Source organism: Pseudomonas entomophila (assembly GCF_018417595.1).
Taxonomy (GTDB): domain Bacteria; phylum Pseudomonadota; class Gammaproteobacteria; order Pseudomonadales; family Pseudomonadaceae; genus Aquipseudomonas; species Aquipseudomonas entomophila_C.
On record NZ_CP070982.1, the window covers coordinates 3,153,607 to 3,211,277 of the forward strand.

Consider the following 57,671-nt stretch of genomic DNA (forward strand, 5'->3'; position numbering starts at 1 on the left):
TTGCCTTCCTCTGCATCGGCCTGCCGATCGCAGTGCTGCCTGGCCATGTGCATGACCAACTGGGTTTCGGTGCGGTCGTCGCCGGCCTGACCATCGGCCTGCAGTACCTCGCCACCCTGGTCAGCCGCCCATTCGCCGGCCGGGTCGCCGACACCCTGGGCGGCAAGCGGGCCATTCGCTATGGGTTGTACGGCATCGCCGGTTGCGGCGTGCTGACGTCGCTCTCGGCCTGGGCCCTAGCCTTGCCCTGGGTGAGCTTGGTGCTGTTGTTGGCCGGGCGCTTGCTGCTGGGCGTCGCCCAGGGGCTGATCGGCGTCGCTACCTTGAGCTGGGGAATCGGCCAAGTGGGGCCTGAACATACCGCACGGGTGATCTCGTGGAATGGCATTGCCTCGTATGGCGCCATCGCCATCGGCGCACCGGCAGGCGTGCTGCTGGTGGGCAGCCTGGATTTCGCGGTGCTGGGGGCGGTCCTGCTGGCGCTGGCGTCGGTGGCCCTGCTGGTGCTGCGCACCCGCCCTGAAGCCCAGGTGCTCCGCGGCGAGCGCTTGCCATTCTGGTCGGCATTCGGCCGGGTTGCGCCTTGCGGTCTGGGGCTGACCCTGGCTTCGATCGGCTACGGCACCCTCACTACGTTCATCACGCTCTACTACCTCGAGCGTGGCTGGGTTGGCGCAGCCTGGTGCCTCAGCGCGTTCGGTCTGTGCTTCATCCTGTCGCGGCTACTGTTCGTCAATGCGGTCAACCGCTTCGGTGGCTACAACGTGGCGGTCACCTGCATGACCACCGAAGTGCTGGGGTTGACCTTGTTGTGGTTGGCGCCCTCGCCGCTGTGGGCGATGCTGGGTGCCGGGCTGACCGGGTTCGGGCTGTCGCTGGTGTACCCCGCCCTGGGTGTGGAGGCGATCCGACAAGTCCCCAGCAGCAGCCGAGGCGCCGGGCTTGGCGCCTACGCGGTGTTCTTCGACCTGGCCCTGGCCATCGCGGGCCCATTGATGGGAGCGGTTGCCGTGCACCTAGGGTACGCCTCGATCTTCGCGGTCGCCGCCCTGCTGGCGCTGTCAGGGGTGGCCCTGACCCTGCTGCTGGCCCGTCGCGGCTGAGCGCTCGGCCGGCTCCGGAGCGCCCAGCGCCTGGCTGAAGAACACCGTGGTCTCGCTGCGCAGCGAGCGATGAATATGGCGGCGGTCGACGCCGTCGGCGTCCTTGCACAGCGCGGGCATGCGCAGGTGCTGGTCATCATCGCAGGGAGCCATGAACACGAAATGCCCGGCACCGGCGAGCAAACGGTAGTCCGGCGTGACCGGTAACTTGCGCGCCAGCGCATCGGCATTGTGCTCGAGCGCCAGCAACTGGTCGTTGTCACCGCTGTAGATCAGCGCGGGCACGTGCACGCTCGCCAGGGCATGACGACCGAACATCAGGCTCAACGGCGCCATCAGCATCACCGCCCCTACGCGCGGGTCGGCCCGTGGAGCCAGCTCGCTGTGGTCGGCGATCAGCACGCCGTGGGTCTTGCAGGCATCGGCATCCGTGGGGCGCTCCTGGCAGTAGCGGCGCAGGCGCTCCAGGTCGGGCCGGGCGCCCGACAGGATCAAGGCCGTTTCACCGCCTGCGGAATAACCGATCACGCCAACCTTGCCATCGTTCAGATAAGGTGCCAGCAGCTTGTCCGTACGCACCGCCGTGATAGCGGCGCTGATCTGCAAGGGGCGACCGTAGAGATTGCTGAGGGTACCCAGCCGGCTATGGTCGCGGCCGTTGTCACCGGGGTGGACCACCGCCACCACCACGAACCCCTGCCGTGCCAGGCCATTGGCAAGGTCATGCAGGGCCATCGGGCTGCCAGCGTTGCCGTGGGAGATGACCAGCAAGGGAAACTGCCCCATGGCCACCGGTGCTTCTTCTGCGACCCGGGTTTGATACCCTTCGATACGCACGGGACGTGCTTCGCCGCTGGATGGGTAGAACACCAGCGCCTGCATGGGCCGGGCATCCACCGGGTCAGTCAGGCTGAGCCGATGCAACCCGGCTACCCACGGCGCCGCGTCGGCCTGGGCCATCAGGCTGCCGAACAGCACACAGGTGATCAAGGTGAGGAATCTATTCATGCGCAGGCGCTCCCACGCCCGCATGGCGGACGTACTCGCCAGCTTAGAACCGGTTTCACCCACCCTGCATGAAAAAAGCATGAAAAAAAGCCGACCGGCACCTTGCGGCGACGATCGGCTTTTTTCGCCAGGTCGATCAGGCCGCGGCGAAGAGCTCGCCAGCGATCTGCGCCTGGGCGGCGTCGATGGCCTTGGCGCGCTGCTCCGGGCCATAAGCCAAGCCGTGCGCACGAACGATCTCCAGGTCGGTGATCCCGATGAAGCCAAGGAACACTTTAAGGAAGTCTTCGTGACCGACACCGGTCGGTTGGCCGTGGTGCAGGCCACCAGCAGTGGAAACCAGGATCACCTTCTTGTCACCGCACAGGCCTTCAGGGCCGGCTTCGGTATAGCGGAAGGTCTTGCCAGCGACGGCGACGCGATCGATCCATGCCTTGAGCTGGGTCGGCACGGTGAAGTTGTACATCGGCGCACCGATCACCACCGCGTCGGCGGCCAGAAACTCTTCCAGGGTTTCGGCGCTGAGCTTGGCTTCATGGGCCTGGGCGGCATCACGTACTTCCTCGGGGGTGCCGGCGGCCACCAGGGTGGCGGCGGAGAAGTGGCTGATCGCGTCGGCGGCCAGGTCACGGTAGACCACCTCAATGCCAGGCTCGGCGGCTTTCCAGGCCTCGACCACTTCACGGCTCAGCTGACGGGAGGCGGAATTGTCGCCCAGGATGCTCGAATCGATATGCAACAGTTTCATGGGACTCTCCTGTGAAAGAAGACCGCGGCGGTGGGCGATCACGATGGGGAGAATCCTATCGATACACCGAATGACTGATAAGATGGCAAAAATGCGTTAGATTGTTCCACTGATGGAACAATTGGATTGTCATATGCAAGACCTCAACGACCTCTTCTACTTCGCGCGAGTGGTTGAAGCCGGTGGTTTCGCCGCCGCCGGGCGCCAGCTGGGCATCCCGAAATCGCGCCTTTCGCGGCGCATCGCCGAGCTGGAGGAGCGCCTGGGCACGCGCCTGCTGCAACGCACCACGCGGCAACTCAAGCTCACGGCGGTGGGCGAGCGTTACCTGCACCATTGCCAGGCCATGTTGCTGGAAGCAGAAATGGCCGACGAAGTGGTGGCCAGCATGTCCAGCGAGCCCCGTGGCCGGTTACGAGTGTCTTGCCCGGTGGCCCTGGCCCATGCCTTCCTGCCGGACGTGATCAGCCGCTTTCTCGCCCAATACCAGCTGGTGCAACTGGACATGGTGCTGCTCAATCGTCGAGTGGACCTGATCTCGGAAGGCATTGACGTGGCGCTGCGGGTGCGTGACCTGGGCGATGAAGACCCGGCCCTGGTCACCCGTCGCCTGCGCCAGGCACAGATGCAACTGGTGGCCGCGCCGGGCTTCGCCGATCACATCCGCGAACCGTCCGAACTGGCGTCGCTACCCGTGCTGGGTGCGGCTGAGGCCGACCGCCTGGTGCATTTCCGCTTGTTCGGCCCCAACGGGCGCCAGGAGGATGTCGCCCTGGAGCCCCGCCTGGCCATCGACGACTTTGTCGTGCGCAACGCAGCGGTGCGCGCGGGCCTGGGCTTCACCGCGCTGCCGAGCATGTTCTGCGAGCAAGAGCTGGAACGCGGCGAGCTGGTTCGCCTGTTGCCGGACTGGTCACTGCCGGGCGGCTACCTGCAAGCGGTCTACCCGCACCGGCGTGGATTACTGCCTGCGGTCAGGGTGTGGATCGACCACCTGGCCGCCTCGTTCGAAGCCTGTGGAGAGCGTTATGTCTGAGAAAAGGATGACCGAAGAACAAGTCGCGGCGTATTGCCTGGGCCTGCCTGGGGCACAGGAAGACTATAAGTGGGGCGGGATCCGGGTGTTCTCGGTGGCGGGCAACAAGATGTTCGCGATACAGGGGCTCAACGGTGACGGGCTGGCGTTCAAGGTTGCCGACGAGCTGTTCCTGGGTTACTGCGATCGCCCGGGCATAAGCCCGGCTCCCTATCTGGCGAGGGCCAAGTGGATCAGCATGGCGCGCCCCTACCCCATGGGCCGCGAGGAGCTCAGCGACCTGCTGCGCCGCTCGCACCAACTGGTGGTGCGGCGGCTACCCAAGCGCCTGCAGGTGGGGATGTTGCTGTAGGGGCCGGCTTGCCGGCGAACACCGGTATAGCCGGTGCCATCGTCCGCGTCGTCTGGTTCGCCGGCAAGGCCGGCGCCTACAGGGAACACGCCAAGCCTGGGCATTACACCAGGCGCCCCAACCAGCGCCCATCCAGCAGCAGATGGTCGGCCCAGAACACCTGGTGCAATAACACGATGCCCCAGAACACAGCCTGATACGACACCTTCCGGGTCTTGTGCCGGAACAGCTGCTGCGCCAGCAGTGCCCCCGGCCAGCCACCCAGAAGCTCGCTCGCATGCAGCACCTTTTCCGGGGTTCGCCAGGCCTGGGTACGCGCCTGCTGCTTGTCCTGCCAGTACAGCAGCAGGCTGACCAGGCTCACCGCCGGATACAATGCCAAAGGTACCCAGGACTGGCCACTCAAGCCCATCTTGAGGCTGCCCAGCACCGGCAACAGGCATAACCCAGCCAGTACCAGTAGCTTCAGGCGTGCATTGCGCACGCCTTCCTGCCCGCGCGCCATCAGCCGTGCGCCGTCGACCAGTCGACCCAACCGAACTCCCAGGTTGCCAGGATCAGCAGGCCAAAGGCGATCCGGTACCAGGCGAACACCGCGTAGCTGTGGTTGGCGATGAACTTGAGTAGCCCACGCACGGCGATCATGGCGAAGATGAACGACACCACGAAGCCCAGGGCAAACACCGGCAGATCACCCGGTTGGAACAGTTCGCGGTACTTGTAGCCCGAATAGACCGCCGCCCCGACCATGGTCGGCATGGCCAGGAAGAACGAAAACTCGGTGGCGGCCTTGCGCGACAAACCGAACAGCAGGCCACCAATGATGGTCGAGCCGGAACGCGAGGTCCCCGGGATCATCGCCAGGCACTGGACGAAACCGATCTTCAACGCGTGGTGCCAGCTCATCTCGTCGACATGGTCGACCTCGATGCGGTGCTGACGACGCTCCGCCCACAGCATGATCACCCCGCCGACCACCAGGGCCGCCGCCACGGTGATGGGGTTGAACAGGTATTCATGGATCAGGTCGGCGAACAGCACACCCAGCACCACCGCCGGCAAGAAGGCGATCAGCAAGTTGGCGGTGAACCGCCGGGCAGGTGCCTGGGTGGGTAGCCCCAGCACCACATCGAAGATCTTGCGGCGGAACTCCCATACCACGGCGAGGATGGCGCCGAGCTGGATGATGATGTTGAACGCCATGGCGCGCTCACCACCAAAGTTGATCAAGTCAGCGACGATGATCTGGTGCCCGGTACTTGAAATCGGCAGGAACTCCGTCAGGCCCTCGACCACGCCCAAGATGATTGCCTGCAAGGCACTCCAAAAATCCATCATTCCCCCAGTGGAGCGCTGCCGGTGGCAGGCCCCTTGTTTTTGATTTGCATGTGCGTGCCATGGAAGGCGAGGCTGTTTTACAGCGACAGGTGGTCGCAAAGCCAGCTGAAACGTTCAGTGGACTAAAGGTTTCATCTGGCACGGCCGAAATCCTAGCAGAGCGCCCCTTTGAAGGCTTGCATTACCTGCAACACGGATTCTCTCGGCGGGCACTTAGCCGTTGGTCGAGTAGGGCCTGCCGGCAAAGCATGCTTGGATGCCTTGGATAAAAAGAAAAACACCGGAGTAATGCACCATGAAGACCCTGAGGTCGATGTCGATCAGCCGCCGCCTGTGGCTGATCCTGCTGGTCGCCGTGGCCATGCTGGTGGTACTGGGGCTTTTGATGCTGCGCCAGATCCATGGCGACCTGTATCAGGCCAAGGCCGAGAAAACCCGCCACGTGGTCCAGACCGCCGCCGGCGTGCTGGCCTATTACCAAGGCCTGGAGGCCGCCGGCACGCTCAGCCGCGAGGCGGCGCAGCAACAGGCGCTTACCGTGGTACGTGGCCTGCGCTACGACCAGAACGATTATTTCTGGATCAACGACCTGACCCCGCGGATGGTCATGCACCCGGCCAACCCCAAGCTCGATGGCCAGGACCTCTCCGCCATCCGCGATCCCGACGGCTTCGCCGTGTTCAACGAGATGGTCGCCCTCGCCCGCAGCCAGGGCGCCGGGCCGGTCGATTACCGCTGGCCCAAGCCAGGGGCCAGCGAGCCCGTGGCCAAGACCTCCTATATCCAGTTGTTCAAGCCCTGGGGCTGGATCATCGGTTCGGGCGTCTATGTCGACGATGTGCAGGCTGAATTCGGTCGCCAGTTGCGCGACGCCTCGCTGGTGGGCCTGGGCATCGCCCTGCTGATGACCCTGCTGGTGGTGCTCATCGCCCGCAGCATTGCCCAACCGCTACAGGAGGCGGTGCAGGCCATGGGCAACATCGCCAGCGGCGAGAGCGACCTGACCCGCCGCCTGGATACCCACGGCCGCGACGAGATCACTCACTTGGGTGAGCACTTCAATCGCTTCAACGGCAAGTTGCAGGGCGTGATCGGTCAGTTGCAAGGCGCCGCCCACGCCCTGGCCGAGTCGGCCAGCCACGTCGGCGACAATGCCGGCTCCGCCCAGGCCCGCAGTGCCCAGCAGTCGCTGCAGATGGACCAGGTGGCCACGGCTGTCAACGAGGTCACCTACGCCGTGCACGATGTGGCCAAGCATGCCGAGCAAGCCGCCAGCGAGATGCGCAACGCCCAGCAGCAGGTCGATCACGGCCAGCAGGCAATCCACGGCAGCCTGCAGCAGATCGACCGGCTCTCGGCGACCATCGACCAGGCGGTCCAGGTCATCCGCGAACTGGCCAGCCACAGCACGAAGATCGGTGGTGTGCTCGAAGTGATTCGTTCGATCGCCGAGCAGACCAACCTGCTCGCCCTCAACGCGGCCATCGAGGCGGCCCGGGCCGGCGAACAAGGCCGCGGCTTCGCCGTGGTCGCCGACGAGGTGCGCCTGCTGGCCCAGCGTACCGCGCAGTCGACCGCCGAGATCCAGACCATGATCGAGCACCTGCAGGGGCAGTCGGAGGCGGCGGTGAAGGCCATCGACACCAGCAGTGAAGCCTCGCGCCAGACGGTCGAGCAGGCTCGCGAAGCGGGCACCAGCCTCGACGCCATCAGCCAGGCCCTGGGCAACCTGGGCGCGCTGAACGCCTCCATTGCCAGCGCCACCCTGCAGCAATCGCACGTGGTAGAGGAAATCAATCGCAACGTGACCGAAACCGCCGACCTGTCGCAACAGACCGCCGAGGCGGCGCGCCAGTCCAGCGATGCCGGTGCCGCACTGGCGCGGTTGAGCGAAGAGCTGGAGCAGTTGCTGCGCCAGTTCAGGGTTTAGACAATCCCGTACTACCGCGAAGCGGGCACCGGCCTTGCCGGTGTTCGCCGGCAAGGCCGGCTCCTACAGGGATCGCGCAAGGCTTGGGTCTGGCGTGGCCTGGGGGGGAGCGGGCTCACCTGCGAAGCACTTGCCACCGACGCTTGTGGCTTGAAGCTTGTGGCTTGAAGCTTGTAGCATCCCGCCCTCTCCTCTCTCCAAGGAACGCCGATGTCCGGCCTCGAACTCTTCGCCGCCGCGCTTGGCGTCATCGCCGTCTGGCTTACCGTCAAGCAAAACCCCTGGTGCTGGCCCATCGGCCTGGTGATGGTGGTGCTCTACAGCTGGATCTTCTATGAGGTGAAGCTGTATTCGGACATGCTCCTGCAACTGGTCTACGCGGTATTGCAACTCTACGGATGGTGGCAGTGGACCCGCCCCGACCGCGTCGAGGATGCCCGCCAGGTTTCCAGCCTCGGGCTTGCGCAGGTCTTCGGCGGGCTGGGTGTGGGCCTGCTGGGCAGCCTGCTGCTGGGTGCGGCCATGGCCCACTGGACCGATGCCGCGCAACCCTGGCTAGACGCTGCTTTGACAGGCTTCAGCCTGGTGGCGCAGTTGTGGATGGCGCAGAAGCGCCTGCAGTGCTGGGCGTTGTGGGTGGTGGTGGATGTGATCTTCGTCGGCCTGTTCCTGTACAAGGGCCTGTACCTCACCGCAGCCTTGTACGCCCTGTTCACCCTCATCGCCGTACGCGGCTGGCTGGAGTGGCGCCGTGACCCGGCGCTGGCCGGCGCATGAAGGTCCTGGTGCTGTGTGGCCCTGAGTCCAGCGGCAAGAGCTGGCTCAGTGGCGAGATCCAGGCGCACTTCGGCGGCGAGCTGGTCGGCGAATACGTTCGCCACTTCATCGACGAGCAAGGCCGCGATACCTGTTACGCCGACATTCCCGCCATCGCCCGCGGCCAGCTGGCCTGGGAGGACAACGCCCGCGCCCATCGGCCAGAACTGTTGATTCTCGATACCCACCTGTTGAGCAACCTGCTGTGGAGCCGGGCGCTGTTCGGCGACTGTCCGGCCTGGATCGAGCAGGCGCTGCTCGAGCGCCGCTATGACCTGCACCTGCTGCTCGACCCGGTGGGCGTCGACTGGGTGGGCGATGGCCAGCGTTGCCAGCCCGAGCTGAGCCAGCGCCAGGTGTTTTTCGACGACAGCCTTTATTGGTTGCAACGCCACCAGCAACCTCACCAGGTCATAGGCGGTGATTGGCCACGCCGCAGCGCAGCGGCCTTGAGCGCCGTGCAACGCCTGCTCGATGGGAAAACACCGGATTGCGCCACCGAGTGTTAAGTCGCTGACACACCCCGTGCACCTAAGTGCCCGTCACTGGGCGTCGCTCGTCCGCTCGGGGTTGAAGTGTCACGCCGGTGAAACAGCCCCGCAAGCCCGTTTGAGGGGGTAAACACTCCTCCAGGCTCGAATTACCCGAGCGTCTGTCTCAACGCTGATACAGCGGATTCCTGGCACCCTCACCTTTCCCACGCAACCCGTTGATTTTCATGAATTAACAAAAACCGGCACACCTTCTGCTTTCTTCCCGGCAACGCTGAGCAGGGCCAGCGACCTGAAGAAGGAATTGCCATCGTGAGGACACCGAAAAAAGGCATCAACAGCCTCCTGCTGGTCGGTTGCGCACTGGCCTGCGGCGTGAGCGTGCCCGTATACGCCGACAACGGCATCATCGTCATCACCCGCGATGTGCAACCGCGCATTGCCACCACCCGCCCCATGGCCCCCGACCCCTACCCGACCACCGCCAACGCCAACCCGTCCGCGCACATCCTCACCCAGACCAACGAGTTGAGTGATGGTGACTTTGCCAGCATCAGCAGCGGCTCGGGCATCAGTTCCCTGATCACCCAGCAGACCAACAACCTGGGCGGCAACATCAGCACCCAGAGCCAGTTGCCCAACCTGGCCGGAGGGCGCGGCGCCGGGTCCGGCGGCAACGGCATCTCCAACATGGTCAACTCCGGCGTGCAAAAGGGCATGGGCGCGCTGAATATCCTGACCGGGGGCCAGTAACATGAAACACACCGTGTTGATTCTGGCCGCGCTGTGCAGTGCGTCGGCTTTTGCCCAGGGCCCAGTGGTCAACAACGCCAACATCGACAACTCCGCTGCGCAGTACCAGGGCAACGTCGGTGTCAACCAGGCCGCCGGCGACCAGCAGCAACAAGCCAATGCCAGGGCATTCGCCATTGGCCATGACGCCAATGCCAGCACCCAGATCCGCCAGCGGCTGCGCAGCCAGGTCGACCCCGCAGTCGACGCCCAGGCCAACATCAAGGGTGATTCGTTCAGCCACGGCAGTGGCGCACTGGGTGTCAACCAGGGCGCGGGTGCCGCCAACCAGCAAGCCAACGCACTGCGCATCAGCATCAGTGCCCAGCCGCAAAGCATCGACGACAGCGTCCTTCTGCAACAGAACGTGGCGCTGATCAACAGCTCCGATCCGACTGACCTCGCACCCGGCCATCGCCAAGTCACTACCAGTGACCAGGCATTCACCGGTAGCCGTGGGGTGGTTCAGTTGAATCAGAGCGCCGGGGTGGGGAACCAGACGGCTAACACCCTGAGCGTACGGGTCGCCAATTGACCCAAACAGGTAAGAACAACACTTAACCTAAAATAAAGTACGGAGAATCACCATGAAACCCTCGATGGCACTCAAGCCTCTGGTTTTCGCAATTGCTGCGGTCATGGCTGTTGCTGTACAAGCTGGGCAGAATGATCGGCGTGGTCACCACCACGGTCACTATGACCCACCTCCAACCAAGGTGAGCGTCACCGCCACTGCAAAGGCGACTGACGTGCAAAGAAGTACCAACAACAAGATCAAGAACGAAGGCACCCTCAACAATGCCGAGATGAGCAGCTCCGCCGCAGGCGCCAGCGGCAACGTCGGTGTCAACGTGGCGGCCGGTAACGGCAACCAACAAGACAACGCCGCCGCCATCGCCAACGCCGGCTCCGATCTCGGTGACCGGGACAACGCCTTCGTCTTCGGCAATGCCACTGCAACCGCCAAGGTCGACCAGACCAGCAGCAACAACAAGGTCTACAACTGGTCTACCCAGAACTCCGCCGTCATGAGTGGTTCGGCTGATGGCAGCAGCGGCAACGTGGGTGTCAACATTGCCGGTGGTGATCTCAACCAGCAGAAAAACACCATGGCCATTGCCAACAGCAACGCGCCATTGGGTAATGCGACCGCCACTGCCTCCGCCAACCAGAATGGCCCTGGCCTGACAGTGGAAAACAACGCCGACCGCACCTACCGTGTGGACACGCTGACCTTCACCACCACGAAGAGCGGTTCGTCCTCGCGTAGCGGTTCGTTCGACGCCAGTGTCGACAAGAGCTCCAGCTCCAGCTTCAGCGTAGCGGGCAACAGCAGCAGCAGCGCCAGTGGCTCCCATAGCAGCAGCTCGAGCGGTTCGAGCAGCAGCCACGCCAGCGGCTCCCACAGCAGCAGCGCCAGCGGCTCCAACAACTGGGATGCCAATGGCTCCAGCAGCTGGAATGCCAGTGGCTCGGCCAGCCGCGACCACAGCTCGTCGTCTAGCGCTTCGCTGAACGCCTCGCTCGACGCCAGCGCTTCGGGCAGTGCTTCTTCGTCGGAAACCGCCGGCCGCTTCACCCGCTCTCGCAGCGCCGAGTTCGATGCCTCGCTCAACGCGTCGATCGACGCGTCGATCGACAAGTCGCACCAGTCGTCGAGCAACTCGTCCTATGACAAGTCCCGTGACTCGTCGTTCGACAAGTCGTTCAGCTCTTCGTATGACCGCAGCCGTGACTCGTCCTATGACAAGTCTCGCGATTCTTCGTACGAAAAAGCTCACGAATCGGCATGGGAAAAAGCCAGCGCTTCGGCCTTCGAGAAATCCGGCGAGAAAGCCTCGCAGTCTTCGGACAGCATTTCGAAGAGCTACAACGAAGCTAGCGACTTCTCGCTTAGCAACTCCGTCTCGTTCCAAGTGCTGACCCCGACCGGCTGGGCCAACCCTGTGACCAACACTGCAACCCTGAGCGGTTCGGTGAATGGTGGCAGCGGCAACCTGGGCGTCAACGTGGCAGCCGGTGTGGGCAACCAGCAGAGCAACTCGCTGGCCATCTCCAACACCTCGATGTAACAGCCGTGGCCTGGAGGCCCCCTTCGGGGGGCCTTCTTCACGAGGGAACCAGGGGGGACAGGGAAAATGCGCATTATCGCCTTGGTATTTTTGCTCTGCGTGGCCAGTGTGAGCGAGGCCGCCCAGATGCCGCTGTCGGTGCTGCCGGGTGGCGCAATGATCTACAAGCCCGTGCAAAGCATCCGCGAACGTAAATTCGTCGACCTGGTCCAGCAGAAGACCGACTTCAGCTGCGGCGCCGCGGCGCTGGCCACCATCCTGCGTCAGGCCTATTGGCTCGACGTCGATGAAGAACACATCATCAAGGGCATGCTCGAACATGCCGACCAGGACCTGGTGCGGGTCCAGGGCTTCTCCATGCTCGACATGAAGCGCTACGTGGAAAGCCTCGGCATGCGTGCCCGCGGTTACCGGGTGGCCCCCGAAACCTTGAACAGCATCCGCATTCCCGTGGTGGTCCTGATGGACATCCGCGGCTACAAGCACTTCGTGGTCATGCAGCGGGTCGACAAAGGCTGGGTCTATATCGGTGACCCGGTACTCGGTCACAAACGCTTCAAGGTCGACGACTTCGTCAAGGGCTGGAACGGCATCATATTCGCCGTCATCGGCCAGGGCTACGACAAGAGCAATGCCTTGCTCGACCCACCGCTGCCGCTGTCCGCCAAGAACCGCATCAATAACTTCACCCCGGTGCAAGACGCTGAGCTGATCGATTTCGGCTTCATCCGCAGCGACTTCTTCTGATGAAAAGGAGCACCACGCTCCGGGAGCATCCCATGAATACGCGAATCTGGCTGGCACTGGCGTGCCTGGCCGCCAGCCTGTCGACCCAGGCAGAGACCTTCAAGCCCATCGAACTGAAGGATCAGGAGCTGGCCAACCTGCGCGGCCGCTATGTGTTGCCGGGGCGCATCGTCAGTTTTGGCATCGTCATGACCAGCACCTGGCAGAACGCCAATGGCGAGGTGATCGGTGCAACGTCCTCGATGCAGATCCAGCATTCGACCATCACGCCGCAGTTCTATGTGTCGATAATCAATGAGAAGGGCAATGGCGCCTCCTCGTCGCAAAGCAGCGGGACTGGCAGCGTGACCGGTGGCAGTGGCCTGAACACCACCCAGGGCGTCACCCAGGTCGTGCGCGCCGCCGGCGACTTCAACGCGGCGCAGAACAATGTCGACATCAACGTCACCAAAGGCAACGAGGCGCCCACGACGCAACCTCAGGGCCAGCTTCTGGCAGCAGGCTCGACGGTGATGGGCAGCAACGGCGCAGGCACACTGAGCGTTTCCGCCAGCAATTCGGGGCTGCAACTCAATATCGATGCCGGCAACAACCAGGGCAGCAGCCTGCAGCGCCTGGCCCAGGGCGGGCTGATGCAGAACACCACCTTGCTGGGTTCCGGCAACCGGGTGAACAACCTCACCTCCCTGAATATCGTGTTGCGCGACGGTGCGGCGGCAGCTGGATCGGTCGGCACCAATCTTGACCAGCTCAAAGGCCTACGCACTTCCGGATACTGATCTACGCTGAGTCTCATCTTTTGTAGTCAGAAGGGACGGCTAACTCATGCACCGATTGTCAACACTCAGAGCTATTGTCTGTTTGAGTACCCTGGCTCCGGCCAGTTTGCTGCACGCGGCAACGGACCCGCAGGTCGAAGCGCTGAAACAGGAACTCATCCAGTTGAAGCAGCGCTACGAGGCACAACAGAACGCGCTGATGGTGTTGGAGCAACGTCTTCGCCAGGTAGAGGAAACACCGGCAGCCGCGCCACCCAAGCGCCTGGTGCGGTCCCCTGCGGAGAAGGCCAAGGGCGCGCAGACTGTGGCTTCGGGGGCACCGGGCGCTTCCGGCAGCTCGTATGGCCAGTCGCTCAAGGACGACTCGGAGCCCGCACAAAGCGTGTCCAACCTGTATGACGAAGCCAGCGGCTTCTTCGGCGGTGGCAAGTTCAGTGTCGAAACAGGACTGACCTACTCGCGCTATGACACCCAGGCACTGGTGCTCAACGGTTTCCTGGCGCTGGACTCGATCTTCCTTGGCAATATCAACATCGACCGTATCAAGGCCGATGTCTGGACGCTGGACCTGACCGCACGCTACAACGTCGACCAGCGTTGGCAGTTCGACGTCAACGTTCCGATCGTCTATCGCGAGTCCACCTATTCCTCCGGCGGTGTGCAAGGCTCCGGCAAGAATGCCTCCGACGCCAGTGTCACTCGCGACCCCGAGATCGGCGATGTCAACTTTGGTGTTGCCTACAAGTTCATCGATGAATCGGAAAACTGGCCCGACGCCGTCGCGACGCTGCGCGTGAAGGCCCCGACCGGCAAAGATCCCTACGGTATCAAGCTGATCCAGCCAGACCCCAGTAACAACAATCTGTTCGTGCCCGAGAGCCTTCCCACCGGCAATGGCGTCTGGGCGATCACACCAGGCATCTCGCTGGTCAAGACCTTCGACCCGGCCGTGCTGTTCGGCAGCCTGTCCTACACTTACAACATGAAGGACTCGTTCAGCGACATCGACCCAACGCTCAACAACAAGACACCTGGTGATGTGAAACTTGGCGACTCCTGGCAGATCGGTGGCGGTATCGCATTCGCACTGAACGAGAAGATGAGCATGTCGTTCTCGGTCACCGACCAGTTCGCCCGCAAGAGCAAGATCAAGCAGGACGGCGGTGACTGGCAGTCGATCACCAACAGCGACTACAACGCGGCGAACTTCAACGTCGGCCTGACCTTCGCCGCCTCCAACAACCTGACCATCGTGCCCAACCTGTCCATCGGCCTGACCGAGGACGCGCCGGACTTCACCTTCAGCCTGAAATTCCCCTACTACTTCTGACCTTGCCAGTTGAATGGGCCTGCCGTGCGGGCCCGTCATTTGGTTACCAGCTTTGTCCTACAGACGCTGCGTAGGCGTGGCCTGATATCATTCGGCACATTTATGTGACGATTTGATGGCAAGAAGGAACGCTTACGTGAGAAACATGCTTGGCCACCCCCGCGCCCGGTTGCTCGCCCTGGCCACGCTGGTGCTGGCCATTCCCCTGGCAGCACGCGCCTTGCTGGGCTGGTCCGACCCGCTGGGGTACCTGTCCGACCTGGCGATCGGCAGCCTGCTGGTGCTGCTGTTGCAGCGTGCGCCACTGTGGCTGGCGCTGCCCGTGATACTGGCCTGGGGCGGCCTGCTGATCGCCTCTGCCGAACTGGTCAGCGCGGTCGGGCGCCTGCCCAACCAGACGGACCTCACCTACCTGTTCGATCCGCAGTTCATGGAGAACTCCACCGGCGGCGCCCTGGCCAGGCCTTGGTTGCCGTGGCTGCTGGCGAGCGCCCTGCTCGCCTGGCTGGCTACCGTCTGCTTCGGTACGCGTCAAGGCGCCGCCTTGTCGCGCAAGGCCTGGGCCGTGCCGGCGGTCTTGCTGGCGACGCATTGGGGCAGCCAGCAGCTCGCGCCCTCGGAGGCCGATCAATGGCGCCAATACAACCTGCCGCACCAGTTGCTCTCGGCGGCGGCGGGCCAGTTGCAGCAGCGGGCCCAGGTGCTGGTCGTGGGGGAAACACCCGTCACGCCACTGGCCATTGCCGGCCTCACCCAGACCGACCTGCACGGCCAGCGGCTGTTCGATGGCCCGGGCACGGCGCGCAACCTGCTGATCATCACCGTCGAAGGGATCCCGGGTACTTATATTCGAGCCAACCGCCAGGCCGTGGGTAGCCGGTTCGACGAAGAACTCATGCCCAATCTGAGCCGCTGGGCCGAACGCGGCATGAACACCCCCGACTACGTGCTGCACACCCACCAGACCATTCGCGGCCTGTACGCCATGCTCTGCGGCGACTACGACAAGCTGGCCAACGGCACCCCGAAAGGTGTCGAACTGCTGACCCAGGACGTGCGCAACCAGGCCTGCCTGCCCGCACAACTGCGCCAGGCCGGCTTCACCACCCACTACCTGCAAGGCGCCGGGCTGCGCTTCATGGCCAAGGACCGGATCATGCCGCACATCGGTTTCGACCAGGTGCACGGCCTGGAGTGGTTCAACAACGCGAACTACCTGGAGTTCCCTTGGGGCAAGGACGATCGTGCGTTCTTCGAAGGCGCTCTGGACTACGTGGGTGAACTGCGCAAGCAGCCACAACCCTGGATGCTCACCCTGCTGACCGTGGGCACCCATCAACCCTACTCCGCACCTGACGACTACCTGCAGCGCCATGCCACCGCCAAGCAGGCCGCCGTCGCCTACCTCGACGACGCCCTGGGCAGTTTTCTCGACGCACTGGAACGCGAAGGAGTGCTGAAAGACACCCTGGTGGTCGTCACCTCGGACGAGTCCCACGGCATTGATGGCGTGCGTCTGGCCTCTTCGTGGGGCTTCAACCTTACCCTGGCGCCTGAGCAAGGGCAGTTGCCCAGACTCAACCGAGGCACCTACGGCCATGTAGACCTGGCCACCTCGCTGCTCGACTACTTCACCCTGCCGATCCCGGCAGCGCTGGCGGGGCGTTCGTTGTACCGTGACTACGATACCGGCCGCGAAATGATCGCCTACACCAACGGTGTGCTGCGCTACCACGACGGCCAAGGCACGTTCAGCGAATGCGATTTCCAGCAACGCTGCCGGCGCTACGCCAGCGAAGGCTTCATTACCGAACAGGCTCGCTTCCTGGGCCACGGCGAACACACCCTCGGCGCACAAATCAGCTTGCTGGCCGCCACCCTCGATCAGTCGCTGCTGAATACCCCGCTCAACCTGCGCTACCAGTTCGGCGGCCCCGCGCCCATCGCGCTTCAGGACCGCATCCGTGACGACTGGGCGGACAACCTCATCGGTGCGCAATACCTGGAAATGCCCGAGGGCTCGCGTACCCGGGTGCGCGTCAAGATCCGGGCGCTCGACCCGAAGCACGAAGCCTATATCCAGCTGAAGGCCAAGGAGCGAGAGCAGGATGTGGCGCTGGGGCTGCCCGAGGAAGTGCGAGTAACGGCCGACCAACCATTGGAAATGGAGTTCGGGTTCGACAACCCCACCGAGCGCAAGGCGTTCTCCTTCCACCTGCTGGGCTATGGTGGCGGAGAGGTCGAAGTGAGTGATTTCAGCGTGATCACCGCACTGCCAGGCGAAGAAGAAACCCTGGAGGAGCGCGTGGACGGGCATATCGCCCAGTCCACCTGACGGCGATTGTCTTGTGGCGTTTTCGAGAACGAGCGCCGCTGAGCGGCGCATCGCGGATGAATCCGCTCCTACAGGCGCAGCGATATCGATGGCCTGTGTAGGAGCGGCTTTAGCCGCGATGTGCCGCCCGGGGCGGCGCTCGATCTCATTGAAAGGGCTGGCCCTCGACGTCAGTAGTAGGAGCGTTTCTGCGGCTCTGCCTTGTTCAGCACCGCACCGATCAGGTTGGCCGTGGCCAGGTGATACAGGCAGTCCTCGATCTCCTTCTTGCTGTTCACGCCGTTCGCGACCACCAGCAACACGCAGTCGAACTTGGGCAGCACGGTGATCGCATCGTCGGAACTGAGCAGCGGTGGCAAGTCGAAGATGCAGATACGCGACTCGTAACGTTCGCGCAGGTCGCTGATCAGGTTGCTCACCTTTGGCGAAGACAGCATTTCAGTGGACAACGGTATCGGCTCACGGGTTGGCAACACCACGAAACGCGGCAAGGTCGGGTTGACCATCACCTCTTCGAGCCCCGACTTGCCGGCCAGCAGCTCATTGAGCGCCTTGTCCATCGGCAGCCCGAGGGCACTGCCGACTCTCGGGCGACGCAGGTCGAAGTCAACCAGCAACGCCGTCTTGGTCGTGTGGTGGGCGATGCTCATGGCCAGGTTGATCGACAGCACCGTCTTGCCGGCCTCGGGCGTCGGGGATGTGATCGCCAGGGTGCGCCATCCCCTTTCTTCCATGGTCTGCAGGATCTGCGTGCGCAACAGGTCGAACGCCCAGCTCATGTTCGAGTTCTTGTTGTAGGCCACGATTCGATTGCGCTCCAGATGCTCCGCGCGCAAAGGCACGACCTTGGTCTGCACATAATCGAAGGGACCCAGCAATTCATGCTGCTCCACCAGCGGCACGGGCTGCGGCGTCTCCGAGGCACCCGGTGAAACCTGATGAAGGTTCTTTCCAACAACCGGCGTAATCCTGTCCATCGTGACCTTCCCTATGCAAACCGAGCCATGGCTTTGAACAGCAGAACATCCAGCGGCATATAGAACAGGTGGATGACCACCAGCAGGATAGCCGCCAGCAGAATCCCCACGCTGACCAGCATCACCCGCCATTTCCTGCGCCGGGCCAGATCCGCCTGGGTGGAGATGTAGGGCACGGCGACCAGCACCCGTTTACCCAGGACGCTCTCCAGGGCCCCCACACCACGTATGCGTTGGTTCAACATTTCCAGCAGCATCACCAATGCACCACCACCAGCCGGTGCCAGCACCAGGCCAAGGGCGACGATTTTCTTGCGGTTGGGTTTGACCGGCTTCTCGGGCATCAGTGGGGGTTCGAGCAGGACGAAGCGTTCAGCCTTGTTTTCCTGCTCCAGGCTCTCGGTGATCTTGGCGCCCATTTCCTTGGCGCGGATCTCCTCGTACTTCTTGCGTGCGTTGTCGTGATCACGCATCAAGGTGACCAGGCCGCGCTCGACCTGTGGCGCTTCAAGGATCTGCGCCTCGTAGCCCTCCATTTTCTTGGTCAGCTCGCGCTTCTGCTGGGCCAGCGAAGCGATCGTGTCCTGCGCCGCGACAATCTTGGCCCGGGCCCGGGCCACGTCGAGACTGACCGATGCCGCCGCCAGGCCCTTGCCGTCGGTGGCGCCCTCAAGCGCCTGGATCTTGCGTTGAATCGCGACCACGTCAGGGTGTGCCGGGGTGTACTTGGTCAGCAACCGGGTGTACTCGGCCTTGAGGCTGCCCAGGTCCTGCGGCTGCTCGGCGGCCGAGGGGCGAGTGCCGTCGGGGCGAGTGGCCAGGCCAGCATTCGCCGCCGACAGTTCGAGTTCCAGGTAGCGCAGCTCTTCCTGGGCATTCTTGTAGTCGCGATCCACCTCCCGGAACTCCAGCTCCGAGCGTGACAACATGCTCATGCGCAGCGACTGGTTCTCGGGCAAGGCGTTGGCGTGGGCCTGTTTGAAGTCCGCCAGCTGGTTTTCCAGCGTGGCCAGCTCGGCCCCCAGCTTGTCGGCTTCCTGGGTCAGGAATTCGGTGGTTTCACTGGCGCGCTCGGTACGTTGCTTCATGTTCTCGTTGAGGAACAGCGTCACCAGTTCGTTGGCCACTTCCTTGGCGACTTCCGGACGCTTGTGCTCGAACGACACGCTGAACGCCACCGTGGTCTCGCCCCGCCCTTTGACGAAGGTGCTGAGGGTGGTCACGACGATGGCGTTGCGCATCTGGTCGATCTTGTCGGCTTCGCTGAGTTGCCGGCCCTTGTCAGCGAACAGGTTGTACTTGTCGATGATCTGCAGCAGGTTCTCGCGGGTCATGACCCGTTGGCGGATGACCTCGATACGTTCATCGGCGAAGCTGTTGTTGTTGGCCGACACCAGCTCCGGCGAGATCTGCTGCGACTCGACCAGGATGGTGCCGGTCGACTGATAGACCGGCGGCACGGAGACCGCCACTCCCACTGTCGCCGCCAGGATGACCACCGCCGTCACCCCCAGCAGCAGGGCTCGGTCCTTGATGATGGCGATGTAGTCTTTCAGGGACAGCTCGTATTCAGATTTCATGGCGGCCACCCAACTGAGGATTCAGAGGTCGGGAAATCTATAAGTCAGCGTAAGTCCAGCGATCGTAGCTTCGGCATCGGGCGAGCCATTTTGTTGGCGCTCCTTGTACATCAACGATAGGCGCAGATCCCAAAAAGGCGAGAATTGCCGACTACCCCAGATGCTGTAGGTCTGCAGCGTGTTGGGTGTCTGCCCCTTGCTGTCCTGCCAGGCCGCGTCGACACCCACACGGTTGAGCTCGCTGAGCGCGTAGCTCCAGCTACCGCGGATCATGTCGAGTTCGGCGAAGCCACCTTCCGCACTGGCGACGGTGCTGCGCTCGGCACTGAGGCTGGCATCGGTGCGCAGGCCCCGGTAATTGAGCAACACGCCACCTTCTCCGCGACGCTGGCCAGAGCCGGAGACCTGGCTGACGCCAAGATGCACGACGGTTTCCAGTTGATCGGAGAACTGGTACTTCATGCCGATGGTCGGCGTGTAGCTGTTGGTGGCGACAGCCCCAGCGCTGGTCTGCTCCGGCTCATAGCGCCGCACCCGCATGCTGCTGAAGACATCGGTGCGCTCGCTCCAGGCATAGGTGTACTTGAGCGTGTTCGCGTACTCGTCGAAACCGGTCAGCGAGGTGATGTCATAGCGTGCGTGGTTGTAGGTGGTTTCGTTGTCCAGGGTGCCCCGCTCGCTGAGCGCATAGCTCCAGTCCGCAGTCAGCGTGCTCAGTTTCTGCGTGCCGTCGGTGGTTACCACGCCGGTGTCGAGCACGGTGCCGGAGAGTGTCGAGCTTTCGATGTACTGCCCACTCAAGCCGAAATGCCCGCGCTCGGTCTCCCGCCGCCAGCCCAGGCTGAGGTCGGGGTCCTCGCGATTGCCCAGCACACTCGTGTCGGAGGAATGCAGCACGTGCGCCCCCAGCCCCAGCCGCCACTCATCGCGGTCGAAGGTGCCGACTAGGCTGTAGCGTGGCTCGATGATCGTTCGCATCACACCCTTCTCGTCCGAGGTCAGGAGCAATGGGTTGCTGTCGTACTCGACGGTCGTGGGTACCACGACCGAGGATTGCCAGATGGACGCTTGGGCCAGGCCCGTGTACGGCAAAATCAGTAACGCCGTTGCAACACTTGTTGTTCGAATAATAGGCACTATGAATTCTTAATTAAGTCGAGCAGGCTCACGGGACGACCAAGGTGTCGCCCGCCTGGAGTTGAAAGTTTGTGGAAAGGTCACGGCCGGAAACCAGGTCCTTGTAACGTACCGGCAGCACTTTTTGGTCATTGCCCTGTATGCGGATCACCTTGATGTCGCTTACGTCGGCGAATTTGTCCAGTCCACCCGACAGGCTCAAGGCCTGCAGCACAGCGGTGGGACCTGCCATCGGCACGGGGCCCGGCTTGATGACTTTGCCTTGGACATACACGACGTTGCCGGCCGGATTGAGGATGTCGACACTGACATTCGGCTCGGCGAGGTAGGTTTTGAGCTTGACGCTGATCTTCTGTGTGGCGGTGGCAGCATCCAGACCGGCTACATCGACCCGGCCAGCCAATGGGAAGGTGATGCTGCCATCTGGAAGCACGGTGGTTTCCCGTCGCAGGGTATCTTCCTGCCAGACGGAAATCAGCACCTTGTCGCCGGGGTTCAGCAAGTAGGGGGTTGTCGGTTCGTTGGCGCCAGATGCACCGGACCACAGCATCAGCACGCCCAGCAGGGGAAGCAGCAAACGCACCATGAGGGGTCCCTCCGGCCAACGGGTGGCCATGCAAAAGAGCACTGAACGAGAACAGCACACTACCTCTTCGCTCCGCTTCGCAGCCACACGGCTCGCTGCGGCGACCCCGATCATCCTGGAGGTCCGCTTTGCCAGCCGTGCCATCACCAGAAAGTTATGGTGCTGGCTGTTGATGCTGGCTAGTGGAATATAGCAATCGCCCGGGAATTCTCAAGCGGTTGACAGTGCTGTCGATCGCCATTGACCGTCGATTTGCCGACGCGGACCTGGAAAGGCGCTTGGATCGGGTCAAGTTCAAGCCTTCCAGGCAGGCCGTCAGATCCGCTTTCTATTGGCTACCGCGACAAAACCGATGACGGCGAAGCCAAACAGCCAACCTGCCGTCGCCAGAGGAATGACACTCGACTGGTTGATATAAGAATCGGCCGCTCGCGCTGCGCCACTAATAAGCACCAACAGGAAAATCGACTTGATGAACAGTGTCGAGCGCATATTCCCCTCCTGGAAAGAGGATAACCGTTGTAGGTGAGCGGTAGTTTCCATCGCTGGTAAATTGAGCTTATGGGCACAATGACATTACGTCAACGATCCGACACCATAATAAAAATCAATCGGACATCATTGTGCTCGTCAAAATCCCGCCAACAAATTATGCAACTGTCTTTTCACACAGCCAAAGCAAGATTTCTTTGAAAATCACCAAGACAATCAAACATTCAAAAACCCTTGCGCAACAATCATGTCGAGGGTACGCCATCGTGATCTTTACTTGACGCCGACAGAGAACAGCAAAGTGTTTCATCGGCGAACATCAAAAGAGAATGATTGTGCTTTTCGATCATTATTTGACAGGTCGCCCCCCCTTGAAACTGCTGCAATAATCCGGCCCATCACCCCTTCACGCGCAACCAGCGCAAGCGTCTCAGGATGGCAACAGGTCCAATGTGCGTTCGACCTCGTCGATATCGATCCTGAAACCTTCGCCCTCCGGCACGCCGACCACGAAGGCATAGTGCTGCTGGTCCCGGTCGGTCAGGTACTTGTAGTAGCTGACAAAACGGTTGGGGGGCTGCAACGCCAGCAAGGTGCTGCCTGCCTGCATGACGTTGACGCCATGGACCAACTGGCTGCCCTCGACGCCGATCACCACCCGCGCCCCTGCGCAGGCCGCGATGATCGTCGGGACCTCGTTCTTCATCGGGTCGATGACCCTGAAGCCCCTGTGCTGGCGCAGGTGCTCGGCGATCTCGAGCTCATTGCGCAGCAGGCGCAGGTCACCGTCGCTGCCCCGCAGGATGAATACACCGGGATGGGGCGCATGTTCCACATGTGACAGCAGCTTGTCGCCCATCGCCCGGTAGCGCAGGTGCCGATTGCGGTTGTTGCTCAGGTCGTCGAACAACACCAGTTCGCGGATGAACGCGCTGCGCAAACGCAGCGGCTGCATCCCCAGCCAGTCTTCGTAGGCCGGCCCTTGGGCGAACAGCGGAAATCGCCTGGATGGCGCGGTGGTGATCGGAATGCCCTCCTCGCATGCAAGGGCATAGGTCGGGCAGTCTTCCATCAGCCAGGTACCGAACCAGGTATTGCCGTTCTGCGTGCAGTAGGCCGCCGCACGTTCAAGCTCATGTTCGACGATGATGCGCGGGAACGCGCTAGGTTTCAGCGACAGCCAGTGGCTGGCGTCACCCTTGTACAGGGCGCCGTCGACCAGCCAGACATCCTTGATCAGGTAGCCCCGTGTCGGGCCTTGCTCCGTGGTGATGCCACCCTCCATGGTGCGCCCGGGGTGCACGTAGGGGTAGAAACGCTTGCCTTCCCAGCCGGTCACCCGCTCCATCTGGTTGGGCAGGTAGAACGCCGGAGGCGAGAGCGTGGTCTCGCCGGGGGCGATATCCCAGCTTTTCGCCGCCACGCGCTTGATGTCCAGGTCCGCCTTGCGTGCGAGACGCTTCCTCGCCATGTACTTGTAGGCAGCAAGGGTCCAGGTATGCAGACTGGCCACGGGCACTTCGCTGAGTTTCGAAATATCACTTTCCATGAGGCGTGCTCCCTTGAGGATGGCGTCGGCGAGCCGGCACCGGGCTCAATTGGAAAAGATGCGCTCCATCGAGGGGGGCGACTGCAGATTGGCGTAGCGCGTGCGCAGGGTCTCGAGGAACTGCTCGCCAGCGCGACCCGCGCCGTAGAGATAGATCTTGTGCAGGCCGCCAAAGACCATTTCGTGATAACGGTCGGCAACTTCCTCGTCACTGGCTTCATCCGGCAATCCCAGGTGAAGCGTCAACTTGCTGCCTTCCACGGCGAACAGTGGCGTGTCCCAGAGGAACTGCGCCACACCGGTCTTGGGCAGGCGCACGAACATGTAGGCATGATTGCCCAGTGAGTCGATATCGCCACCACGTCTTCTCTTCCACTTCAGCAATCCGTCATCCGGCCGGGCCAGGCACAGGCCAATGTCGTAGTAGTCGAAACCGTTCTCCAATGCCCATTCGAGCGCCATGAACGTGGTGATGGAGTTGACCTCGCGCAGGCGCTTGGCGTCCGAGAACACCGCTTCGCAATAGCCGAAGCGCAAGGTGCTCCAGTACCGTTTGCCACCCCGAGTGATCTCGCACCCCAGGTGACAGGCCACCACTTCCCCCTCGAAGGTGATCAGGTCGAGCCGCCCCACCCCCTTGGCCAGGCGAAACACATCGTCGGTGGGAAACTGCGCCGCATGGATACCTTGGCGTGCCGTGGCATAAGGCCGTAGCAGTTCCCTGTCGGCCATGGCGATCTCTTCGTCGTCAAGGGTCTGGCGCATCTGGTACAGCGGCCGATGCTTGCGAATGCTGCGACGCAGTTCGCTGTCGTAACGGGCGGTTATCTCGTCCAGGGAGCGCCCCAGGGGCACCACGGCACTCAGGTAATGAGGCACGTTCAACGCCCCTGACGTGGGCATTTCACTGACCACGACCACATGACCGGCTGCGCTCGCGCGTTTTTCGCCTTCCGCGACCGGCACATCCCCATGGGATTTCCCGCCGATCAGCAACTTGGCCATGGCCCGTTGTTGTTTTCTACCGATGTAGAGGATCTCGTAGGGGCTCTCCTGCTGCAACTTGAACCTGGCGACTTCCCAACGCCAGAAACAGGCGCGACTGAGCAGATCGCGTAGTTTGTTAGAAGCATTTCTTATTTCGTAGCGCAGGGAAGGTGATAGGAGTGTCCGGGCAATGGCCGCCAAGTGCGCTTTCATGTCTTCTCCGATGTCCATGCATGCTGCCGTTGGGGCAGATCAGAAAAAGTGGCTTACCCTTGGATATCGCACGTAATTATTTGATAAACATGACAAACATTTCGCAAGCAACTCATATCCAGTAACAAGTAAAGATGCGCGACCCGACCTTGGCAAGCGGCCAATTGACATCAATCCTGCATTTTTTATGACGTCAAAATTTGTATCAGGGCACACGTGCTTGTAAAACCACCGCTTATAGCTACTGCTTCGGTAGAGGTAACTTTTCCCTTATCGCGTCCGATACTGAAAATACCCAGCGTTATATGCTGCAGGCACGTAAGGTTAATGGTGTCTGCTTGCCGCTCCCCTCGACAGGAGCAGCATCATGCCGAACGACATCCCCCACCAGTCGCTGTTGCAACAACGCTTGCCCGCCTGGGCACGCCAGGCCACTGCCGAACAATGGCGCCCCCTAAACAATGCGCTGGCACCTGCCCAAGGCACCACCGAACAGCCCCCGAGCTGGTTCGCCAACGCGGCCCCGGACCTGCGCGAGCAGGTACAGGACAGCCAATCCCGCCTCGCCCGCTCTCAGCAGGCCCTGGCACGGGCGATCAAACCTCTGCGTCAGATCGCCGAGTTCGCCGAGCCTCTGCTTGCAGAGCGCCTGCACACGGAGCACGGTTTCGACCACCCGCTGCGCAGTACCGATCTGATCCGCATCCATCACCGCTGGACCCACCAGGTGAATGTCTCTCGCCACGAGCGCAGCACGCTGCTGGAAGCCGCCTTGCACAACTTCGCCGGCAACGTCACCTTCAGCCGTGACAGCGCACTGGCACCCAGCGAAGGCATCCAGGTGAACAAGAGCACCGTGGTTGGCCAGACCACGCTCGGTGACAGCGAAACCTGGGTGGACATCGTCATGGCTTCGGAAACCTACACGATTACCGCCCTGGGGCTGTCACCGGAGGACTTCGCCCGGACGTGCCGCGAACTGGACCTGGGCCAACGCTACCAAGATCACCTGGCGTCAGTATTCGCGCCATCCAAGGTTGCCGAGCTCAGCAAGCAGGTCCACAGGGACCGCCTGCGCCTGGCAGCGGATATCGCCTTCCTGCGCCATCGCCTGACGGGGGCTGCACTGGACACACTCAAGACGCTGCTCGACGGCGCCTCCTCCCTGCCCTGTGCCCGGCTGAGTCTGTTCGACATCCCTCTGCATGAAGTCCTGATCATCGATGCCGGCCAGGCCGGCCTGCTGATCAGCCTCCCCGAACAGGACCAAGCGCTGCGCCAGTTCACCGACATGGAAAGCCTGCACGAGCAACTGTGCAGTGACCTGCTCGATGCGGCGTTCCGCCAACGCTTTCTGGATTACGTGCCCCGGCTGCAGCAGGCCACGTTTCTCGGCCGCCTGCAGCAGAACCTCGACGCCAACGGCAATTCGCCAACCGAGCAGAATTGGCAGCGTCGAGCCCAGGCAGACCTGCATATGGCGCAGCTACCGGTAACCGGGGAGATTTTCAACTTTCTGCACAAAGACCATGTAGCCCGTCTGCAGGCCGAGGCCCGACTGTTTGCCGTGCCCACCGCCGACGCGGACGAGCAGGAACGTAAGCAGCGCCTGGCGCTGTGGGAAAGCGCGGGCCTGGATGCGCTGATGATTGCCGGCCTCTTCGTTCCCGCCGTGGGTACGTTCATGCTGGCGGTCACAGCCTTCCAACTACTTGATGAAGCCTACGAAGGCTACGAAGCCTGGCACGCAGGCGACCGCCATCTGGCCTTGCGCCATCTTGAAGCGGTGGGCCTGAACCTCGGCCTGATGGCCGGGCTGCATGTGGCCGGCAAGGTCTTGCCCAGGCTTTTCAACAGCCCTTTGCTCGAAGGCCTGGACCCGATAACCCTGGATGACGGCAGCCAGCGACTGCGCAAACCCGACCTGGCCCCCTATCAAAGCCCGGTCGAACTCCCCGAGACCGTGCGGCCCAACGCCAAGGGGCAGTACCTGCATCAGGGCCAGCATTTCATTCGTATCGGAGGAAGAACCTATCGCCAGGCACTGGACAGCAGCACGGGGCGCTGGCGAATCGTCCATCCGGAACGGGACGACGCCTACCGACCCTGGCTCGAACACAACGACGAAGGCGCCTGGCACGTCGAACAGGAGGAGCCTCAACGATGGAGCGATGTCCAGTTGCTACGCCGGCTGGGGCCCGGATTTGGCGTGGAAGCGCTCGACGACGCCGAGCTGCTGGAGGCCCTGGATATCAGCGGCGTCGATCGCGCTCGCCTTCAGGAAGTTTACCTGGCGAACCAGCCGACACCCGCCCTGCTGACTGACACCCTGGTGCGAATGGCAATGACCAGACGCTTGCCCGAGCTGGGATCCGAAGCACTTGAAAGCCTGTACGCAAGTCAGGCCACCGATGAATTGGAACAGCAACTGATACAGGCTTATCCACGCCTGACCACCCCATTGGCTCGAAGATTGTTGGCACGCCTGTCGGCGCAGGAGCTCGGAGCCTGGGCCAAGGGTGAGCAACTGCCGCAATGGTTGCGCAGCCAGGCGGCCGAGACGCAAGGGCAGCTACCGATCCTGCGTGCGATGGAGGGCCTTTACCGCCCTGCCCTGGCCAGCAGCGACAGCGAGCGCCTCTTGCTTGATTGTCTGGAACGATTGCCAGGTAACACCGGTGAACTGCGCATTGAACTGCGCCAGTCCCGACCTGATGGGAACCTGCTCGCCAGCACCGGGCCTGAGCAGGCGCGCTGGCGGCGCGTGCTGGTCAAATCCACCGAGGGCTTCGAGGTCTACAAAGGCGATCGCCCTGTCGCCGGCCACCAATACCGTACGTTGCTCGATGCGTTGCATGACACCCTTCCCAAGGCCATGCGCGGATCATTGCAAGTGGATCGCCCAGAGACCCTGGGCGGCCTGATCCGGCAGCAGGCCGTGCAAACGCGCAGTGAATGGCCACACCGCCTCTGGGGGCTGAAACGCCCATCACCGAGGCTTGGCCTGCGCGGCGGTACACCGCTGACGCCACAATCGGTGCTGCAATCTCCACGCAATGCCTTGTTCGCCCGCTACCGCCGTCTTTACCCCGGGGTCAGCGACACACAGATCAGCCAAGTGTTTGCTAAATGGCGACAACGGCTGATCGCACCGGAAGCCGAACTGCTTGTCCGTGAGCGCTCACTGCGCGACCTGCGTGAGCGATTGGGCGCCTGGGCAGGCGAGATACCCCGCCGCCAGCGCGCGGCACGTGCCATCCTCAACGCTTGGCGGCGTAACAACTTTGCCTGGCTGATCGATGGCCGGGCGTTGCATAGCCTCGACCTATCCGGGCTGGAGCTTGAAAATCGCGATATCGCCGACCTTACGCTAGGTGAAGGCTTCAGGCACATCGAGGACCTGAACCTGCGTGGCAATGCGACACTCAGCCACCTGCCCGAACCACTGCTCAGGTCCCTTCCCCGCCTCACGCGATTGAACCTGGGCAATTGCCGGTTCACCCACCCTCCGCACATCGCCACTGCTGAACGCTTGAACTGGCTGGACATGGAATTCAACCGTATCACCTGGGACGATCGTGCCCAGGCCGCGCTCGATCGCCTGTCCAGCCTGCGACTGCTGGACCTGAGCGGCAATCCGCTGCTGCGCGCACCCGCACTTGACCGTTTGCCAGGCTTGCGCTCGCTGATGCTCAACAATGCGCACTTGAGTGAGTTGCCAACTGGGCTTGGGCAACTTCGCCAGGCGCTGTTGCTGGACCTTTCGGGCAACGCGTTCGAGCGCCTGCCGACAGGCTTCGAGGTCCCCCCCGATGTCGGTAATCCCCTGGCGCTGGAAAGTGACTGGCTGAATCCGGTGATACGCGAACAGATCGAGGACTATTACCAACGTCATGGTATCGACCTGCTGGTCAGCGATTTCGACTACCAGGAACTGTTGCATGACGCCAGCCCTGAGCGCCTGCGGTTATGGCAAAAGTTGCCCTTGCACTATCGCCGGGGCCTGCGAGCAGTCCTGGAAAGCATGCAGTTCGAGCACGATCCGGCGTCGACCCGCGAGGCGATCTGGCAGCGGATCGCGCGCATGGACAACGACCCGGCATTTCTCCAGCACGCCCTCGACCGGCCTGCGCTCGAACTACTCGATCTCTGACCGTCATGCACCACGGCGGCGGCTCTCGTTGGCCGCCAGCCAGCGAGCCAGGTCGGCGGCGGGCATCGGTCGGCCGAACAGGAAGCCCTGGCCCTGATCGCACCCGGCGTTACGCAGGAAATCGAACTGGGCCTGGGTTTCGATACCCTCGGCGGTGATCCTGAAGCCCAGGGCATGCCCCAGGTCGATGATTGCCCTGGCCACGGCCACGGCGTCGTCGTCCTCGGGCAAGTCCTTGATGAAGGCCCGGTCGATCTTCAGATGGTCGATTGGCAGTGCCCGCAGGTAAGCCAGCGACGAATACCCGGTGCCGAAGTCGTCCACCGCCGTGGCCACGCCCATGGCCTGCAACTGGGCAAGTACCGCGCAAGCTTGCTGCTGGCTCTCCATCAGCAGGCTTTCGGTGATCTCCACCTCCAGCAGGTTGGCCGGCAGGCTGTGGCGCTCCAGCGCCGACGCCAGGCTGGTGACATAGTCGCTGCGCTCGATCTGCAAAGCCGCCACATTGATCGCCAGCGGCCCGGGCAAGCCATCGCCGGCACGCCAGGCGGCCAGTTGGGCACACGCCAGCTCCAGCACCCGCTCGCCCAGTGGAATGATCAGGCCGGTGCGCTCGGCCAACGGAATGAACTCGGCGGGAGACACCAGGCCATGGTGCGGATCCCGCCAGCGCAGCAGCGCCTCGACACCTTCCAGTTGCCCACTGAACAGGTCGACCTTGGGCTGGTACCACAGTTCGAACTCGTTGTGCTCCAGAGCCCTGCGCAGGTTGCGCTCCAGCTCGAGACGTTGCTGCAGGCGCTCGGTCATGTCCGGGTGGTATGGGCGCCAGGCATTGCGCCCACTTTCCTTTGCCGCATACATGGCGGTGTCGGCGTGACGCAGCAGGCTGTCGGCGTCTTCACCGTGCTGTGGGCTCCAGGCCAAACCGATGCTGCCGGTGACCAGAGTGGCATTGCCGTTGAGATCGAACGGCCGCTGCAGGCAGCGCAGCAAGGCGCGGATCTGGTGCTGCACCTGCCCTTGAGCGCCCTGGAGCATGAACACGAACTCATCGCCGCCCAGGCGGCATACCCGATCCTGGCTGTGCAGTTCCTGCAGGAAGCGCGCGGTGGCTTGTTGCAGCAGCAGGTCGCCCATGGGGTGGCCAAGGCTGTCGTTGACTTGCTTGAAGCCGTCGATATCGAGCATCAGCACCGCCAGGCCATGGTCCTGCAGGATGGCCTCGGTCAGTTGCTGCTGGAACAGCACTCGGTTGGGCAACCCGGTGATGGTGTCGTAATGGGCCAGGCGCTCCAGCTGGGCCTGGTACTGGCGCAGCTCACGGTTACGCTGTTCGAGCAGACGCTGCTTGCGATTGAGCTGGGCGACGAACAGGCTGAACAACCCGGTGCAACTCAAGGCGAACAGGAACAGCGGCGAGGCGAACAAGTCCAGCCCTGCCGCGCTCGCCCGAGGCGCGGCCACCAACTGCCAGACACCCCCGGGCACTTCGACGGTCATCTTCACCTGGGACTCTTCGAACAACCGCGGGTCACCCCAGATCAGCGCGCCATCGGCACCCTTGCCGTCGACACCGCGCACCGCCAGCTCGAACTCGGTGTCCGGGCGCAGGCCTGCGCTGAGCAACAGCCGGTCGATATCGGCCACGATTGACACATTGCCCCAGTAAAACTGCACGCCACGCTTGCCCGTGATGAACACCGGCCGCCGGTAGATCAGTGCCCTGCCGCCCTGGTACAGCTGTAGCGGCCCCGCCAGCACCGGACGCGCCTGATCACGGGCAGATTGCAGGAGAGGAAACTGGTCCGGCAACTGGCGGTAGTCCAGCCCGATCAGCCGCTCGTTACCCTGCATTGGATAGACATCGCTGATCACATCTGCCGGCGCCAGCGCGATATGGCGCATGTAGGGCATCGACTGCAGGGCATTGCGAGCCATGCCGTGGAAATGTGCCGGGCTGATCGTGCCATCAGTGGCGATCAATTGGGCGATGCCTTCGGCCTCACCGAACGCGGCACCCAGCTGTGCCTCCAGCGCCCCGCGCATTCCAGCCAGGCGCGCGGCAAGGTTACCCAACTGTTCGTTGCGTTCGCGCTGTGCATCGAGATAGCCGAGGGCAACCGAAAGGCCAATGCCGACCAGGGCGAAGCCGACCGGCAGCAGGCGGTTAAGCGTTTGGCGCAGCGCGGCGGGAGTGGACGGCGGCGCTTCATGGGGGAGTTGGGAGAGGGTCATAGGCAGGCGACGTAAGGCTATTGAGCGGTTATCGGCGCGGCACGGACGAAATTGAGGTTTCTTTTGCCGCCCGACCGCAGCCAGAGCTATGTATCACCCGAGGCAGCGCCAAGACAGGTCTGATCGCGCTTTTGCAAGGAGCCACACATGGACTCGAACAAGCCCAATCCACACCAGGCCCTCCTCGAACGCCAGCTACCCGCCTGGGCCCAGGACGCTACCCCCGAACACTGGCAGCGGCTAGGCGACGCTATCGCACCGGCACAGGGCCTGCCCGGCGCCGAAGCCGACTGGTTCGCCAATGCCGCGCCCTGCCTTCGCAAGGCCGTGGAGGCCAGCCAGGCGCGCCTGATGGGCTCGCAACGCTTGCTGGCCAAACAGCTACGCGGACTGAAGAGCATCAACGCGTTCGCCGAGCCGCTGCTTGCCGAACGTTTGCGCAACAGCCACGGCTTCAGCGCCCCACTGCGCAAGGCCGGGCTGGTGTGGTTGAAGCACCTCTACACCTTCCAGGTGTATGTCACCCATCACCAACACCGCAGTCTGCTCGAAGCCGCCCTGCAGAACTTCAGCGACCGGGCCACGTTCAGTTGGGACAGCGCCCTTGCCTTGGACGATGACTGGACGGTGCTCAAGACCACCGTGATGGGCAAGACGACGCTGGGTGACAGCGAAACCGAAGTGAGCATCGCTCTGCCGTCGGAGCAGGTGACCATCAATCCGCTGGCGCTTTCGCCCGACGCATTCGCCAGGACCTGCCGCGAACTGGATATCGGCCAGCGCTACCAGGATCACCTCGATACCCTGTTCGCACCTGCGGCCACTCGCCGGGCGGCGGTCAGCGTCTACCAGGACCGCCTGCGCCTGGCGGCCGATCTTGCGCGCATACGTCATCGACTCGACGGCCCGGCATGGGATGCCGTGCAATCGCTGCTGACCGACGGCCATGCCCTCCCTTGCAGGCAACTGAGCCTGTTCGGCGTCACCGTGCACGAGGCTGTCATCATCGAAACCGGTGCGCCTGGCCTGCTGCTGCACCTGCCCGGGCAACTGGAAACACTGTGCGCCTTCGACGACCTCGATGCACTGCGGGAGTATTTGCGCACGGCGCTGTTGGACGCCACGTTCCGCCAACGCTTCATGGACTTGGTCCCAAGCGCGCAACGTGCACTGTTTTGCAGTCGCCTACGACAGAACCTCGACGCCCAGGGTGATTCACCCGCAGGCCAGGCCTGGCCGCTGCGCGCAGATGCCGACTTGCACCTGGAAGCCTCACCGATCACAGGTGATCTCTACGATTTCCTGCACAATGACCACCTGGCCCGTCTCAAGCGCGAGGCCAGGCAAGTGGCCGTGCCCACCGCCGATGCCGATGAACTGGCGTACAAAGCTCGCAAAGCGCTGTGGAACAGCGCTGGCCTGAATGCGCTCATGATCGCCGGCCTGTTCGTCCCGGCATTAGGCTCGCTCATGACCGCCGTGATTGCCTACCAGTTGCTGGATGAAACCTACGAAGGCTATGAAGCCTGGCAGGTCGGTGATCGCCAGCAAGCCATGCAGCATCTCCAATCGGTCGCGATCAACCTCGCGGTGGTAGGCGGCTTGCACCTTGCTGGGAAAGTCGTGAAAGCGCTTGGTTCGAGCACGTTGATGGAGAACCTCGAGCCTGTGACCTTCGACGACGGCAGTCAGCGCCTGTGGCGACCGGTACCAGGGCGCCTGCTTCAGGACTACCCACGCCTGACTGCGTCAATGATCAGGCGCCTGCAGGCCGAAGAGCAACTGCCATCGCAAGCCCTTTCATCCGTGCAGAACGACTCGGCCCGCCAGTTCCTGAACAGCGCGCTGGAAGGCCTTTACCTGCCCGAGCAGGCCAGCGCCGACAGCGAGCGCCTGATCATCAATGCCCTGCCCCAGCTCCCCGGCTGGCCTGCGCAACTGCGCCTCGAACTGCGTGCTGCCTCGCCCCGAGGCCCCGTGCTGATGGCCTCGGGCGCCGAGTCAGGCAGCCGCACTTGCGTCGTGATCAAGTCCGCCGAAGGTTACGAGGCCCACCTCGGGGAGCGACCAGTCGCGCAACCTCGGGAGCGTGACCTTGGCAGGGCTGTCCTCCATGTACTGTCCCGGAGCGACCATCAGGTCCTGGGGCTGGCACACAATGATATCGATAGCCTGCGTGGCGCGATCCATCGCCTGGCGGCGTCTGACAATACGCGAGCGATGCGCCTGCTCGAACCCTCTGCGCTGGGCTGGGGACCGCGCGGAGGGCTGTCGGGTGGCATGGAGGAAGCGGCCCCGCGCATCGACATCGGTGCGACGTTCCGACGCTACCGGCAACTCTATCCCGAGGCCGCTGACTTGCAGATCAATGAACAACTGACACAATGGGTCGCGGCAGGGCTGGACCCTGTGCAACAGATGACCAACCTGGAACGCGAACTCATGGACTTTCGCGACGAACTGCGTGCCTGGGTAGGCGATAATCCACTGCGCCATGCCGCCGCCCGCAAATTGGTAAGCAACTGGCAGCGCATTTCTGAGTTTTCCGAAGAAGAAGGGCATGCTGTTCACCTGCTGAGCCTGTCCGACCTGGCTTTGACAGACGAGGACCTCGCAGCGCTGGCGTTACCGGACCGCTTCGAGCATATCCAACGCGTGGACCTGACCGGCAATCGCGACTTGACCGAGCTGCCCGCGGAGTTCCTCGAACGCTTTCCCCGGTTGGAGCACCTGCACCTGGTGGACTGCAGGCTGGCGCAGATCCCCGATATCGCTGTGCCGGAGTCGCTGCGACGGCTCGACATGCAAGGTAATCGAATCGTCTGGAACGACGCCAATCAGGCGGCCCTCGATCGCCTGAGCGGCCTGGAGCTGCTAGACCTGTCGCACAATACCCTGGCCCGAAGCCCCGACCTCGGTCAGCTGGACGACCTCGATATCCTCAACCTCAACCACTGTGAGCTTGTGGATTGGCCTGCGGGCATTCGCAATGACGACGACTGGCAGCCGAGGGTTTTCGACCTGCGCGACAACCGCTTCGCAAACCTGCCGCAAGACCTGCAGCTGTCCCGCGTTGCCGCCCAGAACCTGTGGCTGGAGAGCGACGACCTGAGCGAGCAGGTCAGCCAGCAGATCCAGGCCTACTACGATCAGCACGGCATCGACCTGCTGGTTGCCGACGCCGACTATGAGGAAATGCTCGAAGACACCGACGTCGACGACTGGGGCATCTGGAACGATCTGCCACTGGCCTACCGCCGAGAGCTCAGGGGCCTGCAGCAATTGCCCGACTACAGCCAGCCACAATTGTGGGAACGGCTGCGCACCTTCGCCGACCCTCGGGTCAGAGACTATGCCTTGTCGATCGGCGCGATGAGGCTGCTGGAGGACGAGGTGTTCCCTCCACCCTTCGAGGAATGACCACAAGGCGGGTGCCACACACCGCTTCATGAGCCAGACTGGTGTTTTTCAGCCGGTGAGCGCATGCTCATCGGCTGAAGCGTTTCATCATCTGGATTAGAGAGGTGCAGTGCCCATGGACCGTCTGCTCGATTCGTTGTTTCCCGCCCCTGAAGATGTTCCCGAAGCCTGGCGCCTGGGCGAACCTCTGGAACAACGCGATTACCTCGTCGCCGGGGAGCTCAGGCGCTGGGACGGCCCACTGGCCACGGTACGCAGCCCGGTCTGGCTGAAGGACGGCGACGGTGAGCGCCAGGTGATCCTCGGCAGCGCCCCGCTGCTCGATGCCGACACCGCACTCACCGCCCTGGACGCCGCCGTCGCCGCCTATGACAAAGGCCGCGGCGCCTGGCCGAACATGCGCGTGGCCGAACGCATCCAGCATGTCGAGGCATTCCTGGCCCGCATGCGCGAACAGCGCACGGCCGTGGTCAAGCTGCTGATGTGGGAGATCGGCAAGAACCTCAAGGACTCGGAAAAAGAGTTCGACCGCACCTGCGACTACATCGTCGACACCATCAATGCACTCAAGGACCTCGACCGCCGCTCCAGCCGTTTCGAGCTGGAACAGGGCACCCTCGGCCAGATCCGTCGCGCGCCGCTGGGCGTGGCCTTGTGCATGGGCCCCTACAACTACCCGCTGAACGAGACCTTCACCACGCTGATCCCGGCGCTGATCATGGGCAACACCGTGGTGTTCAAGCCGGCCAAGTTCGGCGTCCTGCTGATCCGCCCGCTGCTCGAGGCATTCCGTGACAGCTTCCCGGCCGGGGTGATCAACGTCATCTATGGCCGTGGTCGCGAGACGGTCAGCGCCCTGATGGCCAGCGGCAAGGTCGACGTGTTCGCCTTCATCGGCACTCATAAAGCCGCCAGCGACCTGAAAAAACTGCACCCGCGCCCGCACCGCCTGCGCGCGGCCCTGGGCCTGGATGCCAAGAACCCCGGCATCGTCCTGCCACAGGTCGACCTGGACAACGCCGTGGAAGAGGCCGTCACCGGCGCGCTATCGTTCAACGGCCAGCGCTGCACCGCCTTGAAGATTCTCTTCGTGCACGAGGATGTGGTCGAGTCGTTCCTCGACAAGTTCCAGCGCAAACTGGCCGCGCTCAAGCCCGGCATGCCCTGGGAACCGGGTGTTGCCCTGACGCCGCTGCCGGAACCTGGCAAGGTCGACTACCTCGATGGCCTGGTGGCCGATGCCACAAGCAAAGGCGCCAAGGTACTCAATGAAGGCGGTGGCCAGAGCCGTGGTTCGTTCTTCTACCCCGCCCTGCTCTACCCGGTCAGCCGCGACATGCGGGTGTACCACGAGGAACAGTTCGGCCCGCTGGTGCCGGTGGTGCCCTACCGTGACCTGCAGACGGTGATCGACTATGTGCTCGACTCCGACTACGGCCAGCAGTTGAGCCTGTTCGGCAACGACCCCGAGACCATCGGCGCGCTGGTCGACATCTTCGCCAACCAGGTGGGGCGCATCAACCTCAACGCCCAGTGCCAGCGCGGCCCGGACACTTACCCGTTCAACGGCCGCAAGAACAGCGCCGAAGGTACGTTGTCGGTGCACGACGCACTGCGGGTGTTCTCCATACGCACCCTGGTTGCAACGAAGTTCCAGGAATCAAACAAGCAACTGATCAGCGAAATCATCCGTAACCGGCAGTCGAGTTTCCTGACGACCGACTATATTTTTTGACCGTCTGCTCGCCGGCAAGCCGGCGCCTGCAGGATTTCGCCGATCCGTAGGAGGCCGGCTTGCCGGCGAAGCGCTTTTTTATAGACAAACGATCTAAAGCGACTGTCGATTTTCTACCCGTTTGAACGACTCTAATCATCCAGGTGTTGCACCCCACCCACGTGAAAGGAGCTTACGAACATGGCAGTCAAACCCATCCCCGAAGGCCAGCACAGCATCACCCCCTACCTCGGTATCGAGGGTGCCGCCAAGGCCATCGAGTTCTACAAGAAAGCCTTCAATGCAGTCGAGATGTTCCGCCTGGAGGGCCCGGACGGCCGGGTCGGCCACGCAGAACTGAAAATCGGCGATTCCTCGCTGATGCTCGCCGACCCGTGCGACATGCCAGACAGCCTCAAGGCTACCCAGAGCATCGAGCATCCGGCAGTTGGCCTGCACCTCTATGTCGAGGACTGCGACAAGACCTACGCCCAGGCCATCGCCGCCGGGGCCAAGCAAGTCACGGCACTGAAGGATCAGTTCTACGGCGACCGCAGCGGTGCCCTGAAGGACCCGTTCGGCAACGTGTGGTTCGTCTCCACGCACAAGGAAGACCTCAGCGTCGAGGAGATCCGCGACCGCGCCGCGAAAATGTTCGCCGCCCAGTTAGCTTCCAGGCCATGCGCCTCAAGCCGCAGTTGAAAGCATCACCGCTTTGCTTGAAGCTTGGGGCTCGTAGCTTGGAGCTGCTTCTCAATGCGTATCATCGAAAAATCCGGCGCGCAGGTGCGCAGCCTGACCCTGGCCGAAGAGGAAATGCTGGCCGGTTTCGCCGCCGGCACCCTGTCCGGCCCTCGCCTGCTGCAGGCCAACCAGTTGCTGATGAAGGTGCGTGGCGCCAACCACTGGCTGGCCTGCGACTGCCGCAAGGATGCCCTGCCGGTGCTCAACGTCACCCTCAACGGCAATACCGGCACGCTGTTCCTGCGCAACAACCCCGACACCCCGGAGCACACCACAGGCTGCCCGTTCACCAAGGACCCGCGGGAAGCTGGCGAGCACAGCGAAGAAACCACTCAGCCCGCCGCCTGGCTGGCACCGGATACCCCCTTGCGCCTGCTCGGCGACTATCGCCGCAGCAATGACAGCGAAACGGCCGTTACCCCGCGCGAACCGGGTGAGCGCCGTGAGCAGCAACGCCTGTTGTCGTTGCTGCTGACCTGGATCGAGGCCAGTGGCCTAAACGTCTATGCCACCCACTTGAAGAAAGACCTCACTGCGCAGTTCGCCGAACTGCGGGGCGTCGCCGGCCGCTATCCGCTGCTGGAGCGGGTGCCGGCCAGCAACTACCTGGAAACCCGCCTGGACATGAAGCACATGATGATGCTCAAGACCCGGCTGCGCGAAGCCACGGTGTTCGGCAACCACCGCCGCCATGGCCTGCTGCTCGATTGTGTCGAACAGATCAAGGGGCGCAAGGTCGTCACGGCTCGCAGCGAAGACGGCTTCGACTTCCAAGGCCATCACCAGTACTGGGGCGGCAACCGTACGGCCGGCCCGTTGCTGGCGCTGGCGCTTTATTCGCCCGCCACTGCGGGCAGCCATTTCTACGAGCTGATTCATGTGGCCAGCGTCCCCGTGTTGTCACGGGCGCATCTGTTCCCGGTCTACCGCGATGAAGAGCGCGAGCCGCTCAAGGCGCTGGTGTCGTTGATCGACTGGATGGCGAGCAAGGGTGTGAAGGTGCTGATGCGCCGGCCGGTGATCGGCGGCCAGGTCATGGATGAACTGGTGCTGACCTCGGACCAGGACCGTGTGCTGTCGGTGTCACTGCTGGAAAAACCGCTGGGGCCGGAACCGGACACCGAGAACTTCAAGCGCTACGCCGACTTCAAGAGCCTGGAAACCTTCCGCAAGTATGTGGCAGGGTTCTTCATGCGCGAGCGTTAGATGCGCCGCCCCAAGCCTTGCTCGATCCCTGTAGGAGCGGCTTTAGCCGCGATCACCCGCGAAGCGGGTGCTGGACACCGCGGTGCCTGCATCGCGGCTAAAACCGCTCCTACAGGCTAGAACGCCGCCTTGAAGATCGCTTCGATCTCCACCTGGCTTGCCACCCGCGGATTGGTCAGCCCGCAGGCATCTTTCAATGCGTTGGCCGCCAGCACCGGCACATCCTCGACCTTCACCCCCAGCTCCGCCAACCCGTCCGGGATACCAATCGCCGCCGCCAGGTGCTCGATGGCCGAGATCGCCGCACCGGCGCCCTGCTCCGCATCCAGCCCGCACACCTTGACGCCCATGGCCTTGGCCACATCACGCAGGCGCGCCGCGCTGACCTTGGCGTTGAACCGCTGCACATGGGGCAACAGCACGGCGTTGCACACACCATGGGGCAGGTCGTAAAAACCACCCAGCTGGTGGGCCATGGCATGCACATAGCCCAGCGACGCATTGTTGAATGCCATACCCGCCAGAAACTGCGCATAGGCCATGTTCTCCCTCGCCTGCAGGTCGCTGCCATCCGCCACCGCCTGGCGCAGGTTGTCACTGATCAGGCTGATGGCCTTGAGCGCGCAGGCGTCGGTGATCGGCGTGGCCGCCGTCGAGACATACGCCTCGATGGCGTGGGTCAGGGCATCCATGCCGGTGGCGGCAGTCAGCCCCTTGGGCATCCCGACCATCAGCGCCGGGTCGTTGACCGAGAGAATCGGTGTGACGTTGCGGTCGACGATGGCCATTTTCACATGGCGTGCCTCGTCGGTGATGATGCAAAAACGCGTCATCTCGCTGGCCGTGCCGGCGGTGGTGTTGATGGCGATCAACGGCAACTGCGGCTTTTCCGAGCGATCCACACCTTCGTAATCGCTGATATGACCGCCGTTGGTGGCGCACAAGGCAATGCCCTTGGCGCAATCGTGGGGTGAGCCGCCGCCCAGCGAAACCACGCAGTCGCAGCGCGATTGCCGAAGCAGGGCCAGGCCCGCCTCGACGTTGGCGATGCTCGGGTTGGGCTTGGCGCCATCGAATACCACCGAGTCGATATCACGCATCGCCAGCATGCCGGCGATACGCTCGGCCACGCCGGCCTTGGCCAGGCCCTGGTCGGTGACGATCAGGGCCTTGCGCAGGCCGTAGCCGGCGATGGCGGTCATCGCCTCGTCCAGGCAGTCGATGCCCATGATGTTCACGGCGGGGATGAAGAAGGTGCTGCTCATGGCCGGGTCCTCTCACGCTGACGGTTTGCCTTGAGCATCTACCTGGACGGCAGCGAGCATCTTGACCCAGGACAATGGCCACGCCTGTCCAGCACGCATGGCTCTTTGCAGGAGCCGGCGTGCCGGCGAACGGCGCGCGCCACATCACCCCAGGAACAACTGGTACGCCGGATTCTGCGTCTCATCCCAATACCGATACCCCATCTCGTCCAGCGCCCTGGGCAACCCGTCCAGTTCATCGTCCGGCACCTCCAGCGCAGCGAACACCCGCGCCTCCGCCGCGCCATGGTTGCGGTAGTGGAACAGGCTGATGTTCCAGCGCTTGCCCAGGCGCTCCAGGAACCCGAGCAATGCCCCCGGCCGCTCCGGGAACTCGAAGCGCAGCACCCGTTCATTCACACCCGGCGCCGCATGCCCACCCACCGTATGGCGCACATGCAGCTTGGCCAGTTCGTTGTCGGTCAGATCGAGCACCTGGTACCCCTGCTCGCCCAGGCTGGCCAGCAGCTGCTGGCGCGGATCGTGTTGCGGGTGGGTCTGCACCCCAACGAACAACCGCGCTTCCTTGCCCGGGTAATAGCGGTAGTTGAACTCGGTGATCTGCCGCTTGCCCAGGGCCTGGCAGAAAGCACGGAAGCTGCCGGGCTGTTCGGGGATGGTCACGGCGATCACCGCTTCGCGCTGTTCACCCAGTTCTGCGCGCTCGGCCACATGGCGCAGGCGATCGAAGTTGACGTTGGCGCCGGAGTCGATGGCCACCAGCGCCTGCCCCTGCAAGCCCTCACGGGCCACGTACTTCTTGATCCCGGCCACCGCCAGGGCACCGGACGGCTCGGTGATCGAGCGGGTATCGTCATAGATGTCCTTGATCGCCGCGCACAGCTCGTCACTGCTGACCGTCACCACCTCGTGGACGAAATGGCGGCACAGCTCGAAGCAATGGGCGCCGATCTGGGCCACCGCGACACCGTCGGCGAAGGTGCCGACCTGCGGCAGGATCACCCGTTCGCCCGCGGCCATCGCCGCCTGCAGACAATTGGAGTCTTCCGGCTCGACACCAATCACCTTCACTTCGGGGCGCAGGTACTTGACGTAGGCCGCGATGCCGGCGATCAGCCCGCCGCCGCCGACCGGCACGAAGATCGCGTGCAGCGCGCCGGGGTGCTGGCGCAGGATCTCCATGGCCACGGTGCCTTGGCCGGCGATCACGTCCGGGTCGTCGAACGGCGGCACGAAGGTCGCGCCGTCGCTATCGGCCAACGCCAGCGCATGGGCCAGGGCATGGGGGAAGCTCTCGCCATGCAGCACCACGTGCCCGCCACGGGAGCGAACGCCCTCGACCTTGAGCGATGGCGTGGTGGTAGGCATGACGATGGTGGCCTTGACGCCCAGGTGCGCGGCCGCCAGTGCCACACCTTGGGCGTGGTTGCCTGCCGATGCGGTGATGACCCCGCGCTCGCGCTGGGCGGGCGTCAGGCGTGACAGGCGGGTGTAGGCGCCGCGGATCTTGAAGGAGAACGTCGGTTGCAAGTCTTCGCGCTTGAGCAGCACCTGGTTGCCGAGCGCTGTGGACAGCGCAGGCGCCACTTGCAGGGGTGTCTCGATGGCCAGGTCGTACACGGGCGCGCCAAGAATGCGGCGCACCTGCTCGGACAACAGCTGCTGAGGTGTTGCGGGGGTACGGGGGCTGACGTTCAGATTGGTCATCGATGACTCCTGGTTCTTGTTTGAAGTGCCCAGGAGTCAGAGAGAAGAAACCCGCCTCCAGGGCGGGTTCGGTGCACGTACGCGCTAGCCCGCCAAACCGATAATGGCGGTAATAATAATGCTGGCGGCGAATGGGTGCGGGAATGTGTTCATGGGTCGGAAACTTAGCGTGGGCGAAGCCGGCGCGTCAACACCCTTTCGCCACTTCCTGCGCCGATACCGGCACGTCGAACACTTTGTCGAAGCCCCACTGGAACACAAAGGCATAGACGAAGAAGAACACGAACAACGCCAGGTTGGTCACCAGCGCCGCCCACAGGCTGATATCCAGCCAGTAGGCCACCAGCGGCAGCAGGATCAATACCAGCCCGCCCTCGAAGCCCAGGGCATGCAGCAGGCGGCGCATGAAGGTGCGGCTGCGCTTGTGCTGGCGCGCTTCCCAACGCTCGAACAGCCAGTTGTAGGCCATGTTCCAGCTCATGGCGATAGCCGACATGAGGATCGACAGCACCGTCGACTGGGCCATGCCGGCAGCAAACGCCAGCTCCAGCGCCGGTGCCACGCAGGCCACGGCGATGGCTTCGTAGAGGATGGCCTGGACGACCTTGCGTGCCTTGCCTTGCATGTGCAACTCCCTGAAGAAAAGACCTACAAAGTTACTAGAAGCAGCCTGTAGGAAAAAGCCTGAAATACATTGTTAACTGATCATTCAGTCAAGATTCGCTAGCATAAACGTTTCCGCACCACCCTTCTCCCTGGCACACGAATGGTCGCCGGGCCTCTTCGGCCCTGGCTTTCAGACCCGTTCGACAATGGCCTGTCGCGACACGCCGCGACGGCCGCCGCATTGGACAACCCCGCATTCGGCTGCTTGTATCTATGACTTGCAAGCAGCGGCAAGTCTTACCCCTTCGTCCAGGGAATCGTACGAGGAATTAGACGATGGCTCACACCGTCATGATGGTATTCGGTACCCGCCCTGAGGCAATCAAGATGGCCCCGCTGGCCCGCGTGCTACGCACCTGGCCCGGGGTCGACCTGCACATCTGCTCCACCGGCCAGCACCGGGAAATGCTCGAGCAGGTACTCACCGCGTTTGGCCTGAAGGTTGACCAGGACCTGCAGGTGATGACCCAGAACCAGACCCTCAACGGCCTGTCCCGCGACCTGCTGGACAAGCTCGACCAGGCCTACGAGCAGATCAAGCCCGACATCGTGCTGGTGCACGGCGACACCACCACCAGTTTCATCGCCTCGCTGGCCGCCTTCCACCGGCATATCCCCATCGGCCATGTCGAGGCCGGCCTGCGCACCGGCAACCTGCAACAACCTTGGCCCGAGGAGGCCAATCGGCGCCTGACCGGGGTGCTCGCCGACCTGCACTTCACCCCCACCCGCGACTCCGACGCCAACCTGATCCGCGAAGGCGTGCCGCCCGAGCACATCGAGGTCACCGGCAACACGGTGATCGATGCCCTGTTGTGGATGCGCGACAAGCTCAAGCACGACAACTGGCGCCCCGCTGCCGATTCGCCGCTCAATGTGCTGCGCGACGACCAGCGCATGGTGCTGATCACCGGCCACCGCCGCGAGAACTTCGGCAGCGGCTTCGAGCGCATCTGCCTGGCCCTGGCCGAACTGGCCCTGCGCTATCCGGACGTGCAGTTCCTCTACCCCGTGCACCTCAACCCGCAGGTGCAGCACGCCGTCTACAGCGTGCTTTCCGGTCGCGAGAACATTCACCTTGTCGCTCCCCAGGACTACCCGCACTTCGTCTGGTTGATGAACCGTGCCCACGTGATCCTCACCGACTCCGGTGGCGTGCAGGAAGAAGCGCCCGCGTTGGGCAAGCCGGTGCTGGTGCTGCGCAAGGTCACCGAGCGCCCGGCCGTGCTCAAGGGCGGCACGGTCAAGCTGGTCGGCACCCTGACCGAACGCATCGTCCAGGAAACCAGCCAGTTGCTCGACGACCCGGCCGCCTATGAGCGCATGGCGCGGGTGTTCACCCCGTTCGGCGACGGCCACGCCAGCGAACGCATCGCCGAGCGCCTGACCCGCTGGTTCGCCGAACAATCCGCCGCACGAGACAACGCATGAGCCTGGCTTTCATCGACTTCCTCACCTATGTCCTGTTCGGCCTGAAGATCCTCGCCATCGTCCTGGCCACGCTGATGTTCGTGCTGGGCCTGGACGACCTGTTCATCGACCTGTGCTACTGGGGCCGCAAGCTGATCCGGCGCTTTCGCATCTACGACAAGTTCGAAAAGGCCGACGAGAAACGCCTGTTCGAGGTGCCGGAAAAACCCCTGGCGATCATGGTCCCGGCCTGGAACGAGGTGGGCGTGGTCGGCGAGATGGCACGCCTGGCGGCCTCGACCATCGACTACGAGAACTACCAGATCTTCGTGGGTACCTACCCCAACGACCCGCAGACCCAAGCCGACGTCGACGCCGTGTGCCTGCACTACCCCAACGTGCACAAGGTGGTCTGCGCCCGCCCCGGCCCCACCAGCAAGGCCGACTGCCTGAACAACATCATCGACGCCATCCTGCGCTTCCAGCAGGACGCGCGCATCGAGTTCGCCGGGTTCATCCTGCATGACGCCGAAGACGTCATCTCGCCCATGGAACTGCGCCTGTTCAACTACCTGCTGCCGAACAAGGACATGATCCAGATCCCGGTGTACCCCTATGCGCCGGAGTGGAAGGGTTTCACCGCCGGGCATTATGTCGACGAGTTCGCCGAGAACCACGGCAAGGACGTCATCGTGCGCGAGGCGCTCACCGGCCAGGTGCCCAGCGCCGGGGTCGGCACCTGCTTCAGCCGTCGGGCAATCAGCGCGCTGCTCGAGGACGGCGACGGCATCGCCTTCGACGTGCAGAGCCTCACTGAAGACTACGACATCGGCTTTCGCCTGAAGCAAAAAGGCATGAAGTGCATCTTCGCCCGCTACTCGATCACCGACCCCGCGCTGGCCCTCAAGCAGGACTGGCGCCCCGGCATGAGCCGCGAGTTTTCCCAGGTGATCTGCGTGCGCGAGCACTTCCCGCGCGACTGGCAGCACGCCATCCGGCAAAAGTCGCGGTGGATCGTCGGCATCGTCTTCCAGGGCACCAGCAACCTCGGCTGGAGCCGCAAGGGCGCGCTCAACTACTTCCTCTGGCGCGACCGCCGCGGGTTGTTCGCCTACCTGCTGAGCTTCCTGGTCAACTTGTTGCTGCTGGTGCTGCTGGCCATGTGGCTGGTCACAGTGATCGCGCCGGAATCGTGGCGTTTCATGTCGATCCTCGGCGACAGCAAGCTGCTCTCCACCCTGCTCTGGCTCAACGGCCTGCTGCTGGTCAACCGCCTGTTCCAGCGCGGCTGGTTCGTCACCCGCTACTACGGCATCTTCGAGGGGCTGCTGTCGGCGCCGCGGATGATGTGGAGCAACTTCGTCAACTTCTTCGCCAACCTGCGCGCCTTGCGCCAGGTCATGGAGATGGGCGACTCGCGCCGGGTGGCCTGGGACAAGACCACCCACGAGTTCCCCGCCCTCGCTTCACCTGCACGCACGCCCCTGGGCCAGCGCCTGGTGGAGAAAGGCCTGATCAGCGAAGAACAACTGCACCAGGCAATCACCAGCCCGGTGCGTCGGCGCCTGGGCCGCGAGCTGCTGCTGCGGGGCTGGTTGAACAGCGAGCAACTGGCCGAAGCCCTGGCCGAACAGCTGGACTTGCCATGGGCGCCGCTCAACCCGTTCAAGATCCCCCCCGAACTGATCGCCAAGCTGCCGCGCAAGCTCGCCACCCACTACGGCGTGCTGCCGGTGGACGAAGACGGCGACACCCTGGTACTGGCCAGCGAAAGCCCGGTCAGCCAGGTTTCGCTGGGGGTCATCAGCCGCCAGCTCAAGCGCCCGGTGCGTGCCCGCCTGGCGCCTCAGGGGCGGGTGACGCTCGGCCTGCGCTACCACTACCCGAGCGAATGGCAGAAGCCCGAAACCCGCGAGATGCTCGCGGTGCTCGAGCGCCGCCAGGACGATGCCAGGCTGCTGGAAGACGTCAGCACCCACCAGGTCATGCTCGGCACCCTGCTGCAGGTGCGCGGCATGGTTCCGGCGACCCTCTTCAACCAGGCGCTGATCGACTTCGACCCCGAACGGCAGAGCCTGGGCGAACACCTGATCAGCCGCGGCATCATCACCGAAGAGGTCCTGCAGCAGGCCCTCGCCGAACAGGCCAGCGAACAGCAGGCCGCCTATGACCTGACCCGGGAGGTGGCATGAAGCCCCGTCTTTCCCTGACATTCGCCAGCCTGCTGCTGTGTTCTTCCGCCCTCGCCGCCCCGACGGCCCCCATGACCGACTTCCAGCGCTTCACCAGCTTCCCGTTCATGGAGCGCGGCTACCGTGAGGCGCAGAAGGATAACTGGCCCGAGGTCGAGCGCCTGACCCGCCATGTGCTCAAGCGCGTGCCCAACAACAACGAGGCCCGCGCCCTGCTGGCCGAGTCCCTCGCCCACCAGCGCCGCTACAAGGAGGCCGAGGCGATCGCCGAGGTCCTCGACGACAACCCCGAGCACGCTGATGCCCTGCTCGAGCTGCGCCTGACCTGGATCGAACAGGACCCACCACCGGCCAGCCAGGTCGAAGGCTGGATCGCCAGCAGCAACAGCAATCAGCGTATTCGCCTGTGGCAGGCCTACAGCCTGAGCCTGGCCAAGTTCGGCGGTGCTCGTCGCGCCCTGGACTGGCTCAACCAACTGCCGCCGCGCGACGACGGCATGGTTTTGCGCCTGGCCCGGGGCAACTTCTCTGAACAGCTGCGCAACTGGGGCGAAACCATCGACCAGTTGCAACCGCTGGCCGACAAGGGGCAGCTACCGCCGCAGGACTGGCAGCGCCTGGCCAATGCCTACATCCAACGGGTCGACGAAAAGGGCCTGAACAAACTGCTGGCCAGTGCGCCATCGCAAGAAGCCGCCACCCGCGCCCGCCTGGCCATGGCCGAGCGCGCCATCGCCATGGGCCACAACCAGCAGGCCGAGCGCTGGCTGCACAGCCTGCCGACCGATCAACTGCAACAGCCTGAACAACGCCGGCAGTTGTGGGAGCTCGCACGCGAAGGTGACGATGCACCGCTGGTGCAGCACTTGAGCAATGAGCTGCAGCGCCCCTGTCTGGAAACCGTCGACTGGCTGTCACGCAAGGACCTGGCCTTGGCCCGCGAACAGCTCAAGGGCTGCCAGGCCAGCGATAACCCACGCGCCTACGCCATCCTCCAGCAGCGCCTGCATGGCGACCCGCCCCAGCCCCCGCAACCGCGCACGGCCGCACAATGGGAACAGCGCTACCGCCAGACCGGTGACCTCGCCGCCCTGGAACAAGCCAGCTTCATGCTGCTCGACCAGGGCCACGGCGAGCGCGCCCGACAACTGCTGGAGCAAGCCTACGACCACCGCCAGGGGCGCCTGACGCCCTCGCTGCTGCAGCGCCTGGGCAATCTCTATGCGCGCAACGACAGCCCGCTGGAAACCCGCCGCATGCTGGCCCTGGTGCCCCGGGTCGATGCCGCCAGCCGTGGCCTGCTGCTCGCCCGCCTGGCCGAGGCCGGCCAGTGCGAGGCCGTGCGCGGCGCAATACCGGCCAACCCGACCGAAGCCGGCCAGTACCGTGCCCTGGGTCGCTGCGCGATGCCCGACCAGCCCGGTGAAGCGGTGGTCTACTACCAGGCCGCCGAACGCCTGGGCGACTCGGGCAGCCACCTACCCCTGGCCTACGCCCTGGAAGCCTCCGGCGACTCGCAGGCAGCCCTGCCGATCTGGAACAGCCTGCCCGCCAGCGCCTGGACCGACAACGCCCGCATGACTGCCGCACGCGGTGCGCTGAACACCGGCGACGTCACCAGCGCCCGGCATCATTGGGATGCCGCCGCGCACAACAGCGCCGACGACTGGGCGCTGGGCGCGGCCATCGCCCAACGCCAGGGCGACCTGCCACAGGCGCTGGCTTACCAGCGCGAAGCCCTGCGTCACGCGCCGCGCGCCGACCACTACTATGCCGCCGCAGGCACTGCTCAGCAGGCCGGCGACACAGCCCAGAGCACCGAATGGCTGGCCGAAGCCGTGCGCCTTGCCCCAAACCAGCCGCGCTACCGCGCCGACTACGGCATGCGCCTGGCCGGCGCCGAGGACAAAGCCCAACGCCGCCAGTCGATCCCCTACCTGGAGCAGGCCACCCGCGACTTCCCCGAGGATTACCGCCTCGGCGAAACCCTCGCCCTGCGCTACGACGAGGTCGAAAACAGCGCCGCAGCCCGCCGCGAACTGCGCCGGGTGCTGGATGTGGAGCAGAATCTGGTCGACGGCGATGACGAATACGGCAGCCTGGAAGCACGCAAGTACCGCCAGCGTCGCGCCCACGAAACCCTGTCGCGGCGCGACAGCGTCACCCTGGCCAGCACCTGGTCGCCCGCCGGCACCTCGACCAACGACCGCTTCCTCGACAACGGCACGCGCAGCGGCAGTTCGCGCAAGGCGCAGTCGCAGAACGTGCAACTGGCGCTGTGGGACCACGCCCTGGGCGAAGAACCCAGCCGCAACGGCAGCACCCTGTCGGTGTATGGGCGAGTACTGTTCGGCGGTCAGAGCCGCACCGACTACGCCCAGAGCATGGGCACTGGCGTCGGCCTGCGCTACAAACCGCTCGGTCAGGCCAACCTCAACCTGTATGCCGAGCTCTACCACCAGCGCCAGATCGACAGCGACCACTACAGCGGCCTGAGCCTGGGCGAGCTGCTCAGCCCGGCCAAGGTCGGCGGCAACTGGGGCGACCTGCGCCACCACGCAGAATCGAGCAACGACCTGCTGCTGCGCGCCACCGCCTCGTTCCTCGATCAGGGCCGCTACCGCAACGACTGGCGTATCGACGAGGACGACTGGGACGAGCGTTTCCTCTACCTCGACGCCGCCTGGTGGACCCGCGCCGGCGACCATGCCTGGCTGTCGCGCTTCCAGCAAGGCCATGCCTGGAAGCTGCCCAGCCAGTCGCCGCAGACGATCATGCCCTACGGTTTTCTCGAGTTCTCCAGCCAGGACCCAAGCAACGACTGGCGCCAGGACGCCCGTGCCGGGGTCGGCGTGCGCTGGCAATGGTGGTTCGACGACGACCGCTACAACGCCTACCGCGGTTCGCTGAAAGTGCGCGCCGAGTACCAGCAGGCGTTGGGCGGCAACCTCTACGAGCGCGCCAACGGTGTGCTGCTGGGTGTGGAGATGAACTTCTGATGCGTACCTTCCTGGCCATCTGCCTGCTCGCCCTGTGCCTGCCCGCCCAGGCTGACCAGCGCCTGTTCTACCAGCCACTCAACCGCGACGCGAACGTCACCCCCGCGCAATGGCAACAGCTGTGGCGCGCCACCGTCGCCCAGGGCGGCAAGACCCTGATCGTGCAGTGGAGCGCCTATGGCGACAGCGACTTCGGCGGTGCCCGGGGCTGGCTGGCCGACAGCCTGCGCGAGGCGCGTGCACAGGGTCTTGAGCTGGTGCTCGGGCTGTACATGGACCCGGCGTACTATCGGCGCCTGGAAGAACTCGATGGCGAAGGCCTGACCAGCTACTTCAAAACCCAACTGGGCCGCTCGCTCACCCAGTACCAGCAACTGCGCGCCAATTGGGAGTTGCCGGTGAGCGGCTGGTACCTGCCGCTGGAGCTGGATGACCTGCACTTTCGCGATCCAGCCAGGCGCGATGCGCTGTCCGCCCAGTTGCAGGCATTCAACCGGCAGTTGGACAAGCCCGTGCACATCAGTGCCTTCAGCGCTGGCCAGCTGTCGCCACGGGTCAATGGTGAATGGCTCGACCAGCTGGCGAGCCTTGGCCTGAATGTCTGGTGGCAGGATGGCGCGGGGACCGGGCGCTTGGCACCGATGGTGCGCCAGGGCTATGAACAGGTGCTGCCCTGCCGCGTGGGAATCGTGCGCGAGGCATTTCGCCAGGTCAGCCAGCCCGGCCAACCCTTCCGCGCCGAACCGGCACAGCCATCACTGCGTGGAGGCTGTCACGCCGAAGCGGTGTTCGCCCTCAGGTACCGGCCCTGGGCCAAGGGCGTGCTTTCCCGAGATTGAAGGCTGCCCCTGTGGGAGCGGGTTTACCCGCGAAACAGGCGCCACGGTGAATGGCACCGGCTTCGCCGGTGTTCGCGGGCAGGCCCGCGCCCACAGGAACCGTTCGGCGCATTACTTGTAGGAGCCGGCTTTGCCGGCGAATGGGCCAGAGCAGTCAACACCAAGACGCCGCCTGCACTGGGGCCGTGAGAACGACAACAAGCCTGAAGGAACCCGCCGCCCTGCCATGTACAAGACCCTCGAAGCCCACGTCCGCCAGCAGGTCGCCCCCGCCGCCCTGCGCGCCGAGTTCCGCCAGCACGAATTCGAGGCCATGCGCCGCTTCTGCCAGCTGATCTTCTGCATCGGCATCGCCATCTGGCTGGTCTTCGACCTGATCGTCAGCTACCTGGGCGACCAGGGATTCACCTGGCTGTCGGGCCTGTTCATCGCCCTGCTGTGCAGCCTCACCATGGTCCTGGGCTTCACCCACAAAAGCCGGCACTTCGACGTGCTCAACCTCGTGTTCGTGGCGGTGATCACCCTGGCCATGCGCCTGGTGATCGAGGGCATCCCCATCGTCCTGCGCCCGGTGTGGCTGGTGCTGGGGGTTTCGACCGTGCTCTACACCGTGTCGGTGCTGCCGGTGCGGCGCTGGTCGTTCTTCTGCGCCATGGCCATCACCTGGCTCATGCTCAACCCCTTCTACCACACGCGCATCGCGCTGCTGGAGCTCGAGGGGGCGATGCTGCTCAGCTACGCGCTGTGCCTCAGTGGCCTGGTGGCCTACAGCTACCTGCGCCTGCGAGAAGCCAAACTGCACAATTTCTACCTGACCAAGGTGCTGCTGGAGCAAGCCTATGTCGACGCCCTGACCGAGATCCCCAACCGGCGCTCGTTCATGGCCAAGGCTGAGAAGCAGCTACAACTGGCCGGCCCTGGACAGTTCCTGGCGATGATCGATATCGACAATTTCAAGAAGGTCAACGACCGCTTCGGTCATGACGTCGGCGACGAGGTGCTCAAGCGCGTGGCGGGGCATATCAAGGCGGCGATGGTCGGCTTCGAGATCGCCCGGCTGGGTGGCGAGGAGTTCGCGATCTTCTTTCAAGGGCTGGACGAACAAGGTGCCGAGCAGCAGGTCGGTGCCTTGTGTCGGCGTGTGCGTGAGGATGCTGCGGATCATCCGGTGACCATCAGCATCGGGCTGACCCGGGTCGACAGCGGGGATACCTTGACCCTGGCGTTGATTCGCGCAGACCAGGCGTTGTATGCGGCCAAGCACACAGGCAAGGACCGGTTCGTGGTGTGGGACCATCGTCTCGCGGATGCCTGACGTGCGCTGTTCGCCAGCAAGCTGGCGCCTACCGGCGCATCGGTGCTAGGCCGCCGGCAAGCGAATCCTGAACTGCGCGCCCCCCAATGCCGACTGGGCCACGGTCAATGTCCCGCCCTGCCCCTCGATGGCCCGCCGACTGATCGCCAACCCCAGCCCGAACCCACCGGTATTACGATCGCGGCTACGGTCCAAGCGGTAGAACGGCTGGAAGATCCGCTCGCGCTCCTCGGTCGGGATACCAATACCATCGTCCTCCACCGTCAGCAGGCAGGCGCCATCCTCTTCCAGGCGCAGGCGCAGCAGCAGGCTCTCGTCGCAATAGCGCATGGCGTTGCGCACCAGGTTCTGCACGGCGCGCGCGGTCAGGCGTGGATCGAGCACGAAGCGCGGCAGGTTCGCGTCGGCGCGCACCTCCCACTGGATGCCACGGCTGTCGAGCTCTTCGGCGAACCCGCCCAGCACGCTGTCGACCAGCTCCAGCAACGACACCTCGACCCGCTCGCGGGCCTGGTCGAGGCTCTCCATGCGGCTGTAGGACAGCAGCTCGAGCACCAGTTCGTCCAGCTCGCGCACATGGCCCACCAGCTCCAGCAGGCGCTTGCGGCTAGGCGGCGGCACTTCGTCGAACAGCAGCACCAGGCCGAAGTCCAGGCGGGTCAATGGGGTGCGCAGTTCGTGGGACACCGCATTGAGCAGTTCACGCTGCTGGTTCACATGGCGCTCCAGATCACTGGCCATGGTGTCGAACACCCCGGCCAGTTCGCCGATGTTCGAACGCGGCGAGATATGCGTGCGCTCGGACATCTCGCCATGCCCCAGGCGCCGGGCGGTTTCCTTCAGCCTTTCCAGGTCGCGCCAGTGCGGCCACACCCACAGCAGCAGGCAGCCAAGCATGGCCGCGCCGATCAGCACGGTCACGCCCCACGACAACACGTTGATGTCCAGCGGGTCGTCCGGTGAATGCAGGCGCACCATCCACTCCCCGTCCAGTGCCGCCAGCGCCGTTTCGTAGTAGCCCCAGTCGGCCAATCGCACCACGAACAAGCCATGTTCGAGCCGCGCTTTCTCCTCGGCGCTCAAGTCGGCGTCGGCGATGCGCTGCAAGCGCACCTCCAGCGGCTTGAACACCGTGGCCAGGTCCTTTTCCACGGCCGGCCACTGTTCCCGCGGCGCCTGCTGGAACTGGCGAACGATCAGGGTCTGCACACCCTTGGCCTGTTCGAGGTTGTAGGCCAGGAAGCGCTCATGGAACAGCCCGACGATGGTGTCGGGAATCAACGCGATCGCGCCCGCGTAGGCGACGATGATCACCAGGTACAGCCGCACCAGGATCTTGAGCATGGCCTGTCAGTACTCCCACTCGACCCGGCTGAACAGGTAGCCCTTGCCCCACACGGTCTTGATCTTGCGCGCCTCGCCGGCGTTGTCGTCGAAGCGCCGGCGCAGCTTGGAAATCGCCACGTCCACCGAGCGGTCGGTGCCGTTGAACTCGATACCGCGCAATTGCTGGAGGATGCGGTCGCGGCTCATCACCTCGCCGGCATTGCGCGCCAGCACCACAAGCAGGTTGTACTCGCCGCTGGACAGCTCCACCTCCTCGCCGCGCCAGCTCACGCTGCGCTCGGCCAGGTCGATGCGCAGGCCGCCAACCTGGATCAGGTCGCTGTCCAGGCGCGGCTCGTTGACGCTGCTGCGGCGCAGCAGAGTGCGCACGCGGGCCAGCAGCACCCGGGGCTCGCAGGGCTTGGTGACGTAGTCGTCGGCGCCCATTTCCAGGCCCAGCACCTGGTCGTGGCTGTCGTCGCGGGCGGTCAGCATCAGGATCGGCAGGCACTGCGTCTCCTGGCGCAGCAGGCGGCATACCTGCAGGCCATCCAGGCCGGGAAGCATGAGGTCGAGAATCACCAGGTCCGGTTTCTGCCGGCGGAATTCGTCCAGCACGTGGTCGCCCCGGGCAATCACCCGGACATGGAAATCGTTGCGTTGCAGGTAGCTGGCGATCAGCTCGGACAGCGCGCTGTCGTCTTCGACCAGGAGAATGTTGGGCATAAAGTGAATTTGACGAAAGATTGAAGTCAGGCAGGATATAGAATCCTGCGGCAAGCACCGCCAACGCTTCACACTTTTTCACATACAGCCTACACAGCTTAACAGCGGCCACGCGAACGGCTGCCTTAACATACGCTCGATCAATTCCGGAAGATCTGTATGTCCACTCCACGCTCCCTGCGCCTGCGCCCCTTGGCGCTGCTGGCGCTGATGACCCTTTCCCTGGCCGGCTGCAATGACGCCACCGAACAGGAAGAACAGGCCCCCGCCCCCCAGGTCCGGGTCGAAACCCTCGCCGTCCAGCCGCTGGCCATCAGCACCGAGCTCAGCGGCCGCATCCTCGCGCCACGCACCGCCGAAGTCCGCGCCCGGGTGGCCGGCGTGGTGCTCAAGCGGGTGTACCGCGAAGGCAGCGACGTCAAGCAAGGCGATGTGCTGTTCCTGATCGACCCGGCGCCGTTCAAGGCCGACTTCGACAGCGCCCGCGCAACGTTGGCCAAGGCCGAGGCCACTGTGTACCAGGCACGCCTGCAGGAGCAACGCTACCGCGAGCTGGTCGACGACAAGGCGGTCAGCCGCCAGGAGTACGACAACGCCCGCGCCGCCTTCCTCCAGGCCGATGCCGCGGTCGCCGAGTCCAAGGCAGCCCTGGAACGCGCGCGCCTGAACCTGGGCTATGCCACCGTGACCGCCCCGATTTCCGGGCGCATCGGCCGTGCGCTGGTGACCGAGGGCGCGCTGGTCGGCCAGAGCGAGACCACGCCGCTGGCCACCATCCAGCAGCTGAACCCGATCCACGCCGACGTCAGCCAGTCGACCCGCGAGCTCAATGCACTGCGTCGCGCCCTGCGCGCCGGCGAGCTGCAACAGGTCGGCCAGGACCAGGTCAAGGCCACCCTGGTGCAGGATGACGGCAGCGCCTACCCGCTGCCTGGCAAACTGCTGTTCTCCGACATCAGCGTCGACCCGAGCACCAACCAGATCACCCTGCGCAGCGAGTTCCCCAACCCCGACCTTGACCTGCTGCCCGGCAGCTACGTGCGTGTGCGCCTGGAACAGGCCGTGCAGCCCCAGGGCATCAGCGTGCCGCAGCGGGCCATCCTGCGCGACAGCGCCGGCGTGCCCAAGGTGCTAGTGGTCGATCACCAGGACCGCGTCAGCGAGCGCCCGGTCACCCTCGGCAGCGCCCAGGGCGACCGCTGGATCGTCAGCGAGGGCCTGGCCCCGGGCGATCGCGTGGTGGTCGAGGGCCTGCAACACGTCAAGGCCGGCGACCAGGTGCAGGTCGACGAGCAACCGGGCGCCACCGCCGTCGCCCAACACAACGGCCAATGAGGGCCTGATCCATGCCGCAGTTCTTCATCGACCGCCCGGTGTTCGCCTGGGTGGTCGCCTTGTTCATCCTCCTGGTCGGCGCCCTGGCCATCCCGCAACTGCCGGTGGCCCAGTACCCCGACGTGGCGCCGCCGCAGGTGGAAATCTACGCCGTGTACCCGGGCGCCTCGGCAGCGACCATGGACGAGAGCGTGGTCAGCATCATCGAGCAGGAGCTCAACGGTGCCGACAACCTGCTCTACTTCGAGTCGCAGAGCAGCCTGGGCAACGCCACCATCACCGCCAGCTTCCAGCCCGGCACCAACCCGGACATGGCCCAGGTGGATGTGCAGAACCGCCTGAAGGTGATCGAGTCGCGCCTGCCGCGCCCGGTGACGCAACAGGGCCTGCAAGTGGAGAAGGTGTCCACCGGTTTCCTGCTGCTGGCCACCCTCACCTCCGAAGACGGCAGCCTTGATGAGATCGCCCTGTCGGACATCCTCGCCCGTAACGTGATGAACGAGATCCGCCGTATCAAGGGTGTCGGCAAGGCGCAGCTGTATGGCTCGGAGCGGGCCATGCGCATCTGGATCGACCCGGCGAAGCTGGTCGGTTTCAAGCTCACCCCCAACGATGTGGCCGAGGCCATCGCCGCGCAGAACGCCCAGGTCGCCCCCGGCAGCATCGGCGACCTGCCCAGCCGCCCGACCCAGGAAATCACCGCCAACGTGGTGGTCAAGGGCCAGCTGAGCACCCCTGAAGAGTTCGCCGCGATCGTGTTGCGCGCCAACGCCGACGGCTCGACGGTCACCGTCGGCGATGTCGCCCGGGTCGAGATCGGCGCCCAGGAGTACCAGTACGGCACCCGCCTCAACGGCAAGGCCACCAGCGCCTTCAGCGTCAAGCTGTCGCCCGGCGCCAACGCCATGGAAACCGCAGCGTTGGTCAAGCAGAAGCTCGACGAGCTGGCGCGCTACTTCCCGGCCGGTGTGAAGTACGACATCCCCTACGACACCTCGCCGTTCGTCAAAGTGTCGATCAAGCAGGTGATCAGTACCCTGGTCGAGGCCATGGTGCTGGTGTTCGCGGTGATGTTCCTGTTCCTGCAGAACCTGCGCTACACCCTGATCCCAACCCTGGTGGTACCGGTGGCGCTGATGGGTACCTTCGCGGTGATGAACGCACTGGGCTTCTCGATCAACGTGCTGACCCTGTTCGGCATGGTGCTGGCCATCGGCATCCTGGTGGACGACGCCATCGTCGTGGTGGAGAACGTCGAGCGGATCATGGCCGAGGAAGGCCTGCCACCGAAGGAAGCCACGCGCAAGGCCATGGGCCAGATCAGCGGTGCCATCGTCGGGATCACCCTGGTGCTGGTGGCGGTGTTCCTGCCGATGGCCTTCATGCAGGGCTCGGTGGGAGTGATCTACCAGCAGTTCTCGGTCTCGATGGCGGTATCGATCCTGTTCTCGGCGTTCCTCGCCCTGAGCCTCACCCCTGCCCTGTGCGCCACCCTGCTCAAGCCGCTGGAGAAAGGCGAACACCATGAGCGCAAGGGCTTCTTCGGCTGGTTCAACCGCCGCTTCGAGGGCATGAGCAACGGCTACCAGCGCTGGGTGACCCACGCGCTGGCCCGCAGCGGTCGCTACCTGCTGGTGTATGCCGCGCTGGTGGCGGTACTGGGTTACGGCTTCAGCCAGCTGCCCACCGCCTTCCTGCCCACCGAAGACCAGGGCTACACCATCACCGACATCCAGCTGCCACCAGGCGCCAGCCAGGCACGGACCATCGAGGTGGCGCAGCAGATCGAAGCGCACAACACAGAGGAGCCGGGTGTGGCCAACACCACACTGATCCTCGGTTTCAGCTTCTCCGGCAGCGGGCAGAACGCGGCCCTGGCCTTCACCACGCTCAAGGACTGGTCCGAACGTGGTAGCGACGACAGCGCCCAATCCATCGCCGACCGGGCCACGATGGCCTTCACTCAGTTGAAGGACGCCATCGCCTATGCGGTGCTGCCGCCACCTGTGGATGGCCTGGGCGAGTCGACTGGTTTCGAATTCCGCCTGCAAGACCGTGGCGGCATGGGCCACACGGCGCTGATGGCCGCCCGTGACCAACTGCTGGAACAGGCGCGCAAGAGCAAGGTGCTGGTCAACGTGCGCGAAGCCTCGCTGGCGGAAAGCCCGCAGGTGGAACTGGAGGTCGACCGTCGCCAGGCCAACGCGCTGGGCGTGTCGTTCGCCGACATCGGCGCGGTGCTCGACACCGCGGTGGGCTCCAACTACGTCAACGACTTCCCCAACCAGGGCCGCATGCAGCGGGTGGTGGTGCAGGCCGAGGGCGACCAACGCAGCCAGGTCGAGGACCTGCTGAAGATCCATGTGCGCAACAGCAGCGGCAAGATGGTCCCGCTGGGCGCCTTCATCAGTGCCCACTGGCGCAGTGGTCCGGTGCAGTTGACCCGCTACAACGGCTACCCGGCGGTGTCCATCTCCGGCGAACCGGCGGCGGGCCACAGCTCGGGCGAGGCGATGGCCGAGGTCGAGCGCCTGGTCGCGCAACTGCCGGCTGGCGCGGGCCTGGAGTGGACCGGCCTGTCGCTGCAGGAGCGTCTTTCCGGCAGCCAGGCGCCGCTGCTGATGGCGTTGTCGCTGCTGGTGGTGTTCCTGTGCCTGGCCGCACTGTACGAAAGCTGGTCGATCCCCACCGCGGTGTTGCTGGTGGTACCGCTGGGCGTTTTAGGCGCGGTGCTGGCGGTGACCCTGCGCGGCCTGCCCAACGACGTGTTCTTCAAGGTCGGCCTGATCACCTTGATCGGTTTGTCGGCGAAGAACGCCATCCTGATCATCGAGTTCGCCAAGGACCTGGTGGACCAGGGGCACGACGCGGTGGACGCCGCGATCCAGGCCGCGCGCCTGCGCCTGCGCCCCATCGTCATGACCTCGCTGGCGTTCATCCTCGGCGTGGTGCCCCTGGCCATCGCCAGCGGCGCCAGCTCGGCCAGCCAGCAGGCGATCGGCACCGGGGTGATCGGCGGCATGCTCAGTGCCACGTTTGCCGTGGTGTTCGTGCCGGTGTTCTTCGTGGTGGTGATGCGTCTTGCCGGGCGCAAGCAAGTGCAAGACAGCAAAGCGGTCACTCGAGAAGCCTGACCGTCATTGCATCGGGATTGCCTGGAGAGAGGAAATTTCCTTTCGCCAGGCGAGCTCGCAAACCGATAGCTCTTACCCGAATTCAACGGGTAAACTCTCCCTATTTTTCGCACTTCCCAGCGCTTTGCATGACGAGGCAGGAAGATCCTGAATTCAAGGGAGGAACCCTGTGAAGCTATCCCGGCTCAGTCTGCGCGACTTTCGCTGCTTCGAATCCATCGACATTGACTTCCACCCTCAAGTGACGGTGCTGGTCGCCCCCAATGGTGCTGGCAAGACATCCATTCTCGATGCGATAGCCGTAGCCTACGGGCCGTTCGTTGGTGCATTCGATGAAGCGACGGGCAAACATTTCGAGGCGCGGGATATCCGTCAGACCGCGGTACGCGAAACCGCATCCAACGAGATGGAATATGCAACACGTGGCGCTCGCCTGCTGGCCGAGGGTTACATTCCAGGGAGCTGGGTTGATCAACTCAGCGGGGGAGCGGATAGCCTCTGGGAGCGAAGCCTTGCAAGCTCCCCAAAGGCTAAAACCACGATCAAGGACGCCAAAGAGCTGGTGGATTATGGCAAAAGGCTCCAGGAAGCTGTCCGCACTCCGGGAGTCGGTGCCATATTGCCTTTGATCACGTATTACGGCACCGGCCGGCTGTGGCAACAAAAAAAACTCACTGAATCCAAGAAAAGTCAACGAACGTCACGAACGGTTGGATATACCGACTGCCTTGACCCTGCCTCAAGCTATAAATCGTTTGTCGAGTGGTTTCGTTATTGGAGCATCAGCTCCAAGGAGGCCCGCATCAAGGCCTTGGAGTTGCTGGACTTTTCAACCGTTTCCGAATTTGACGGCTATATCAAGTCGGTCAGTCAAGCCGTCAACA

General features: G+C 63.8%; 43 protein-coding genes and 1 pseudogene (2 of these 44 only partly in view). 27 read left to right on the top strand and 17 right to left on the bottom strand.

What is annotated here, in order from left to right:
- Positions 1 to 1,103, top strand: partial view of an MFS transporter gene (locus tag JYG34_RS13990; protein ID WP_213657001.1) — the 3' portion only. The gene continues 67 nt to the left of window position 1, outside the view; only the last 1,103 of its 1,170 coding nucleotides appear in the window; its start codon lies beyond the left edge, outside the window; the stop codon is at positions 1,101 to 1,103.
- On the opposite strand, the gene JYG34_RS13995 is transcribed toward JYG34_RS13990, so the two are convergent.
- Positions 1,062 to 2,111 carry an alpha/beta hydrolase family protein gene (locus tag JYG34_RS13995; RefSeq protein WP_213657002.1) on the bottom strand — a complete coding sequence of 350 codons (1,050 nt, stop codon included), beginning with the start codon at positions 2,109 to 2,111 and terminating at the stop codon, positions 1,062 to 1,064. The genes JYG34_RS13990 and JYG34_RS13995 overlap by 42 nt on opposite strands.
- Before the next feature lie 136 nt (positions 2,112 to 2,247).
- Positions 2,248 to 2,859, bottom strand: a complete 612-nt coding sequence (locus JYG34_RS14000; RefSeq protein ID WP_213657003.1) for an FMN-dependent NADH-azoreductase — start codon at positions 2,857 to 2,859, stop codon at positions 2,248 to 2,250.
- A 133-nt stretch (positions 2,860 to 2,992) separates the two neighbouring features.
- Between JYG34_RS14000 and JYG34_RS14005 the strand changes: the two genes are divergently transcribed.
- Together JYG34_RS14005 and JYG34_RS14010 are read left to right on the top strand one after the other, a co-directional pair.
- Positions 2,993 to 3,895 (top strand): LysR substrate-binding domain-containing protein, encoded by a 903-nt coding sequence (locus JYG34_RS14005; protein WP_213657004.1) that lies wholly within the window; start codon positions 2,993 to 2,995, stop codon positions 3,893 to 3,895.
- A complete protein-coding gene (locus JYG34_RS14010; RefSeq protein ID WP_213657005.1) occupies positions 3,888 to 4,247 on the top strand; it encodes an MmcQ/YjbR family DNA-binding protein in 360 nt (119 codons plus the stop codon). The genes JYG34_RS14005 and JYG34_RS14010 overlap by 8 nt, the downstream gene beginning before the upstream one ends.
- Positions 4,248 to 4,350: 103 nt before the next feature.
- Here the strand turns inward: JYG34_RS14010 and JYG34_RS14015 are convergent, their stop codons facing one another.
- Together JYG34_RS14015 and JYG34_RS14020 are read right to left on the bottom strand one after the other, a co-directional pair.
- Entirely contained in the window at positions 4,351 to 4,752 is a 402-nt protein-coding gene (locus tag JYG34_RS14015) for a DUF1294 domain-containing protein (protein WP_213661190.1), read from the bottom strand.
- Positions 4,752 to 5,582 (bottom strand): undecaprenyl-diphosphate phosphatase, encoded by an 831-nt coding sequence (locus JYG34_RS14020; protein ID WP_213657006.1) that lies wholly within the window; start codon positions 5,580 to 5,582, stop codon positions 4,752 to 4,754. The genes JYG34_RS14015 and JYG34_RS14020 overlap by 1 nt, the downstream gene beginning before the upstream one ends.
- Positions 5,583 to 5,970: 388 nt before the next feature.
- Between JYG34_RS14020 and JYG34_RS26675 the strand changes: the two are divergent.
- The 11 genes and pseudogenes from JYG34_RS26675 to JYG34_RS14070 form a co-directional block, all read left to right on the top strand.
- A pseudogene (locus JYG34_RS26675) lies at positions 5,971 to 6,642 on the top strand (cache domain-containing protein); the annotation flags it as partial.
- Between the two features lie 138 nt (positions 6,643 to 6,780).
- Positions 6,781 to 7,515, top strand: coding sequence for a methyl-accepting chemotaxis protein (locus JYG34_RS26680; protein WP_434011726.1), 735 nt, complete (start codon positions 6,781 to 6,783; stop codon positions 7,513 to 7,515).
- Positions 7,516 to 7,725: 210 nt separating this feature from the next.
- Positions 7,726 to 8,292, top strand: coding sequence for a nicotinamide riboside transporter PnuC (pnuC, locus tag JYG34_RS14030; protein WP_213657008.1), 567 nt, complete (start codon positions 7,726 to 7,728; stop codon positions 8,290 to 8,292).
- The gene (locus JYG34_RS14035) at positions 8,289 to 8,840 is read left to right on the top strand and encodes an AAA family ATPase (RefSeq protein ID WP_213657009.1); all 552 of its coding nucleotides are present in this window, start codon (positions 8,289 to 8,291) and stop codon (positions 8,838 to 8,840) included. The genes pnuC and JYG34_RS14035 overlap by 4 nt, the downstream gene beginning before the upstream one ends.
- 294 nt (positions 8,841 to 9,134) lie before the next feature.
- Positions 9,135 to 9,575, top strand: a complete 441-nt coding sequence (locus tag JYG34_RS14040; protein WP_213657010.1) for a hypothetical protein — start codon at positions 9,135 to 9,137, stop codon at positions 9,573 to 9,575.
- 1 nt (position 9,576) lies between these two features.
- Positions 9,577 to 10,149, top strand: a complete 573-nt coding sequence (locus JYG34_RS14045) for an adhesin (RefSeq protein ID WP_213657011.1) — start codon at positions 9,577 to 9,579, stop codon at positions 10,147 to 10,149.
- Between the two features lie 52 nt (positions 10,150 to 10,201).
- Entirely contained in the window at positions 10,202 to 11,686 is a 1,485-nt protein-coding gene (locus JYG34_RS14050) for a heme utilization protein (RefSeq protein WP_213657012.1), read from the top strand.
- A 66-nt stretch (positions 11,687 to 11,752) separates the two neighbouring features.
- Positions 11,753 to 12,433 carry a C39 family peptidase gene (locus JYG34_RS14055; protein ID WP_213657013.1) on the top strand — a complete coding sequence of 227 codons (681 nt, stop codon included), beginning with the start codon at positions 11,753 to 11,755 and terminating at the stop codon, positions 12,431 to 12,433.
- A gap of 32 nt (positions 12,434 to 12,465) precedes the next feature.
- Entirely contained in the window at positions 12,466 to 13,212 is a 747-nt protein-coding gene (locus JYG34_RS14060) for a hypothetical protein (protein ID WP_213657014.1), read from the top strand.
- Positions 13,213 to 13,258: 46 nt separating this feature from the next.
- Positions 13,259 to 14,542, top strand: coding sequence for a hypothetical protein (locus JYG34_RS14065; protein WP_213657015.1), 1,284 nt, complete (start codon positions 13,259 to 13,261; stop codon positions 14,540 to 14,542).
- A 145-nt stretch (positions 14,543 to 14,687) separates the two neighbouring features.
- Positions 14,688 to 16,877: an LTA synthase family protein gene (locus JYG34_RS14070; RefSeq protein ID WP_434011728.1), complete on the top strand. Its 2,190-nt coding sequence runs from the start codon at positions 14,688 to 14,690 to the stop codon at positions 16,875 to 16,877.
- 170 nt (positions 16,878 to 17,047) lie between these two features.
- Here the strand turns inward: JYG34_RS14070 and JYG34_RS14075 are convergent, their stop codons facing one another.
- From JYG34_RS14075 to JYG34_RS14105, 7 genes are all read right to left on the bottom strand, one after another.
- Positions 17,048 to 17,854, bottom strand: a complete 807-nt coding sequence (locus JYG34_RS14075; protein WP_213657017.1) for a CpsD/CapB family tyrosine-protein kinase — start codon at positions 17,852 to 17,854, stop codon at positions 17,048 to 17,050.
- Between the two features lie 11 nt (positions 17,855 to 17,865).
- Positions 17,866 to 19,434 (bottom strand): GumC family protein, encoded by a 1,569-nt coding sequence (locus tag JYG34_RS14080; protein ID WP_213657018.1) that lies wholly within the window; start codon positions 19,432 to 19,434, stop codon positions 17,866 to 17,868.
- A gap of 21 nt (positions 19,435 to 19,455) precedes the next feature.
- Entirely contained in the window at positions 19,456 to 20,571 is a 1,116-nt protein-coding gene (locus tag JYG34_RS14085) for a hypothetical protein (RefSeq protein WP_213657019.1), read from the bottom strand.
- Positions 20,572 to 20,599: 28 nt separating this feature from the next.
- Positions 20,600 to 21,157, bottom strand: coding sequence for a polysaccharide biosynthesis/export family protein (locus tag JYG34_RS14090; protein WP_213657020.1), 558 nt, complete (start codon positions 21,155 to 21,157; stop codon positions 20,600 to 20,602).
- A gap of 315 nt (positions 21,158 to 21,472) precedes the next feature.
- Positions 21,473 to 21,649 carry an EPS-associated small membrane protein EppA gene (eppA, locus tag JYG34_RS14095; protein ID WP_167535660.1) on the bottom strand — a complete coding sequence of 59 codons (177 nt, stop codon included), beginning with the start codon at positions 21,647 to 21,649 and terminating at the stop codon, positions 21,473 to 21,475.
- Positions 21,650 to 22,079: 430 nt separating this feature from the next.
- Complete coding sequence (locus tag JYG34_RS14100) at positions 22,080 to 23,198, bottom strand: glycosyltransferase family 61 protein (RefSeq protein ID WP_213657021.1); 1,119 nt, start codon at positions 23,196 to 23,198, stop codon at positions 22,080 to 22,082.
- Between the two features lie 45 nt (positions 23,199 to 23,243).
- On the bottom strand, positions 23,244 to 24,398 hold the full coding sequence (locus tag JYG34_RS14105) for a hypothetical protein (RefSeq protein ID WP_213657022.1): 1,155 nt from the start codon (positions 24,396 to 24,398) through the stop codon (positions 23,244 to 23,246).
- Positions 24,399 to 24,765: 367 nt separating this feature from the next.
- Here JYG34_RS14105 and JYG34_RS14110 point away from each other — a divergent pair, with 367 nt between their 5' ends.
- The gene (locus JYG34_RS14110) at positions 24,766 to 28,551 is read left to right on the top strand and encodes a dermonecrotic toxin domain-containing protein (protein WP_213657023.1); all 3,786 of its coding nucleotides are present in this window, start codon (positions 24,766 to 24,768) and stop codon (positions 28,549 to 28,551) included.
- A 3-nt stretch (positions 28,552 to 28,554) separates the two neighbouring features.
- Here JYG34_RS14110 and JYG34_RS14115 read toward each other — a convergent pair whose 3' ends face one another.
- Positions 28,555 to 30,789 carry a putative bifunctional diguanylate cyclase/phosphodiesterase gene (locus JYG34_RS14115; protein ID WP_213657024.1) on the bottom strand — a complete coding sequence of 745 codons (2,235 nt, stop codon included), beginning with the start codon at positions 30,787 to 30,789 and terminating at the stop codon, positions 28,555 to 28,557.
- Positions 30,790 to 30,936: 147 nt separating this feature from the next.
- Between JYG34_RS14115 and JYG34_RS14120 the strand changes: the two genes are divergently transcribed.
- From JYG34_RS14120 to JYG34_RS14135, 4 genes are all read left to right on the top strand, one after another.
- Positions 30,937 to 34,209, top strand: coding sequence for a leucine-rich repeat domain-containing protein (locus tag JYG34_RS14120; protein WP_213657025.1), 3,273 nt, complete (start codon positions 30,937 to 30,939; stop codon positions 34,207 to 34,209).
- A 115-nt stretch (positions 34,210 to 34,324) separates the two neighbouring features.
- The gene (locus JYG34_RS14125) at positions 34,325 to 35,944 is read left to right on the top strand and encodes an NADP-dependent glyceraldehyde-3-phosphate dehydrogenase (protein WP_213657026.1); all 1,620 of its coding nucleotides are present in this window, start codon (positions 34,325 to 34,327) and stop codon (positions 35,942 to 35,944) included.
- A gap of 180 nt (positions 35,945 to 36,124) precedes the next feature.
- Positions 36,125 to 36,625 (top strand): VOC family protein, encoded by a 501-nt coding sequence (locus JYG34_RS14130; RefSeq protein ID WP_213657027.1) that lies wholly within the window; start codon positions 36,125 to 36,127, stop codon positions 36,623 to 36,625.
- Between the two features lie 54 nt (positions 36,626 to 36,679).
- Complete coding sequence (locus tag JYG34_RS14135; RefSeq protein ID WP_213657028.1) at positions 36,680 to 37,873, top strand: hypothetical protein; 1,194 nt, start codon at positions 36,680 to 36,682, stop codon at positions 37,871 to 37,873.
- Between the two features lie 116 nt (positions 37,874 to 37,989).
- Here JYG34_RS14135 and yiaY read toward each other — a convergent pair whose 3' ends face one another.
- The 3 genes from yiaY to JYG34_RS14150 all read right to left on the bottom strand — a co-directional run bounded on the left by yiaY (position 37,990) and on the right by JYG34_RS14150 (position 41,470).
- Positions 37,990 to 39,138: an L-threonine dehydrogenase gene (gene yiaY / locus JYG34_RS14140; protein ID WP_213657029.1), complete on the bottom strand. Its 1,149-nt coding sequence runs from the start codon at positions 39,136 to 39,138 to the stop codon at positions 37,990 to 37,992.
- Between the two features lie 144 nt (positions 39,139 to 39,282).
- Positions 39,283 to 40,845 (bottom strand): threonine ammonia-lyase, biosynthetic, encoded by a 1,563-nt coding sequence (ilvA, locus tag JYG34_RS14145; RefSeq protein WP_213657030.1) that lies wholly within the window; start codon positions 40,843 to 40,845, stop codon positions 39,283 to 39,285.
- Between the two features lie 187 nt (positions 40,846 to 41,032).
- Positions 41,033 to 41,470: a PACE efflux transporter gene (locus JYG34_RS14150; protein WP_213657031.1), complete on the bottom strand. Its 438-nt coding sequence runs from the start codon at positions 41,468 to 41,470 to the stop codon at positions 41,033 to 41,035.
- 317 nt (positions 41,471 to 41,787) lie between these two features.
- On the opposite strand from JYG34_RS14150, the gene wecB reads away from it, so the two are divergent.
- The 5 genes from wecB to JYG34_RS14175 all read left to right on the top strand — a co-directional run bounded on the left by wecB (position 41,788) and on the right by JYG34_RS14175 (position 50,266).
- The gene (gene wecB / locus JYG34_RS14155; protein ID WP_213657032.1) at positions 41,788 to 42,942 is read left to right on the top strand and encodes a non-hydrolyzing UDP-N-acetylglucosamine 2-epimerase; all 1,155 of its coding nucleotides are present in this window, start codon (positions 41,788 to 41,790) and stop codon (positions 42,940 to 42,942) included.
- The gene (nrfB, locus tag JYG34_RS14160) at positions 42,939 to 45,113 is read left to right on the top strand and encodes a cyclic di-3',5'-guanylate-activated glycosyltransferase NrfB (RefSeq protein ID WP_213657033.1); all 2,175 of its coding nucleotides are present in this window, start codon (positions 42,939 to 42,941) and stop codon (positions 45,111 to 45,113) included. The genes wecB and nrfB overlap by 4 nt, the downstream gene beginning before the upstream one ends.
- Positions 45,110 to 48,112, top strand: coding sequence for a phage receptor (locus JYG34_RS14165; protein ID WP_213657034.1), 3,003 nt, complete (start codon positions 45,110 to 45,112; stop codon positions 48,110 to 48,112). Before nrfB ends, JYG34_RS14165 begins: the two co-directional genes overlap by 4 nt.
- Positions 48,112 to 48,951: a DUF4434 family protein gene (locus JYG34_RS14170; RefSeq protein ID WP_213657035.1), complete on the top strand. Its 840-nt coding sequence runs from the start codon at positions 48,112 to 48,114 to the stop codon at positions 48,949 to 48,951. Before JYG34_RS14165 ends, JYG34_RS14170 begins: the two co-directional genes overlap by 1 nt.
- Before the next feature lie 226 nt (positions 48,952 to 49,177).
- Positions 49,178 to 50,266: a GGDEF domain-containing protein gene (locus JYG34_RS14175; RefSeq protein ID WP_213657036.1), complete on the top strand. Its 1,089-nt coding sequence runs from the start codon at positions 49,178 to 49,180 to the stop codon at positions 50,264 to 50,266.
- Positions 50,267 to 50,311: 45 nt separating this feature from the next.
- On the opposite strand, the gene JYG34_RS14180 is transcribed toward JYG34_RS14175, so the two are convergent.
- Both JYG34_RS14180 and JYG34_RS14185 read right to left on the bottom strand, forming a co-directional pair.
- Positions 50,312 to 51,610 (bottom strand): ATP-binding protein, encoded by a 1,299-nt coding sequence (locus JYG34_RS14180; RefSeq protein WP_213657037.1) that lies wholly within the window; start codon positions 51,608 to 51,610, stop codon positions 50,312 to 50,314.
- A 6-nt stretch (positions 51,611 to 51,616) separates the two neighbouring features.
- A complete protein-coding gene (locus JYG34_RS14185; RefSeq protein ID WP_011534131.1) occupies positions 51,617 to 52,318 on the bottom strand; it encodes a response regulator transcription factor in 702 nt (233 codons plus the stop codon).
- A gap of 159 nt (positions 52,319 to 52,477) precedes the next feature.
- Between JYG34_RS14185 and JYG34_RS14190 the strand changes: the two genes are divergently transcribed.
- The 3 genes from JYG34_RS14190 to JYG34_RS14200 all read left to right on the top strand — a co-directional run.
- Entirely contained in the window at positions 52,478 to 53,653 is a 1,176-nt protein-coding gene (locus JYG34_RS14190) for an efflux RND transporter periplasmic adaptor subunit (RefSeq protein WP_213657038.1), read from the top strand.
- Positions 53,654 to 53,664: 11 nt separating this feature from the next.
- The gene (locus JYG34_RS14195) at positions 53,665 to 56,787 is read left to right on the top strand and encodes an efflux RND transporter permease subunit (RefSeq protein ID WP_213657039.1); all 3,123 of its coding nucleotides are present in this window, start codon (positions 53,665 to 53,667) and stop codon (positions 56,785 to 56,787) included.
- A gap of 169 nt (positions 56,788 to 56,956) precedes the next feature.
- On the top strand, positions 56,957 to 57,671 hold the 5' portion of the coding sequence (locus JYG34_RS14200; RefSeq protein WP_213657040.1) for an AAA family ATPase. It continues 692 nt past the right edge of the window; only the first 715 of its 1,407 coding nucleotides appear in the window; the start codon lies at positions 56,957 to 56,959; its stop codon lies beyond the right edge, outside the window.

What these genes read in the sequence shown, in the direction of transcription:
- JYG34_RS13995 (WP_213657002.1), bottom strand. Translation starts at nt 2,111, where the DNA reads ATGAATAGATTCCTCACCTTGATCACCTGTGTGCTGTTCGGCAGCCTG.
- JYG34_RS14000 (WP_213657003.1), bottom strand. Translation starts at nt 2,859, where the DNA reads ATGAAACTGTTGCATATCGATTCGAGCATCCTGGGCGACAATTCCGCC.
- JYG34_RS14005 (WP_213657004.1), top strand. Translation starts at nt 2,993, where the DNA reads ATGCAAGACCTCAACGACCTCTTCTACTTCGCGCGAGTGGTTGAAGCC.
- JYG34_RS14010 (WP_213657005.1), top strand. Translation starts at nt 3,888, where the DNA reads ATGTCTGAGAAAAGGATGACCGAAGAACAAGTCGCGGCGTATTGCCTG.
- JYG34_RS14015 (WP_213661190.1), bottom strand. Translation starts at nt 4,752, where the DNA reads ATGGCGCGCGGGCAGGAAGGCGTGCGCAATGCACGCCTGAAGCTACTG.
- JYG34_RS14020 (WP_213657006.1), bottom strand. Translation starts at nt 5,582, where the DNA reads ATGGATTTTTGGAGTGCCTTGCAGGCAATCATCTTGGGCGTGGTCGAG.
- JYG34_RS26680 (WP_434011726.1), top strand. Translation starts at nt 6,781, where the DNA reads ATGGACCAGGTGGCCACGGCTGTCAACGAGGTCACCTACGCCGTGCAC.
- pnuC (WP_213657008.1), top strand. Translation starts at nt 7,726, where the DNA reads ATGTCCGGCCTCGAACTCTTCGCCGCCGCGCTTGGCGTCATCGCCGTC.
- JYG34_RS14035 (WP_213657009.1), top strand. Translation starts at nt 8,289, where the DNA reads ATGAAGGTCCTGGTGCTGTGTGGCCCTGAGTCCAGCGGCAAGAGCTGG.
- JYG34_RS14045 (WP_213657011.1), top strand. Translation starts at nt 9,577, where the DNA reads ATGAAACACACCGTGTTGATTCTGGCCGCGCTGTGCAGTGCGTCGGCT.
- JYG34_RS14050 (WP_213657012.1), top strand. Translation starts at nt 10,202, where the DNA reads ATGAAACCCTCGATGGCACTCAAGCCTCTGGTTTTCGCAATTGCTGCG.
- JYG34_RS14055 (WP_213657013.1), top strand. Translation starts at nt 11,753, where the DNA reads ATGCGCATTATCGCCTTGGTATTTTTGCTCTGCGTGGCCAGTGTGAGC.
- JYG34_RS14060 (WP_213657014.1), top strand. Translation starts at nt 12,466, where the DNA reads ATGAATACGCGAATCTGGCTGGCACTGGCGTGCCTGGCCGCCAGCCTG.
- JYG34_RS14065 (WP_213657015.1), top strand. Translation starts at nt 13,259, where the DNA reads ATGCACCGATTGTCAACACTCAGAGCTATTGTCTGTTTGAGTACCCTG.
- JYG34_RS14070 (WP_434011728.1), top strand. Translation starts at nt 14,688, where the DNA reads ATGCTTGGCCACCCCCGCGCCCGGTTGCTCGCCCTGGCCACGCTGGTG.
- JYG34_RS14075 (WP_213657017.1), bottom strand. Translation starts at nt 17,854, where the DNA reads ATGGACAGGATTACGCCGGTTGTTGGAAAGAACCTTCATCAGGTTTCA.
- JYG34_RS14080 (WP_213657018.1), bottom strand. Translation starts at nt 19,434, where the DNA reads ATGAAATCTGAATACGAGCTGTCCCTGAAAGACTACATCGCCATCATC.
- JYG34_RS14090 (WP_213657020.1), bottom strand. Translation starts at nt 21,157, where the DNA reads ATGGTGCGTTTGCTGCTTCCCCTGCTGGGCGTGCTGATGCTGTGGTCC.
- eppA (WP_167535660.1), bottom strand. Translation starts at nt 21,649, where the DNA reads ATGCGCTCGACACTGTTCATCAAGTCGATTTTCCTGTTGGTGCTTATT.
- JYG34_RS14100 (WP_213657021.1), bottom strand. Translation starts at nt 23,198, where the DNA reads ATGGAAAGTGATATTTCGAAACTCAGCGAAGTGCCCGTGGCCAGTCTG.
- JYG34_RS14105 (WP_213657022.1), bottom strand. Translation starts at nt 24,398, where the DNA reads ATGAAAGCGCACTTGGCGGCCATTGCCCGGACACTCCTATCACCTTCC.
- JYG34_RS14110 (WP_213657023.1), top strand. Translation starts at nt 24,766, where the DNA reads ATGCCGAACGACATCCCCCACCAGTCGCTGTTGCAACAACGCTTGCCC.
- JYG34_RS14115 (WP_213657024.1), bottom strand. Translation starts at nt 30,789, where the DNA reads ATGACCCTCTCCCAACTCCCCCATGAAGCGCCGCCGTCCACTCCCGCC.
- JYG34_RS14120 (WP_213657025.1), top strand. Translation starts at nt 30,937, where the DNA reads ATGGACTCGAACAAGCCCAATCCACACCAGGCCCTCCTCGAACGCCAG.
- JYG34_RS14125 (WP_213657026.1), top strand. Translation starts at nt 34,325, where the DNA reads ATGGACCGTCTGCTCGATTCGTTGTTTCCCGCCCCTGAAGATGTTCCC.
- JYG34_RS14130 (WP_213657027.1), top strand. Translation starts at nt 36,125, where the DNA reads ATGGCAGTCAAACCCATCCCCGAAGGCCAGCACAGCATCACCCCCTAC.
- JYG34_RS14135 (WP_213657028.1), top strand. Translation starts at nt 36,680, where the DNA reads ATGCGTATCATCGAAAAATCCGGCGCGCAGGTGCGCAGCCTGACCCTG.
- yiaY (WP_213657029.1), bottom strand. Translation starts at nt 39,138, where the DNA reads ATGAGCAGCACCTTCTTCATCCCCGCCGTGAACATCATGGGCATCGAC.
- ilvA (WP_213657030.1), bottom strand. Translation starts at nt 40,845, where the DNA reads ATGACCAATCTGAACGTCAGCCCCCGTACCCCCGCAACACCTCAGCAG.
- JYG34_RS14150 (WP_213657031.1), bottom strand. Translation starts at nt 41,470, where the DNA reads ATGCAAGGCAAGGCACGCAAGGTCGTCCAGGCCATCCTCTACGAAGCC.
- wecB (WP_213657032.1), top strand. Translation starts at nt 41,788, where the DNA reads ATGGCTCACACCGTCATGATGGTATTCGGTACCCGCCCTGAGGCAATC.
- nrfB (WP_213657033.1), top strand. Translation starts at nt 42,939, where the DNA reads ATGAGCCTGGCTTTCATCGACTTCCTCACCTATGTCCTGTTCGGCCTG.
- JYG34_RS14165 (WP_213657034.1), top strand. Translation starts at nt 45,110, where the DNA reads ATGAAGCCCCGTCTTTCCCTGACATTCGCCAGCCTGCTGCTGTGTTCT.
- JYG34_RS14170 (WP_213657035.1), top strand. Translation starts at nt 48,112, where the DNA reads ATGCGTACCTTCCTGGCCATCTGCCTGCTCGCCCTGTGCCTGCCCGCC.
- JYG34_RS14175 (WP_213657036.1), top strand. Translation starts at nt 49,178, where the DNA reads ATGTACAAGACCCTCGAAGCCCACGTCCGCCAGCAGGTCGCCCCCGCC.
- JYG34_RS14180 (WP_213657037.1), bottom strand. Translation starts at nt 51,610, where the DNA reads ATGCTCAAGATCCTGGTGCGGCTGTACCTGGTGATCATCGTCGCCTAC.
- JYG34_RS14185 (WP_011534131.1), bottom strand. Translation starts at nt 52,318, where the DNA reads ATGCCCAACATTCTCCTGGTCGAAGACGACAGCGCGCTGTCCGAGCTG.
- JYG34_RS14190 (WP_213657038.1), top strand. Translation starts at nt 52,478, where the DNA reads ATGTCCACTCCACGCTCCCTGCGCCTGCGCCCCTTGGCGCTGCTGGCG.
- JYG34_RS14195 (WP_213657039.1), top strand. Translation starts at nt 53,665, where the DNA reads ATGCCGCAGTTCTTCATCGACCGCCCGGTGTTCGCCTGGGTGGTCGCC.